The organism is Paenibacillus sp. FSL R7-269, from assembly GCF_000517865.1.
Classification (GTDB): domain Bacteria; phylum Bacillota; class Bacilli; order Paenibacillales; family Paenibacillaceae; genus Paenibacillus_AQ.
In genome coordinates this window covers 1-57671 of record NZ_ASPS01000027.1, presented here as the reverse complement: position 1 = coordinate 57671, position 57671 = coordinate 1, and the positions used below count along the sequence as shown (strand labels likewise).

General features: G+C 53.2%; 55 protein-coding genes (1 of these 55 running past the window's edge). 45 read left to right on the top strand and 10 right to left on the bottom strand.

Annotated elements, in window-relative coordinates; translation table 11 throughout:
- From C162_RS13715 to C162_RS13700, 4 genes are all read left to right on the top strand, one after another.
- Positions 1–335, top strand: the end of a protein-coding gene (locus C162_RS13715; protein ID WP_036695039.1) for a lipase family protein. It extends 511 nt beyond the left edge of the window; only the last 335 of its 846 coding nucleotides appear in the window; the start codon falls outside the window, past its left edge; its stop codon occupies positions 333–335.
- 192 nt (positions 336–527) lie between these two features.
- Positions 528–914 (top strand): NUDIX hydrolase, encoded by a 387-nt coding sequence (locus C162_RS13710; protein ID WP_051493475.1) that lies wholly within the window; start codon positions 528–530, stop codon positions 912–914.
- Between the two features lie 32 nt (positions 915–946).
- The gene (locus C162_RS13705; RefSeq protein WP_036695038.1) at positions 947–1756 is read left to right on the top strand and encodes a helix-turn-helix transcriptional regulator; all 810 of its coding nucleotides are present in this window, start codon (positions 947–949) and stop codon (positions 1754–1756) included.
- Positions 1757–1913: 157 nt separating this feature from the next.
- Positions 1914–2867 carry an aldo/keto reductase gene (locus C162_RS13700; protein WP_036695037.1) on the top strand — a complete coding sequence of 318 codons (954 nt, stop codon included), beginning with the start codon at positions 1914–1916 and terminating at the stop codon, positions 2865–2867.
- 208 nt (positions 2868–3075) lie between these two features.
- On the opposite strand, the gene metG is transcribed toward C162_RS13700, so the two are convergent.
- Entirely contained in the window at positions 3076–4725 is a 1650-nt protein-coding gene (metG, locus tag C162_RS13695; protein ID WP_036695036.1) for a methionine--tRNA ligase, read from the bottom strand.
- 503 nt (positions 4726–5228) lie between these two features.
- Here metG and C162_RS13690 point away from each other — a divergent pair.
- The 6 genes from C162_RS13690 (at position 5229) to C162_RS13665 (ending at position 8696) form a co-directional block, all read left to right on the top strand.
- A complete protein-coding gene (locus tag C162_RS13690) occupies positions 5229–6305 on the top strand; it encodes a site-2 protease family protein (RefSeq protein ID WP_036695035.1) in 1077 nt (358 codons plus the stop codon).
- Between the two features lie 77 nt (positions 6306–6382).
- Positions 6383–6598 carry a hypothetical protein gene (locus C162_RS13685; protein ID WP_036695034.1) on the top strand — a complete coding sequence of 72 codons (216 nt, stop codon included), beginning with the start codon at positions 6383–6385 and terminating at the stop codon, positions 6596–6598.
- 109 nt (positions 6599–6707) lie between these two features.
- Positions 6708–7151 carry a GNAT family N-acetyltransferase gene (locus C162_RS13680; RefSeq protein ID WP_036695033.1) on the top strand — a complete coding sequence of 148 codons (444 nt, stop codon included), beginning with the start codon at positions 6708–6710 and terminating at the stop codon, positions 7149–7151.
- A 91-nt stretch (positions 7152–7242) separates the two neighbouring features.
- Positions 7243–7479 carry a DUF3892 domain-containing protein gene (locus C162_RS13675; RefSeq protein WP_036695032.1) on the top strand — a complete coding sequence of 79 codons (237 nt, stop codon included), beginning with the start codon at positions 7243–7245 and terminating at the stop codon, positions 7477–7479.
- Positions 7480–7734: 255 nt separating this feature from the next.
- Complete coding sequence (locus C162_RS13670; protein WP_036695031.1) at positions 7735–8289, top strand: copper amine oxidase; 555 nt, start codon at positions 7735–7737, stop codon at positions 8287–8289.
- A gap of 83 nt (positions 8290–8372) precedes the next feature.
- Positions 8373–8696 carry a DUF1292 domain-containing protein gene (locus C162_RS13665; RefSeq protein WP_019911532.1) on the top strand — a complete coding sequence of 108 codons (324 nt, stop codon included), beginning with the start codon at positions 8373–8375 and terminating at the stop codon, positions 8694–8696.
- A 77-nt stretch (positions 8697–8773) separates the two neighbouring features.
- On the opposite strand, the gene C162_RS13660 is transcribed toward C162_RS13665, so the two are convergent.
- Entirely contained in the window at positions 8774–10249 is a 1476-nt protein-coding gene (locus tag C162_RS13660; RefSeq protein ID WP_036695030.1) for an aminotransferase class I/II-fold pyridoxal phosphate-dependent enzyme, read from the bottom strand.
- Between the two features lie 143 nt (positions 10250–10392).
- On the opposite strand from C162_RS13660, the gene C162_RS13655 reads away from it, so the two are divergent.
- The 4 genes from C162_RS13655 to C162_RS13640 all read left to right on the top strand — a co-directional run bounded on the left by C162_RS13655 (position 10393) and on the right by C162_RS13640 (position 15080).
- Entirely contained in the window at positions 10393–11682 is a 1290-nt protein-coding gene (locus C162_RS13655; protein WP_051493473.1) for an MFS transporter, read from the top strand.
- 328 nt (positions 11683–12010) lie between these two features.
- Positions 12011–12607 (top strand): hypothetical protein, encoded by a 597-nt coding sequence (locus tag C162_RS13650; protein WP_036695029.1) that lies wholly within the window; start codon positions 12011–12013, stop codon positions 12605–12607.
- 363 nt (positions 12608–12970) lie between these two features.
- Positions 12971–14383: an NADP-dependent phosphogluconate dehydrogenase gene (gene gndA / locus C162_RS13645; protein ID WP_036695028.1), complete on the top strand. Its 1413-nt coding sequence runs from the start codon at positions 12971–12973 to the stop codon at positions 14381–14383.
- A gap of 190 nt (positions 14384–14573) precedes the next feature.
- The gene (locus C162_RS13640; protein ID WP_036695027.1) at positions 14574–15080 is read left to right on the top strand and encodes a shikimate kinase; all 507 of its coding nucleotides are present in this window, start codon (positions 14574–14576) and stop codon (positions 15078–15080) included.
- A 38-nt stretch (positions 15081–15118) separates the two neighbouring features.
- Here C162_RS13640 and C162_RS13635 read toward each other — a convergent pair whose 3' ends face one another.
- On the bottom strand, positions 15119–15427 hold the full coding sequence (locus C162_RS13635; protein ID WP_036695026.1) for a rhodanese-like domain-containing protein: 309 nt from the start codon (positions 15425–15427) through the stop codon (positions 15119–15121).
- Positions 15428–15553: 126 nt separating this feature from the next.
- Here C162_RS13635 and aroA point away from each other — a divergent pair, with 126 nt between their 5' ends.
- From aroA to C162_RS13590, 8 genes are all read left to right on the top strand, one after another.
- Entirely contained in the window at positions 15554–16846 is a 1293-nt protein-coding gene (gene aroA / locus C162_RS13630; RefSeq protein ID WP_036695025.1) for a 3-phosphoshikimate 1-carboxyvinyltransferase, read from the top strand.
- Positions 16834–17400 carry a GNAT family N-acetyltransferase gene (locus C162_RS13625; RefSeq protein ID WP_051493472.1) on the top strand — a complete coding sequence of 189 codons (567 nt, stop codon included), beginning with the start codon at positions 16834–16836 and terminating at the stop codon, positions 17398–17400. The genes aroA and C162_RS13625 overlap by 13 nt, the downstream gene beginning before the upstream one ends.
- Positions 17401–17564: 164 nt before the next feature.
- Positions 17565–17999 carry a CoA-binding protein gene (locus tag C162_RS13620; protein ID WP_036695024.1) on the top strand — a complete coding sequence of 145 codons (435 nt, stop codon included), beginning with the start codon at positions 17565–17567 and terminating at the stop codon, positions 17997–17999.
- A gap of 225 nt (positions 18000–18224) precedes the next feature.
- The gene (locus C162_RS13615) at positions 18225–18896 is read left to right on the top strand and encodes a hypothetical protein (RefSeq protein ID WP_036695023.1); all 672 of its coding nucleotides are present in this window, start codon (positions 18225–18227) and stop codon (positions 18894–18896) included.
- Between the two features lie 462 nt (positions 18897–19358).
- Positions 19359–21245, top strand: a complete 1887-nt coding sequence (locus tag C162_RS13605; RefSeq protein WP_036695021.1) for a glucose PTS transporter subunit IIA — start codon at positions 19359–19361, stop codon at positions 21243–21245.
- Positions 21242–23008 carry a phosphoenolpyruvate--protein phosphotransferase gene (ptsP, locus tag C162_RS13600; protein ID WP_036695020.1) on the top strand — a complete coding sequence of 589 codons (1767 nt, stop codon included), beginning with the start codon at positions 21242–21244 and terminating at the stop codon, positions 23006–23008. Before C162_RS13605 ends, ptsP begins: the two co-directional genes overlap by 4 nt.
- Before the next feature lie 305 nt (positions 23009–23313).
- Positions 23314–23838: a sigma-70 family RNA polymerase sigma factor gene (locus C162_RS13595; protein WP_051493471.1), complete on the top strand. Its 525-nt coding sequence runs from the start codon at positions 23314–23316 to the stop codon at positions 23836–23838.
- Between the two features lies 1 nt (position 23839).
- Entirely contained in the window at positions 23840–25246 is a 1407-nt protein-coding gene (locus tag C162_RS13590) for a DUF4179 domain-containing protein (protein ID WP_036695019.1), read from the top strand.
- An 87-nt stretch (positions 25247–25333) separates the two neighbouring features.
- Here the strand turns inward: C162_RS13590 and C162_RS13585 are convergent, their stop codons facing one another.
- Positions 25334–25858: a type 1 glutamine amidotransferase domain-containing protein gene (locus C162_RS13585; RefSeq protein ID WP_036695018.1), complete on the bottom strand. Its 525-nt coding sequence runs from the start codon at positions 25856–25858 to the stop codon at positions 25334–25336.
- Positions 25859–26090: 232 nt separating this feature from the next.
- Between C162_RS13585 and C162_RS13580 the strand changes: the two genes are divergently transcribed.
- The 3 genes from C162_RS13580 to C162_RS13570 all read left to right on the top strand — a co-directional run bounded on the left by C162_RS13580 (position 26091) and on the right by C162_RS13570 (position 28647).
- Positions 26091–26528: a hypothetical protein gene (locus C162_RS13580; RefSeq protein ID WP_036695129.1), complete on the top strand. Its 438-nt coding sequence runs from the start codon at positions 26091–26093 to the stop codon at positions 26526–26528.
- A gap of 318 nt (positions 26529–26846) precedes the next feature.
- Complete coding sequence (gene ccpA, locus C162_RS13575; protein ID WP_036695017.1) at positions 26847–27857, top strand: catabolite control protein A; 1011 nt, start codon at positions 26847–26849, stop codon at positions 27855–27857.
- A 94-nt stretch (positions 27858–27951) separates the two neighbouring features.
- A complete protein-coding gene (locus C162_RS13570; protein ID WP_036695016.1) occupies positions 27952–28647 on the top strand; it encodes a 5'-methylthioadenosine/adenosylhomocysteine nucleosidase in 696 nt (231 codons plus the stop codon).
- A 21-nt stretch (positions 28648–28668) separates the two neighbouring features.
- On the opposite strand, the gene C162_RS13565 is transcribed toward C162_RS13570, so the two are convergent.
- Positions 28669–29301, bottom strand: coding sequence for a GNAT family N-acetyltransferase (locus C162_RS13565; RefSeq protein WP_036695015.1), 633 nt, complete (start codon positions 29299–29301; stop codon positions 28669–28671).
- Between the two features lie 159 nt (positions 29302–29460).
- Between C162_RS13565 and acsA the strand changes: the two genes are divergently transcribed.
- The gene (gene acsA / locus C162_RS13560; protein ID WP_036695014.1) at positions 29461–31185 is read left to right on the top strand and encodes an acetate--CoA ligase; all 1725 of its coding nucleotides are present in this window, start codon (positions 29461–29463) and stop codon (positions 31183–31185) included.
- A gap of 78 nt (positions 31186–31263) precedes the next feature.
- Here the strand turns inward: acsA and C162_RS13555 are convergent, their stop codons facing one another.
- On the bottom strand, positions 31264–34236 hold the full coding sequence (locus C162_RS13555; protein ID WP_036695013.1) for a transglycosylase domain-containing protein: 2973 nt from the start codon (positions 34234–34236) through the stop codon (positions 31264–31266).
- A 324-nt stretch (positions 34237–34560) separates the two neighbouring features.
- The gene (gene rpsD / locus C162_RS13550; protein WP_036695012.1) at positions 34561–35160 is read right to left on the bottom strand and encodes a 30S ribosomal protein S4; all 600 of its coding nucleotides are present in this window, start codon (positions 35158–35160) and stop codon (positions 34561–34563) included.
- Between the two features lie 474 nt (positions 35161–35634).
- Here rpsD and C162_RS13545 point away from each other — a divergent pair, with 474 nt between their 5' ends.
- The 5 genes from C162_RS13545 (at position 35635) to C162_RS13525 (ending at position 40786) form a co-directional block, all read left to right on the top strand.
- Positions 35635–37641, top strand: coding sequence for a sensor domain-containing diguanylate cyclase (locus tag C162_RS13545; RefSeq protein ID WP_036695011.1), 2007 nt, complete (start codon positions 35635–35637; stop codon positions 37639–37641).
- Positions 37642–37842: 201 nt separating this feature from the next.
- Complete coding sequence (locus tag C162_RS13540; RefSeq protein WP_156949626.1) at positions 37843–38706, top strand: hypothetical protein; 864 nt, start codon at positions 37843–37845, stop codon at positions 38704–38706.
- 97 nt (positions 38707–38803) lie between these two features.
- Positions 38804–39919: an aminopeptidase gene (locus tag C162_RS13535; RefSeq protein WP_036695009.1), complete on the top strand. Its 1116-nt coding sequence runs from the start codon at positions 38804–38806 to the stop codon at positions 39917–39919.
- Positions 39920–40059: 140 nt separating this feature from the next.
- Entirely contained in the window at positions 40060–40302 is a 243-nt protein-coding gene (locus tag C162_RS13530) for an HPr family phosphocarrier protein (protein ID WP_036695008.1), read from the top strand.
- Between the two features lie 181 nt (positions 40303–40483).
- Positions 40484–40786 (top strand): YlaN family protein, encoded by a 303-nt coding sequence (locus tag C162_RS13525; protein ID WP_036695007.1) that lies wholly within the window; start codon positions 40484–40486, stop codon positions 40784–40786.
- 148 nt (positions 40787–40934) lie between these two features.
- Here C162_RS13525 and cax read toward each other — a convergent pair whose 3' ends face one another.
- Positions 40935–42005 (bottom strand): calcium/proton exchanger, encoded by a 1071-nt coding sequence (cax, locus tag C162_RS13520; protein ID WP_036695006.1) that lies wholly within the window; start codon positions 42003–42005, stop codon positions 40935–40937.
- A gap of 154 nt (positions 42006–42159) precedes the next feature.
- On the opposite strand from cax, the gene C162_RS13515 reads away from it, so the two are divergent.
- Positions 42160–42525: an Asp23/Gls24 family envelope stress response protein gene (locus C162_RS13515; RefSeq protein WP_036695005.1), complete on the top strand. Its 366-nt coding sequence runs from the start codon at positions 42160–42162 to the stop codon at positions 42523–42525.
- A 98-nt stretch (positions 42526–42623) separates the two neighbouring features.
- On the opposite strand, the gene ftsW is transcribed toward C162_RS13515, so the two are convergent.
- Positions 42624–43892: a putative lipid II flippase FtsW gene (ftsW, locus tag C162_RS13510; RefSeq protein ID WP_036695004.1), complete on the bottom strand. Its 1269-nt coding sequence runs from the start codon at positions 43890–43892 to the stop codon at positions 42624–42626.
- The gene (locus C162_RS13505) at positions 43889–44236 is read right to left on the bottom strand and encodes a YugN family protein (RefSeq protein WP_036695003.1); all 348 of its coding nucleotides are present in this window, start codon (positions 44234–44236) and stop codon (positions 43889–43891) included. The genes ftsW and C162_RS13505 overlap by 4 nt, the downstream gene beginning before the upstream one ends.
- 240 nt (positions 44237–44476) lie before the next feature.
- Here C162_RS13505 and C162_RS13500 point away from each other — a divergent pair, with 240 nt between their 5' ends.
- The 13 genes from C162_RS13500 (at position 44477) to C162_RS13440 (ending at position 57517) form a co-directional block, all read left to right on the top strand.
- Complete coding sequence (locus C162_RS13500; protein WP_036695002.1) at positions 44477–45658, top strand: amidohydrolase; 1182 nt, start codon at positions 44477–44479, stop codon at positions 45656–45658.
- 64 nt (positions 45659–45722) lie between these two features.
- Positions 45723–46157, top strand: coding sequence for a CBS domain-containing protein (locus tag C162_RS13495; protein ID WP_036695001.1), 435 nt, complete (start codon positions 45723–45725; stop codon positions 46155–46157).
- 134 nt (positions 46158–46291) lie between these two features.
- Positions 46292–48007, top strand: a complete 1716-nt coding sequence (locus C162_RS13490; RefSeq protein ID WP_036695000.1) for a DNA repair helicase XPB — start codon at positions 46292–46294, stop codon at positions 48005–48007.
- On the top strand, positions 48007–50256 hold the full coding sequence (locus C162_RS13485) for a helicase-associated domain-containing protein (protein WP_036694999.1): 2250 nt from the start codon (positions 48007–48009) through the stop codon (positions 50254–50256). Before C162_RS13490 ends, C162_RS13485 begins: the two co-directional genes overlap by 1 nt.
- 46 nt (positions 50257–50302) lie before the next feature.
- Positions 50303–50740, top strand: a complete 438-nt coding sequence (locus C162_RS13480) for a YlbF family regulator (RefSeq protein WP_036694998.1) — start codon at positions 50303–50305, stop codon at positions 50738–50740.
- Between the two features lie 42 nt (positions 50741–50782).
- Positions 50783–51046, top strand: a complete 264-nt coding sequence (locus C162_RS13475; RefSeq protein ID WP_036694997.1) for a YlbG family protein — start codon at positions 50783–50785, stop codon at positions 51044–51046.
- A 63-nt stretch (positions 51047–51109) separates the two neighbouring features.
- On the top strand, positions 51110–51589 hold the full coding sequence (locus C162_RS13470) for a MarR family transcriptional regulator (protein ID WP_036694996.1): 480 nt from the start codon (positions 51110–51112) through the stop codon (positions 51587–51589).
- Positions 51590–51747: 158 nt separating this feature from the next.
- Positions 51748–52998 (top strand): MFS transporter, encoded by a 1251-nt coding sequence (locus C162_RS13465; protein ID WP_036694995.1) that lies wholly within the window; start codon positions 51748–51750, stop codon positions 52996–52998.
- 128 nt (positions 52999–53126) lie between these two features.
- Positions 53127–54035, top strand: coding sequence for an EAL domain-containing protein (locus C162_RS13460; RefSeq protein ID WP_036694994.1), 909 nt, complete (start codon positions 53127–53129; stop codon positions 54033–54035).
- Positions 54016–54984: a GGDEF domain-containing protein gene (locus C162_RS13455; protein WP_036694993.1), complete on the top strand. Its 969-nt coding sequence runs from the start codon at positions 54016–54018 to the stop codon at positions 54982–54984. Before C162_RS13460 ends, C162_RS13455 begins: the two co-directional genes overlap by 20 nt.
- 118 nt (positions 54985–55102) lie before the next feature.
- The gene (locus C162_RS13450; protein WP_036694992.1) at positions 55103–55540 is read left to right on the top strand and encodes a hypothetical protein; all 438 of its coding nucleotides are present in this window, start codon (positions 55103–55105) and stop codon (positions 55538–55540) included.
- Positions 55541–55633: 93 nt separating this feature from the next.
- A complete protein-coding gene (locus C162_RS13445; protein ID WP_036694991.1) occupies positions 55634–56533 on the top strand; it encodes a selenium metabolism-associated LysR family transcriptional regulator in 900 nt (299 codons plus the stop codon).
- A 72-nt stretch (positions 56534–56605) separates the two neighbouring features.
- Positions 56606–57517, top strand: coding sequence for a PHP domain-containing protein (locus C162_RS13440; protein ID WP_051493469.1), 912 nt, complete (start codon positions 56606–56608; stop codon positions 57515–57517).
- The last annotated feature ends 154 nt before the right edge of the window (positions 57518–57671 follow it).

Here is a 57671-nt window from a genome sequence, read left to right as displayed (position 1 = left end):
TCACTTCCCCATTCAACCGAACGGTAAAAAATAGTTTTCGTATTATCAACATCCATGACATTATTCCGACTTTACCGGCTATTGCGTATCCGCCTCCATTTACCAAGAACGGTTTGTTTTATAGGCATGTAAACACGAAGGTTCCGATCTCTTTCCAATTGAACAGTTTGCCTGTCCGCAATCATGAGATTGTCTGCTATTTCAAATTCCTAAGCCAACGAAGTCCTGATTTCACCAAATTATTATGTGCCGATAACCCGGGGTTTTGTCCAGATACGGGATTATGTGTTCCGTTTATAGGAATATGCAGTGCGGAGGAAGAAGACGAAGAATAGGCTGTCCTCAGATGGATGATCCTAGCGTTGATCGTGCGGGTTACTCTGCGGGCAATGAAAAAAGTGACAAAAACCCACGACACCCCATCCATATAATACTACAATAATTGCAGCTGTATGGAAGATTCTAACCAACAAAAAAGGTGGAGTAAAGTCATAATCGTAACGTTGTATGAAGCGGAGTGCCCTGAGGTGAGTCTTACATATGTAGTGATTTTTATGAAGCAAGGGGAGGATTGGGTGCTGGTGCGGCACCGTGAGCGGTCCACGTGGGGGTTTGCGGGCGGGCATATTGAGGCAGGTGAGAGTCCCGGAGAAGCTGCGGTAAGAGAGCTCTACGAAGAGACAGGTGCTGAAGAATATGAGCTACATCCGCTATGCATCTATTCGGTCAGCAGTGATGAGCTGGCAGAGAGCTACGGGATGTTGTATTATGCAGATGTCAAAAGGTTCGGAACTTTGCCCCCGTACGAAATGGCGGAGCTTCGAAGCTTCAGCGAGCTGCCGCAGGCGGTGACCTACCCGGGGATCTACCCCACGCTATATGCGAGAGTGTGTGAGTATTTAAAGCAGCTGTGAGTCAATTGTAATGCTGAAAGGAGGCCCAGCTCATGAGTAATGAGATTTCGAGGTTTAAGCGTCTTGGCGAATACCTGAGATCACGCCGGGACCGTCTGCAGCCCGAAGCTGTAGGGATTAAGGAAACGAACAGTCAGCGCAGAACACCGGGGCTGCGGCGGGAAGAGGTTGCGGTTCTGGCCGGTCTCAGCAGTACGTATTATACATGGCTGGAGCAAGGCAGGGAGGTTATCGCCTCCAGAGAGGTCATGGAGAGTCTCAGTCAGGCGCTGCGGTTGTCGGCAGATGAGCGTAAACACCTATTCGAGCTCTGGAATCCTGGCTTGCCGGATACACTTGCTTCTATAGATACGGTCAGTCCGGAGTTGAACCCGCAGTGGCGGGATATTATCCGGCAATTGACTTATCCGTCTTTTATTACGAATGAGCGGTCTGAGGTACTGGCCTGGAATGATAAAGCAAGTGAAGTGCTTAGTGATTTCGGAGGTCTGTCTGCTTCTGAGCGCATTATGATGCGTCTTCTGTTCCTGGATCTGGAGCTGCGCTGCCGGATGCTGAACTGGGAGGAGTTCGCCTTACATTCAGTAGGTGTGTACAGAACCTATTATGACTTGAACCTGCATGATCCTTGGCACAAGGAGATGGTCGATCAGCTTTTGGAGGACAGTGCAGATTTCGCCGAGATGTGGAAGCAGCACAATATTCAGGGGAAAAGGGTCAACCGTGTAGTTATAGAGAGCCTGGTTACAGGTGAGCCTGTAGTCTATGACATTAATTCGATGGCCAATCTGGCGGATCACCCGGGCCTGCATATTTGTATCTATACCCCTGTCATAACCTAGCAGAGGATCATCTGAAGGCACATGTCTTACTGGTCTGTTGCTGCTCCCTGGTAATGATCTTACTAGCATAAACGTACTGTGGCTGCTCCACGGCAGGACAGTTAGAATAAGGACATGTTCGTAAGATCTATTACAGGTACAAGAGGGAGGCAACCATATGCATACAAGAACACTCGGGAACGAAGGGCTGAGCGTATCGGCTCTGGGACTTGGAACGATGATGATGCCGGATAATGAAGAGTCTGTACGAACCATTCATGGCGCGCTTGATCTGGGCGTAACTCTGCTGGACACAGCGGATATCTATGGAGCCTTCGAGCAGCAGCGCTTCGGCGGCAATGAACGGCTTCTCGGGCGGGCGCTTAAGGGCCGGAGAGATCAGGCTGTGATTGCGACCAAATTCGGCATTACGCATACTCAGGGACCCAAGGGAGACCCGGCCTATATCAAAAAATCCGTAGATGCCAGCCTCTATCATCTCGGCACAGATTATATCGATCTGTACTATCAGCACCGTCCTGATCCGAACACTCCTATTGAAGAAACCGCCGGTACACTGGCTGATCTCGTCAAGGAAGGGAAGATCCGCTATATCGGCTTATCTGAGGCTTCGCCTGAACTGATCCGCCGGGCACATGCGGTGCATCCGTTGACCGCGCTGCAGACAGAGTATTCGCTCTGGAGCCGGGAGGTGGAGGATGAGATTCTTCCGCTGGTCAAGGAGCTGGGCATCGGCTTCGTTCCTTATAGCCCGCTTGGCCGTGGTTTTCTGACTGGACAGATCAAGCGCTTCGATGATCTGCCGGAGGATGATTACCGCCGGCATTACCCGCGGTTCCAAGGAGAGAACTTCACCCGGAACCTGGAGGTCGTCTCACTGATCGGGCAGATGGCAGCTGAGAAAGGCTGCGCCCCGGCACAGCTTGCCTTAGCCTGGCTTCTGGCACAAGGAGATCGGATTGTACCGATTCCCGGCACGAAGCGGCTGGAGCGCTTAGAAGAGAACCTCGGAGCACTTCAGGTTACATTAACTGAGGAGGATCTCGCGCAGATTGAGCAGATATCCCCGCAAGGGGTTGCAGCCGGAGCGCGTTACCCCGGCCAGAACTAAGTTATCATACAGAGCGGACAGCCGTTGTGTATTCATCCAGATTAAATTCCCGGAGCGTTCTTCTCTGCACCGCTTGCTTTGGTGAGCGGTATGCGGGGAAGAACGCTTTTTTTAAAGATAAGAATGTATATGCTTCGCGCTATAAGTATCCATATCTTTCTCGCTGAAACGGTACCGTCCTCTAAAAGGACGGAAATACCGTTTCCACTTAACCCATCCGCTCCAACTCCTCTTCTATCCGTTGCACCTCTATCCGCTCAAACAGTAATTCAAGCTCCAGTATAGGCTGCTTTGCAAGGACGGATACCGGATGCCATACAGACTGTTCTATGGACAGGAAGCCTCTAATCTTCTCGCAGGAGAAAGGAATGAACGGGTTCAGCAGGTTAGCCAGGTTGGCAATAATCTGAACACAAGTGTACAGCGTGTTGCCCCCGGCCGCAGGATCATGCTTGATCTGGAGCCACGGCTGCTGCTGATCGAAATACTTGTTAGCCAGGCGGATATGCGAGAAGATGAATTCCAGAGCTTCCTTGAAATGTCCGGCTTCAATCAGACTTCCTGCCTCCTTATACAGATCCTTAAGACTGCTAACCCATGCTTCGTCCAAGACTCCATCTGGAACTCTGCCGTTCCAGAACTTATTCACGAATACGAGGCTGCGGTTGACGAAATTGCCGAACGCGCCCAGCAGCTCGCTGTTATGGCTATAGATAAACTCTCTCCAGGAGAAGTCGGCATCCCGCTTCTCGGGACCGTTCGCAGTCAGGAAATAACGGACCGAGTCCGGGTCATACCGGCTGAGAATATCCGGCACCCAGACCGCCCAGTTGCGGCTGGTGGAGAATTTCTGCCCTTCCAGGGTCAGGTATTCAGAAGAGAAGATCCGGTCCGGCAGATGCAGTTCCTCAGCTCCGAGCAGGAGAGCCGGCCAGATCAGGCTGTGAAAGGGAATATTGTCCTTGCCGTGCACGTAGTAAGCAGTTATAGGCGGCTGCCCATCGTTATCTTGTGCGGACGCTACAGACCAGAAATCCTCCCACCGGTTGCCCGTCTCCGCCGCCCATTGCTTGCTGGCGGACAGATATCCGCTGACGGCTTCGATCCAGACATAGATTTTTTTGTCTGAGAAGCCGTCGATGGGGACATCCACGCCCCAGTCCAGATCGCGTGTTGCTGCCCGGTCCTGCAGGCCTTCCTGCAGATATCTGCGGGTTAACCGGACGGCATTATCTCTCCAGCCTTGTGCGGAATCAGCATATTCTGTGAGTGCTTGCTGAAAGCTGGACAGCGACAGGTAGTAATGCTGAGTTGAGCGCAGCACAGGCTTAGAGCCGCAGAGGGCACATATGCGCTCCAGCAGATCCACCGGATCGAGAATCGTTGAACAGTAATCGCATTGGTCCCCCCGGGCCTGCTGTCCGCAGACCGGACAGAGGCCATGGACATAACGGTCTGGCAAGAAGCGCTGATCTTGCCCACAATAGCACTGGAGACCGGGTTTCTGGTACAGATATCCGTGATCCAGCAGCTTAAGGAACAGCTCCTGCACCGTACTGTGGTGATGTGTCTGATCGGTCCGGGTATACAAGTCATAAGTGAAGCCTAAGGCGCGGAAGCAATCGGCGAACTCCTCATGATACCGGCTGGCGAATTCACCCGGCGTTACCCCCTCCTGCGCCGCCTGTACAGCAACAGGAGTCCCATGGCAGTCACTGCCGGATACATAGAGTACAGCGTCACCTTTGGCACGGTGGTAGCGGGCCAGAATATCTCCCGGAAGAATGCTGGCGAGTCTGCCCAGATGCAGGGAGCCGTTGGCATAAGGCCAAGCCCCTCCGATAAAAATGTTAGTCATATTTCTCTCCTCCTCAAATTAATTGGACGCAAAAAAGGCACTCATCCCCTAAAGGGACGAGAGCCTGTGCTCACGTGTTACCACCCAAATTCATCAATGCCTCGCAGCATTCACCTCTTCAGGTACGTCCGCAGAAAATAAGCGGGTATACCCTAGCATGGTAACGGATGCGGGTTCCGGCGCAGCCTACGACCCGTTCATGCCGGGGTTCGGTGCGCAGCTCTGAGACCATATTCCCGAGGGTCTTCTTTGCTCCTTTTCACCGGCCGGAGCTCTCTGTGGAAGAATTACCAGGGTACTCTTTCTCTTCGCAGCTATTGTGGTTATCCTAATTACTGGATATCATATATGCAGGCCGGGAGATTTGTCAACATCATAAGTCTATTTGCAATCCACCGCACTCCTGTGCGACAGTAGAGAGTAAGGGCAACGGGAAGCAGAAGAGTGCTTGTTCCGTGGCCTGGAAGTGAAGCGACACAGAGATCAAAAGGAGATTGAGACTATTGCAGGAAAACAAACAGGAGAAAAAAAGCTCGGGCGCATGGGGATGGCTGGGCAGCGGGGCGGTACTGCTACTCCTTAAGGGAAAGGCTATTATCTCTCTGCTTAAGCTGGGGAAAATCGCAGGTCCGCTGATCTCCATGATGATATCGATCTGGGCCTATGCACTAATTTCACCATGGCAATTCGCTGTGGGCTTCGTTGCGTTATTATTCGTTCATGAGATCGGTCATGTTATCGCTGCCAAGCGGATCGGACTGCCGGTAAGCGCTCCGCTGTTCATTCCTTTTATGGGCGCACTGATTACGATGAAGAAGCAGCCGCTGGATGCCAGAGAGGAAGCTTATGTCGCTTTTGGCGGTCCTATATTGGGGAGTATCGGTGCACTGATCGTGTTCGGAGCTGCCTATTATTATCATAGCCCCTTGTTATATTCACTGGCCTACATCGGCTTCTTCCTAAATCTGATTAATCTGCTGCCGATCCATCCGCTGGACGGGGGGAGAATTGCCACGGCAGTTACCCGCTGGTTATGGCTGGTAGGGCTCATTGGAGGATTAGCTGTAATCATCTATCTGAAATCTATCCTGTTCGGCATCATCTGGGTAATGTTCGCCTATGATATGTATAAGAAGTACATCAGCCGGCGTACGAAGAGCCAGATGCATACGGTGCTCAAAAGCTTCCTGATCCCCATCGGGGATCTGCAGGAGCAAGGGTATCTGATCCCCGGCCCTGAGCATAAACGGGAGCTGCCGTTCACCACCTACAGTGATTTGAACCGCCAGCAGTTTGTCGGGGTACGTTGGGATAACTTGGATTACTATGGAACGACAACCCTGCCAGTACAGTCGTTGATCGGAAAAGTCAAAGTCGTGCAGCTCGACCAGCTGTATGTGGACACCAGCCTTCATATGAAGATGACCTGTGAGATCAGCTTTACGATCCATGACAATGATAAGTATTATGAAGTGCCTGCTGCTTCCCGCTTGAGATATGGGGCTGCATATTTTGCACTTGCCGCCTTTCTGGGGGGAATGATGTATCTTGTCCATGTGGTCGGCAATGTAAATCTGTAAATCTGAAAAATTTCGTTTATGAATCTCCCGATTCGTCAAAGCTGTAAAGAGCCGAGAAGGATGAGGGGGTAATAACAATGCGCATGGCAAGAGTATGTCTATTATGGATTGGAGCCTGTCTCCTTCTGGGAATCGCCGGATGTGCGTCAGGCAAGGAGATTCCTGAATATTCGGATGTTCACAACATGACCGGACTGGACGGGAGTCTGAATTCACGGGATAGCCTGACCTCACCGGTTCTGCGGGATGTGTATGACCGCTCGATTCCCGAGGAGGTCTATGACACTCCCTGAAATCAGTGTCAGTGGTTCCCTGCCCGGAAGCTCTCAGGCTCTATACAGGATATTAATAATTCTGTATAATGCTCCATATTGATTGGACCTATAGAGAGGAGCCAGGGAGATGGCAGTGGAAATTGTACATGTTACTACAGAGGAGCAGCTTCAAATGGCGCTGGAGATCCGCAAGAAGGTATTTGTGGAAGAACAGAAGGTGCCGGTAGAAGAGGAAATCGACGAATATGATGTCATTAGTGAGCATGTGCATCATTTCCTGCTCATGGAGGGCGAACATCCGGCTGCAACCGGCCGGATGATCTATTATAAAGCGGACACAGCCAAGATGCAGCGGATAGCCGTTCAGGAGGCCTTCCGCGCTAAGGGATGCGGACGTATCCTGCTGCTGGCTATGGAAGAACGCGCACGTGAGCTGGGTCTGCAAGCATCCATTCTGGATGCCCAGTGTCAAGCAGAACCCTTTTACCGCAAGCTTGGCTATGAAGTGATCTCCAAGGAACCTTTCTATGATGCCGGGATTCTGCATGTCAGAATGAGTAAGGCTCTGTAATCTGCCGGGTACATACTCTTTCGCTGCGATGGACAAGCTAGAATAGGGCCAGGGTAGCTGGCTAATTCTAGTGCGAAGGAGACGATCCTAAGTGATGAATCAAGAACGGGAACGCTTTATTGCCGCCAAACGTAACGGTGACGGGGACCTGACCGGGTTCCAGACCTCCTCCGGGCGTGTGCTGGATTATCAGCAGGCTCTTCAGGAGGTTCAGTCCGGCAGCATCGCAGGGGTCAATGTATTTAAGGGCAAAGACGGTGAAATGTATATCCGCGGCGATGCAGATGGAGATCCTACGAATAATCTGGATCAGCTTCCGCAATTTTAGCCGGGCATAGATAACAGGGGAACGGCCGGACAGGCGTCTTACAGGCGCTGAAGTCCGGCCGTTTCTATGTGCTAAGGGCGACTTCGGACTCCCTTGCCATGCATCGTTAAGGTCTGCGTACAAGCCGAAACCGGTTGCACGAGGGCTTGATTTTCTTTTCTTCTGCAAAAAGAAATAAATCCCTGAATTCTGCGCAACTTGTCGAAGGCTTAACAGTATACATTAACAGCATGAATTATTTGGAGGGGCTTTACAATGAGATGGAGAAAAATTGCTCTGTGCACGGTTGTGTTTTTCATGATGGGAAGCTCCTATTTGTTCGCGGACGCTGTGAACCAGAAGATCAAAGTATGGAGCAATGGAAAGGAAATAGCCGATGGCGGCTATTTGATTGACGGCAAGACCTATATTCCCGCCAGAGAGGCAGGGGGCGTCGTCAGCTGGGACGGCTCGGGCAGAGTGACGATCCTCAAGCCGAATGTTCATATCGTACTGTTCAAAGGCGACACGGTATTCGGCAATGTCAACACAGGTAAGCTGAAGATGAAGATTCTAACGCAGGTGGACAGCCTGAAGGACAGCATCGCTGCCGTGAAGGTGGCAATCACCGACCCTTCCGGTAATGTGAAGGATATTCTCGAGGATGCCGTCGGCTCCAAGAATGAGGATTTCTGGTTCTCCACACCGGAGTTCACCTATGATTTCAAGGAACCGGGCAAATATAGCGTAGGGTTCTTCATGAAGGCAGCGAGGAACGGAGATTACATTCTTGTGTCCGAGAAGGTAGTTACGGCCTCATCCAAGAATTAAGTCCCTCCTGCAAATTGACCTGTCCTTATCTTACGTGTTACGATACCAAATGTAGGATAATTCAATTAAAGTGAGGTATTACAATGAGCGATCACAAACATGAGCATGGCCATGAACATGGTGAAGCATGCGGTTGCGGACATGATCACGACCATGAGCACGAGGAGTTTGTGCTGACCTTGACGAACGAGCAGGGCGAAGATGTAGAAATGGTACTGGTGGAAACGTTCGACGTAGGCGAGAAGTTGTACGCCCTGCTGCTTGAGCGCGAGAATCCTGAAGCAGACGGAATCATCCTTCGTATGGAAGAAGAAGACGAGGAAATGGTTCTGTACAACATTGAAGATGAGGCTGAATGGAAAGCTGTTGAAGAAGCTTATAACGAGCTGCTTGCCCAGCAAGAATAGATTTCAGGCATTCATGCAAAACCCCGATACTCTATACGTATCGGGGTTTTGCATGTCGCACTGCTATAGGACAAGCCTTAGGAGATAGGCTCTGCTTCGACGATCACCTTCACATTGGTAATGCTGCGGTCCTCGGGTCCTTTGACAGGCAGTCCGATTTCTACATGGTCGATGATATAGTCGATATTATCCTGGGTAATAACTTCTCCAGGGAGAAGAATTGGAATTCCCGGCGGATAGACGTAGATGAATTCTGCAATGATATAGCCGGCAGATTCCCGGAAAGGAACCAGCTGCGTATCCGCGTAGAAGGCATCTCTCGGGATCAGGGCCAGCTGCGGGATATTCGGCACCTGTACCTTAAGCTCATAGATTTCACCCTTGCTGTAATGGATCGCTGAGAGCACCTGCAAGGCCGCAAGCAGCTTATCTACCGATTCCTGTGTATCTCCAGGGGTAATCAGGCAAAGAATATTATACATGTCGCTGAGTTCAACTTCGATGTTATACTTCTGCCGGAGCCAGTTCTCAGTCTCGTAACCGGTAATGCCCAGATGCCGGACATGGATGTTCAGCTTCGTCGGATCATGATTGAAGGTAGCTTCTGTTCCGAGAATTTCTTTGCCGAAGCTGTACAGCCCCTCGATCTCATTAATCGAGTTACGGGCATAATTGGACAGGGCAATGGTTCTCGCCGCCATCTCATGACCGTTCAGGGCAAGGTTGCGTCTGGAGGTATCCAGAGAGGCAAGCAGAATATATGAAGTTGAAGTGGTGGTCAGCATGCTGAGAATGGTCTGTACCCGCTGTGGGTTGACAAGACCCGTCTTGGCATTGAGGTTCAGTACCGAGCTCTGCGTCATGGAGCCGCCCAGCTTATGCACACTGGTTGCTGCCAGGTCTGCACCGGCCTGCATGGCCGATACCGGTAAGTCCTCATGAAAATGAATCAGTACTCCATGTGCCTCGTCCACAAGTACGGGAACCCCGTAACTATGGGCCAGGTCGACAATCGAACGGAGGTCGGCGCATACGCCAAAATACGTTGGATTGATAACGAGGACACCCTTGGCATCCGGATGGCGCCTTAAAGCCCGTTCCAGCGAGCTGGTGGTTATGCCGTGGTCTATCCCAAGATTCTCATCCTGTACAGGAGAGACGAAAATAGGCTTGGCTCCGGAGAAAATAATGGCCGACATCACCGATTTGTGAATATTGCGCGGCACAATAATTTTGTCTCCTTCTGAGCAGACAGAGAGGATCATAGTCATGATGGCATTGCTCGTGCCTTGTACACTGAAATAGGTGTAATCGGCGCCGAAAGCCTCTGCAGCCAGCTTCTGAGCTTCAAGAATAACCCCGGTGGGCTGATGAAGATCATCAAGCGGTGCAATATTGATCAAATCTATGGATAGAGCGTTATCGCCGATAAACTCACGGAATTCGGCATCGGTCCCTAGCCCCTTCTTATGTCCCGGAATATGGAATTGAACTGGATTTCCGGCGGCATGCTTTTTGAGAGCAGTGAAGAGGGGAGTAGCTTGTTGATTCATTTAATGCTGTCACAACCTTTCGCGAAGAGTAGTTTTAGATTTCGCTGAAGCAAAAGGCGTCCCCGGAGGGGCAGAATACCTATTTCTACTTGAGCAAGCATCAGTATAACAAATCAATCAACATAATACTAGGATGTGATGAAATGTCTGGCAAAGTTGCGCAACGTATGCATATCAGTTTAGCCTCACCGTTCATATTAGAAATGTGGATCATTATTTTCCTGGTCGAATTCGTAAAAGGATCGCTGCTGGTAGCTCTGCTGCCGGTCTATATGGAGAATATTCTGGGCCTCTCCGTAACGGTGGTGGGGTTCGCCTTCGCGCTGCAGTATCTTGGAGATAACCTGTTTCGCAGCCCGTTCGGCTGGGTGATGGAGCGGATCGGTTACCGCTGGACGATGACTGGTGCTCTGGTGCTGCTAGTGGTGGCTGTCGGGCTGATCATCTATGCCAAAGATGCCGTAAGCTTGTCCATCGCCTGTCTGATTCTGGGGATCGGTACCTCGCCGCTCTGGCCTTGTACGATGACGGGCATCACCGAATTGGCAGGCTCTACCCAGAGCGGCAGCAGCGGCGCAGCCATGGGGGCGGTGGAGATGGCCTCACTGGCCGGAACCGGCGTCGGTCCGATTATCGTCAATTTCATGATGGATCATGGCGGACAGGGCTACCGGACGGTCTTCCTGGTGCTGATGGGCTTCGCTGCCGCTGTTGTAGCCGTGGCGCTGTTCCTGCCTTCGAAGATCGGCGGTCATGCGCCGCGCGCTGTCCGCGAGATATCGGCGGAGGGGCCGCCGGTGCCGCGTAAGCCAGTAAGGCCGCTCCAGAGTCTGAAGCGTACCTGGCAGCAGGTCACCTCCTCACTGAAGGTAAGCCGCCTGCTGTTCCCGGCGTTGTTCCTGCAGGCTTTTGCGATCGGGCTTATGACGCCGGTGGTCACCTTGTTCGCACGCTCGGAGCTGCATGTCACCCCCAACCAGTTCAGTCTGCTGCTGATTGCCGGTGGAGGGATTACCGTGCTGACGCTTATTCCTGCAGGGAAGCTGGTCGATAAGGTCGGCACCTCCATCTTCCTCAATATCGGCTTCCTGCTGGCAGCCTGCTCCATGGCCTTCTTCTCACAGGTCCGCTGGCTGCCTCTGGCCTTCGTAGCGGTGGCGATGGTCGGGATCAGCTATGCGCTGATTCTTCCGGCGTGGAACGCCTTCCTCGCCAAGCAGGTGCCGGAGGGCGAGCGCGGAACCGTCTGGGGGCTCTTCCTGACGCTCCAGGGCTCAGGCATGGTTGCTGGTCCGGTCGTGTCAGGTAAGCTGTGGGATACGGTCAGCCACGGTGCGCCTTTTCTGGCCAGTGCCGGAGTAATGGTTCTGTTATTCGGTCTGCATCTGCTGATTGTTCACCGGACGAAGCTGAAGCACGGCAGAGCGCACTGAGTAGAGCGAGCACAGGGTAGTGAACCTGGTGTGGAAAGGCAAGAAGCCGCAGACCCCCTGAAAAGGAGGTGAAATGCGGCTTTATTGCTGTTTTTGCGTATAATAAGACTGGCGAATACCTCCTAATGTGGGTCCCGGCGTTTGGAAAAGGTCTAAAACGGGTAAAAATAGTCAATAAACCAAGTTACCGCTACATAATATGAAGTATAAAATAAGTGTAAGCCAAACAAAGAACCAAGGTGCAAGCGGAGGTCCGGCAGTCTGTTCTACTCTTAGGTTAGGCCATGAAGCTGACTATGCTTAAATCAAGCAGTTAGGGGGGAGTGCCGTGAACAAAAACGATGAGGTGGAGTACTGCAATCTGGAGCTGCGGTTTGACAGACAACATATCCAGGATCTAATCAAGGACTTGATCAAGGAAGGTTATTCCCTGTACTGGAGTGAGAACGAGAGCGTTTTTCTTATTTCGGTGCGCACCGGCCGCAAGCTTGTGAAGCTGCGCTTCCAGCGGATTAAGGACGGCTTCAAGCTGGTGGGAGATTACATGATCCGTGATGCGCGCCTGTCAGAATGGATGGAGAAGCTGATTGGGGATATGAGAGGTCATGCCGTTGTCAAGCGCTTCCGCGACCGTCAGATCATTATAGAGAATATTTTATTCGGTGAAGTCATCCGCCTGGTGGAGATTTCCGGCTATCAGCAGCGGGTGCTGTACCAGAAGGGGCCGCTGCTGTCGGATCAGGAGCTGACGAAGCTGTTCTACTCCATAGAGGGCGAAGAGCGGATCCGCGACCGCAGGCTTGCCGTGGATGAACAGCTCGACTTGCTGAATGAAGCTATGCGTGAGCTCGATACGGAAGCGGTGCAGGCCAGCACAGCGAGGCTTGAGCAATTGACCAGGGAGCTTGCGGCGCTGGAGTGGTAATACGCAGAGTGAATAATTACGATTAAGGGCATCCCATAGCGGGGTGTTCTTTTAAATTATAAGAATGTATAGGTTTCACGCTATTCATTATCCTTCTATTTCTCGCTGAAACGGTACCGTCCTTTAAAAGGACGGCAAAGCCGTTTCCACTTGTTGTGCCTTTCTGGAGGAGGGGGTTCACTTCTGCGCACAAAACCGTTAAAATAGTCATTGTGAGCAATTTCCCTGATGGATCGAAGTTTGTCAATGAAATTGATCTCTCTTTCGCAGGCAGAACTTTGCTGTCTCTGACAAAGGGTGGTATTCTAATACTGCGAGAAATGGATTTCACAAAAATACAGGGTGTAAAGGGTGGAGAACCAGATGTCAAAACAACAAATCGGCGTTATTGGCTTGGCGGTAATGGGCAAAAATTTGGCTCTTAACATCGAGAGCAAAGGCTTCAGCGTATCCGTGTTTAACCGTTCCCCGGAGAAGACACATGATCTGGTTGCAGAAGCAGCAGGCAAGAACCTGGTGGGCACGTTCTCCGTTGAAGAGTTCGTAGGGTCGCTGGAAGTACCGCGCAAGATTCTGATCATGGTTCAGGCAGGCCAGGCTACGGATGCCACCATTGAGCAGCTTCTGCCGTTCTTGGATCAAGGCGATATCATCATCGATGGCGGGAACGCTTATTTCCCTGACACGGTACGCCGCAGCAAATATCTTGAAGACAAAGGCTTCCGCTTCGTCGGCACCGGCGTGTCCGGCGGTGAAGAAGGCGCGCTCAAGGGCCCTTCTATTATGCCAGGCGGTCAAGAAAGCGCGTATAAACTGGTTGAACCTATCCTTACGGCGATTTCAGCTCACGTGGGCGGAGAGCCTTGCTGTACATATATCGGGCCGGACGGGGCAGGACACTATGTGAAAATGGTGCATAACGGCATCGAGTACGGTGACATGCAGCTGATCGGCGAAGCCTACCACCTGCTCAAGGACGTCCTGGGTCTGGATGCCAAGGAGCTGCACAGCACCTTCGCAGAATGGAACAACGGCGAGCTGGACAGCTATCTGATCGAAATTACGAAGGATATCTTCGCCCAGTATGACGAAGAGACCGGCAAGCCAATGGTGGATGTCATCCTTGATGCTGCCGGACAAAAGGGTACCGGCAAGTGGACAAGCCAAAGCTCGCTGGATCTCGGCGTGCCGCTGTCCATGATTACCGAATCCGTCTTCTCCCGCTTCCTGTCTGCTATGAAGGAAGAACGCGTTGAAGCCAGCAAGGTGCTGAGCGGACCTGCTACAGCTCCATTTGACGGCGACAAAGCTGAATTCATTGAGAACGTGCGCAAAGCATTGTTCGCCAGTAAGATCGTATCGTACGCTCAGGGCTTCGCCCAGCTGCGTGTGGCTTCTGACGAATACGGCTGGAATCTGAAATACGGCGAGCTGGCCAAGATCTGGCGCGGCGGCTGCATTATCCGTTCCCGGTTCCTGCAGAACATCACGGATGCTTATGAGAGCAATGCAGAGCTGAAGAACCTTCTGCTTGATCCGTTCTTCAAGGATGTTATGGACAACTACCAGTCGGCATGGCGCAAGGTTATCGCTTCGGCTGTAACTCTGGGTATTCCGGTTCCTGGATTCTCCAGCGCCCTTGCATACTACGACAGCTACCGTACAGAACGTCTTCCGGCGAACCTGCTGCAAGCACAGCGCGATTACTTCGGCGCTCACACCTTCAAGCGTGTGGACAAAGAAGGCGTGTTCCACCACAACTGGCTGGCAGAGTAACAGGCAGCGTTCAGGTTAATGTTAGGAACCCGAGATGCTTTCCGCTTCATGCGGAGGGCTTTCGGGTTTTTTGCATCCATGAGGCATAGCCATGGCAGGTATAGCCCGCTTCAAAATGAAGGCTGCCGGCATTGTGCAAACTTTTCACCCTGTGTTATGATATGACAAATGTCGCGGCTTGGAGGTAGTTATGGACGATCGAAATATCATTCTCGTCGGGATGATGGCTACGGGGAAATCCACAGTAGGCGCCATTCTGGCCGAGGAGCTTGACTATGAACTGATTGATCTGGATGCAGTGATTACCGGAAGAGAGGGCCGCAGTATTGCGGATATCTTCGCAGATGGCGGAGAGCAGGCATTCCGGAGCATTGAATCAGAAGTACTTCAGGAAATGTTGCAGGGAGAACGCAGAGTGATCTCAACTGGCGGCGGGGCGGTACTTGCGCCCGGAAATGCCGAAGTCATGTTGGAGCATGGATTCGTTGTGGCCCTTACAGCCTCTGAGGATACCATTATTGAACGGGTCAGCGGGGATGAGAACCGGCCGCTGCTCGCCGGCAATGCGGCAAACCGGGTCCGTTCCATTCTGGAACAGCGCAGGGAAGCTTACCGTTTCGCGCATTGCACGGTCGATACAACGGAGCTGAATGTGGCTGAGGTCTCGCAATACATTTTACTGCGTTACCGCGATTGAGCTTTTATGTGTGTTGGCGACATGCATCAGGATGAAGCTTATTCCGCACTGGTATCATCCCACTCGATCATGCCGCCGCTCAGGTTAGAGCCTTGAATGCCGAATTGCTGCAGATATTCACAGACCCGCTGGCTGCGGTTGCCGGAACGGCAGATGAAGATGATCTCAGTGTCTGCCGGAAGCTTCTCCGTCTGCTGCGGGATCTGGCCCATCGGGATATGCTGCGCGCCGGGAATCATGCCGAAGGCAACCTCATCCTCTTCACGGACATCGATCAGTACAAGCTCTTCGCCGGCAGCGAGCCGCTTACGCAGCTCCTGCGGTGTAATTTGCGGAATTTCATTCATGGTAGTACCCTCTTTTCTGCCCGAATGGGAATGGATTCTCTTCACGCAATGATAACACAACTGCGGATTACCCTGTCAAACAGGCCCGTACATACAGACTATATATGATGAAGGAGCGCTTATACTATGGACGTTATTGTTAGGCCTACGCCGACGCTGCAAGGAGAATTCGGAGCCCTGTCCTCCAAAAATTACACCACGCGCTACCTGCTGGTAGCCGCTCTCTCTGAAGGAGTCAGCACGATCTACCATCCTGCCCACAGCGAGGACAGCGACGCGATCCGCAGATGTATCGCCGATCTTGGCGCAGTCCTAACCGAAGATGATGAGAAAATCGTAGTGCAGGGGTTCGGACGCCATCCCCGTGACGTCAAGGAGCTGAATGTCGGGAATGCCGGCGCTGTGCTCCGCTTCCTGATGGCAGTGGCTGCGCTTAGCCCGGAGGTTACCTTCGTGAATACGTATCCCGATTCTCTGGGCAAGCGGCCGCATGACGACCTCATTCTGGCACTGGGGCAGCTCGGCGTGGAAGTAGAGCATAATAACGGAAGGCTGCCGATTACGATCCGCGGCGGCAAGCCGCAGGGTGGACGGATTACCGTCTCCGGCGCTGTCAGCTCACAGTATCTCAGCGCACTCTTATTCCTGACCCCGCTGCTTGAAGAAGACAGTGAGATCATCGTGCTGGATGATCTGAAATCCAAGGTGGTCATCGGCCAGACGCTGGAGGTGCTGGAGCAGGCCGGGATCATCGTACATGCGGCGGACGATTATATGTCCTTCAAGGTGCCTGGACGCCAGACCTATGCAGCCAAGACCTATACGGTGCAAGGCGATTATCCGGGATCAGCCGCAGTGCTTGCGGCCGCAGCGGTGACGAAGTCGGATGTGACCATTCACCGGCTGGCTGAGAGAAGCAAGCAGGGGGAGCGGGCTATTGTCGATGTGCTGCGAATGATGGAGGTGCCGCTCACCCATGAGAACGGAACCGTGCATGTGCAGGGGAACGGCATTCTGAAGGCAGTAGAATTCGACGGTGATGCGGCAACCGATGCGGTGCTGGCTATGGTGGCCGCGGCGGTTTTTGCCGAAGGGACCTCACGCTTCTATAATGTGGAGAATCTGCGCTACAAGGAATGCGACCGCATCACGGACTACCTGGCTGAGCTGACCCGGGCCGGTGCGAAGGTCGAGGAACGCAGGGACGAGATCATTGTGCATGGTACACCGGAAGGCGTGGAAGGCGGCGTAACGATTAATGCCCACTATGACCACCGTGTGATTATGGCGCTTACTGTAGTAGGTCTGCGGGCCCGCCAGCCGCTGCTCATCAAGGATGCCCATCATGTGGCGAAGTCTTATCCGCAGTATTTCGATCATCTGCGCTTGCTGGGTGCGGATGTGGAATGGGTGAAGTGAGCATTCTAGGTTCTTTAAGCATCACACCTCTTGCTCCGGAAGATATCTCTTCTGTATCGAAGCTGTTCAAGGTGACGATCGCCGACGCCTTCGAACGGGAAGGATTGGGGCACCTGCAGGCAGACATCCGGCAGGAGACCGCAGCCAAGATACAGATGGCCAATGCTGCGCTGAATCCGCAGGATACGGATGTGTATTTCTGGCTGGCCAGAAGCGGTGGAGTGGTTATCGGCACGGTTTCTTATGCGCCTTGCGGAGAGGACATACGGAACTGCACCGATAACCGCCTATCGGCTGTCGGTGAGCTGGGAAGCTTGTATGTCCTGCCTGAATTTCAGGGGCAGGGTGTAGGCTCAGCTTTAATTGAGGAGGTCACGGTCTTTCTCAGAAAGCGGGGGATTTCCGAATTCTGCCTGGACAGCGGATATAAGCGGGCGCAGGACAGATGGCTGCGGAAATTCGGAACGCCCCATGCAGCAGTGCAGGATTATTGGGGGCCGGATTCCATTCATATGGTATGGCTGTGCAGCGTGGAGGACCCAGAGGATTCTTAGGCACAGAGATAAATTAACAGGTTACGCAAGCTGATGAGGATTTGGAACTTCTGGCGCAGCGCTGTATGATATAGGTGTTGCTGAAAATGACAGAACTGTGGCTTAAGCGGCAAGCAGTGCTGCGGGGGGCATGGACGAAATCAAACGGAAGGGGAAATACACACATGAGCTTTGAGAACCCAAGCAGGGAAGAGATCGGCGAGATTCTGGCTGCGGCAGGAAATATCGCTGTTGTTGGCCTATCCGACAAAACAGACCGCACCTCATATATGGTTGCAGGGGCTATGCAGAGCCGGGGCTACCGGATCATTCCGGTTAATCCGTCAGTGGACGGGGAGATCCTGGGCGAGAAATGCTACCATACGCTGGCGGAGATTCCGGAGCCGGTGGATATTGTGAATGTGTTCCGCCGCAGTGAATACTGCGCGGCTGTTGCGCAGGAGGCTGCTGATATCGGCGCACGTGTGCTCTGGCTGCAGCAAGGGATTGTCAGCCAGGAGGCGGCGGATATTGCCGCTGCGAATCATATGATTGCGATCATGGACCGCTGCATCAAGGTGGAGGAAGCGATCACGATGAAGGGCCGGAGCCGGGGATAAGACGATTCGTGTGCATGATCAGGTGCACAGATGCCGGATATACTTGTAGGTCAGAGTTATCCAGATTAAATTTTGCGGAAACGTACCTCAGACCTGGTTGCTGCATTCTCGATTAGTTTTCACTAACAATTATAGCTATACTTGACACAGACGAAGAACGTCCTTACTCGATTTCAATTGAGTGAAGGGCGTTCTTTTTTTATTTTTAGGGAGGGGGAAGAAGGTTTGGAATTTGAAGCGGCGCACATCAGCTTTATGGAGGCACATACGAATGGAAGGACGGCTGAACGGCGGGGGAGGCTGCTGCGCGGACATAACTATGCGGAGAAGCTGTTTCTGTTGAATGTATGGTGGCCGTTATTCGAATCACTGGAGCATTTGTACCCTGAATATGAGGTGTATGACTGGAACCGGAAGTCGCAGTTTCTGGATTTTGCCTTTTTGCCGCAGAACGGAACCTGCTTCGGGATTGAGTGTGACGGCTATCAGAGCCATATCAAGGATATAGACCGGGAGAAGTTCAACTATGCGCTGAACTGGGACACCTTCCTGACCGGCATGGGCTGGAAGATGCTGCACTTCTCGTTCGACGATATTCAGCAGCGTCCCGAAGTGTGCCGGATGCTGCTGCAGCTGGCGCTGGCACCGTTTTTGGCGCGGAGTAGAGTGGCCGGAGCACAACTGTTGTCTGGAGAAAAAGACGTATTACGTTTAGCCTGGCAGATTGGAAGACCCCTTCGTCCTAAGGATGTTACAGACTATTTTCAGATCAACTATAGAACGGCGCGCAAGCTGCTCAGCGCTCTGAGCGAGAAAGGACTGCTCCAGCCTGTCGCTGGCGGAAGAGGGATAAGATCCTATGAACTGAGGCCAATGCATCAGGATCAGAGTTGGTGAGAAGACGGAACTTCATTGGTTAAAAGGCTTTGAATAGTCGCAGCCGCACCAGTGTGAATGTATTTTGTACATTAGAATTTAGTCAAAACCCGCGATTTCGAGCTTCTGTTGCATTTTATACAGTAGAATTTTTATTTATGGTTGGTTATGATGTAATTCTGAGAATTCTAATGTACGAAATACAATAGATCGTGGATATGAGCGGAATTTCGGCCAATCTGTTGTACAAAATACAATCACCGCTCTATTGGTAGGCTGTCTATGCTCATGCTACACTTTAGCGGGTGCGAAGGGTGCGAAGGGTGCGAAGGGTGCGAAGGGTGCGAAGGGTGCGAAGGGTGCGAAGGGTGCTGACGGTGCCGTCTTCGTAGCGCGCTTCACCTCCGGTTCATCCCCAGATTCTTTTGACAAAAACTGCTGTAACGCTTACCATTCAATATAGAAAGAAAGGAGAGGGTCGCCTTGAATTGGCTCGGATCTTTGCAGCAGTTGGGCAGAGCCATTATGCTTCCTACCATGGTGCTTCCGGCGGCAGCTATCCTGCTGAGTCTGGGCAGCTTACCGTGGTCTGCATGGGGACTTTCTTCGGTATCCGAAGTGACGACGTACGCGGGGCAAGGAATATTCTATTTCATGCCTTATTTGTTTGCTGTCGGTGTTGCGTGGGGGTTGTCCAATCAGGCCGGACCGGCCGGACTGGCCGCGCTCGCAGGGATGTTCACTTATGACCGGATTGTGTCCAACATGGGAGACGGGGCTGTACAGCCTGCAACTTTAATTGGGATTATCCTTGGGATTGTAGCCGGTGTAGCGCATAACCGGTTTAAGAATATCAAGCTGCCGGAGGCGATCCAGTTTTTTGGAGGGTCGCGTTTTGTTTTGCTGTTCATGGGCTTATTCTCGGCGTTATTCGCCTGGGTCATGCTCGGAGTGTCACCGCTCTTGCAGGAGCTACTCAATGAGCTGTTCAGGGTAGTGCAGGTGACCGGCGGGTATGGAGTGTTTGTCTACGGGGTGCTATACAGGGTGCTGACGGCCTTTGGCCTGCACCATATTCTGAATAATGTGTTCTGGTTCCAATTGGGCTCCTTTACGACGCCTGACGGCAGTGCGGTCGTACAGGGGGATTTGCCGCGCTTTTTTGCCGGCGACCCTACAGCAGGTGTGTTCATGGCCGGGCTGTTCCCGATTATGATGTTCGCTCTGCCGGCAATTGCCTTTGCGATCATTCAGGAAGCACGCGAGGACCTCAAGCCCAAGATCAAGAAGACTTTTTTGCGTGCAGCTTTGGTGTGCTTTCTGACCGGCGTGTCGGAGCAGATTGAATTTGCCTTCCTGTTCGCGTCGCCGTATTTGTTTGCGCTGCATGTGGTCATGTCCGGGCTTGCGATGGTGCTGACCTACTCGCTCGGGATTCATCACGGCTTCTCCTATTCTGCGGGGACCATCGACTTCTTCCTCAACATGCATCTGTCCCAGCGGGCTTGGCTGCTGATTCCGATCGGGATCGGCTATGGCATTGTCTATTATAACGTGTTCCGCTGGGCGATCCGCCGGTTCCAGATACCTACGCCGGGCCGCGAGGAAGGCTCTGAACTGGGCGACTGGGCGGGCAATATCCCGTATCAGGCTCCGCTGATTCTGGAGGCGCTGGGCGGCAAGGAGAATATTGTGCAGGTTCAGGCCTGCATCACCCGGCTGAGATTAACGGTGCATAATGACCGCTTCATAGATACAGGGGCGCTTAAGGGGCTGGGTTCCGCAGGTATTATTAAGCTGGGCGGGGGCAATGTGCAGGTCGTCTTCGGGACGTATTCGGAGCTGATCCGTGAGGAGATTGACAAGCTGATGCTGCGCGATCTGCCGCAGGTGCTGTTCAGTGCGCCGATCCAGGGGCGTATGATGCCGATTGAAGAGGTGCCGGATCATATTTTTGCCGCGAAGCTGGTGGGGGATGGAGTGGCCTTTGTCCCGGAAAAGGGAGAGCTGGTCTCGCCCGTATTCGGCAAGGTGATGCACGTATACCCTACAATGCACGCAGTGGGCATAGCTACGCCCGAAGGGCTCGAGGTGCTCATGCATATCGGGATTGATACTTCGCAGCTTAAGGGGCCGTTTGAGGCGCTTGTACAGGAAGGTGACAGCGTGGAGCCGGGGCAGCTGCTGGTCAAGTTTGATCTGGCCTACTTGAAGGAGCATGCCGCTTCACTGGCGACACCGATGGTGATTACCAACCCGGACCGGGTCAAATCCTGGAGCTATGCGCCATTCAAAAACGTGAAAAAGGGGCAGTCTTCCGTTATGTCCGTGGTACTACATGAAAGCAATGTTGGAGGGATCGAAGCATGATACAAGGCATAGGCGCCGCAGCAGGTGTTGCCATCGGGAAGGCCTTTGTCTTGCCGAACTGGGAATGGAGTCTGCCGGACACCCAGGTCAATCCGGTGGATCTGGCGAAGGAGTTCGAACGGTTGTACGAAGGCATTCGAACCTCCAAGGACGAAATCGAGTTTATCAAAAAAGAATTCCGCGAGGTCGTCGGACCAGAGGAATCGAGTATTTTCGATGCCCATCTGGCAATTCTGGATGATCCGGTGTTCATGAGCGAAATCCGCGGCATTATCGAACGCCAATACAAGGCGGCCGAGGTGGCGGTCAAGGAAGCGATCGACCACTTCGTGGCGATGTTCGATTTGCTCGACGATGAATATATGAAGGAGCGGGCTGTGGACATTAAGGATGTCGGTAACCGCCTGCTGAAGCATCTCCTGGGTGCGCCTGAGGTCACTCTGCCGTCGGATACCCAGCCGTACATCCTGGTAGCGAAGGAGTTGTCCCCCTCACAGCTGGCGCATTTGAATCCGGCGTATGTGCTGGGCATCGTGACGATGATGGGCGGCAAAACCTCGCATTCCTCCATCATGGCCCGTGCGCTCGGCATTCCGCTGGTGGCGGGCCTGGAGAACAAGATCCTGACTCCTATCCAGACAGGGGACATGCTGGTGCTCGATGGGGAGACCGGAGCGGTCATGATTCATCCGGATGAATCCACACTTCTTGACTTCAACACCAGACGCGCGAAGCAGCAGCGGAAGCGGGAACAATTGGAGCTGCTTGCAACCGTTGAAGCGGTGACGAAGGACGGTGTGTCTCTGCGGCTGGCCGGCAATATCAGTTCCGTGAAGGAGCTGAATATGGCGCTGAAATACGGGGCCGAGGGAGTGGGGCTGTTCCGCACAGAGTTTCTGTACATGGACCGCAGTTCTTTTCCGACAGAGGAGGAGCAGTTCGAAGTCTACAAGCTGGTCGCGGAAAAAGTCGGCAAGGAGTCCGTGGTCATCCGCACGCTTGATATCGGGGGAGACAAGCATCTGGATTACTTCCAGCTGCCGGAGGAGCAGAACCCGTTCCTTGGCTACCGGGCCATCCGGATCAGCTTGGACCGCAAGGACATGTTCAAAACCCAGATTACAGCCATTCTGCGGGCCAGTCATTACGGCAATGTCCGGATGATGTTCCCGATGATCTCTTCTGTCGAAGAGGTGCAGGCGGCCAAAGCGGTGCTGAACGAGGTGAAAAGTGAGCTGGACAGCCGGGGAGTACCGTATAACCGCGAGATGAAGGTAGGTATAATGATCGAGGTTCCGGCCGCAGTGATGATTGCCGACCTGCTGGCAGAGGAAGTGGACTTCTTCAGTATCGGCACGAATGATTTGGTGCAGTATGTACTGGCTGTGGACCGGATGAATGAGCAGATTGCCCATATGTATCATCCGTACCATCCGGGAGTGCTGCGCATGATCCGCATGACGGTGGATGCGGCACGCAGCGTAGGCATCGATGTCAGTGTATGCGGCGAGATGGCCGCAGACGAGCGCTCACTGCCGCTCTGGCTGGAGCTGGGGATCGGTGTTCTGAGCATGTCGCCGCAAGCCTTGCTGAAGGTGAAGCACCGTACGCTGAACACCCTGGCTTCTGAGGCCAGAGAGATTGCGAAGGTCTGCTTCCGCAACCGCACCAGCTCGGAAACAGAGGAGCAGCTTACAGCTTTTGTAGGACGGAGCGGATTCCCGCTGGGCGCTGGCGGAGATTCCAAAGAGAAGACGTCATAGCCTTCTAGCGGCCGAATATTATTGGCGTACAAGGACAAGTTGAACAAGAATATTGATATTAAGTCCGGGGTGAGGGTCAAGGGGGCCATACACACCGGGCTTTTTTCAATGATAAGAATGTATATGTTTTGGGGTTCCCGCAAAGTATCTGAGTCATCATCGAAGCTTAATCCCCACTTTGTGGGGTTATTTTGCTTTGAAATTACAGGAGAACAAGCCCGCTGTCAAAAAAGCAAAACCGTTTGGACTACTCGGCAGTCAGTATATACAGAAGTCAAAAAAAAGAAAGGGGAGACTAAGCCTGGATGGAACATACGTGGGAAGGCGAGCAGGTGCGCCACTTGAATGAACAGGAGCAGCTGTTTATCAGCCGGGTACTGGAGCAGAAGAAAATACTCTACAGCATTGCGTACAGCTACTTGCGCAGCGAGGCTGAGTCACTTGAAATGGTTCAGGAAACTACATACCGGGCCTGGGTCAAGCGCAGGAGCCTGAAGGACGAGGGCCGGTTCGCACCCTGGCTGACCCGGATTCTGATCAACTGCTGCAAGGATGAACTGAAACGGAGGAAGCGGCTGGCTGCTCCTGTGCCGGAACCGGCAAGCGCTGGACTACAGGAGATGACCAGTGACCGTAAGCTGGATATGGAGCAGGCCCTGGAAGCGGTAAAGCCGAAATACCGTCAGGTGCTTGTGCTGAAATACTACCGGGATATGACGCTGACAGAAATTGCCGAGGTGCTGGGTAAGCCGGAAGGAACGGTTAAGACCTGGCTGAACAAGGGACTTAAGCAGTTGCGCGACAAAATGAGAATCAAAGGGGGACTATAGCATGGTCAAGACAGAAGAAGAGCTGCTGAAGGAGTACTACCACAGTCTGTCGGCAGAAGCGGATGAGGTTGCAGAGATGAAGCTGAATACGGCAATCCGTAAAGGCATAACGCGTTCACGCAGAAGCTCTATGTCACTAAGGAAGCGATATGCTCTGGCTACAGCGGCGGCAGTACTTGGGATTGTGCTGTTATTCTCCTTTCCCCGGGCGGGTGAGGTGTTGAAGACCCAAGGGGCAGCTCCCGATCAGGCAGCAATATATCAGAGCTACGGACCCCTTGAAAAGTACATTCCAGCTGTGATGACCACAAACGCCGTATCTTCGGCAATCGAGGCTGGCCTTGTACAGCGCATTACGGGTGTTACCGCGGAGCAGAACGGATTTGTCCTGACTGTAGACGGAATTGCTGTAGATCAGAAGGGGATTATCATTTTGTATTCCTTGCAGAATAAGACTGATGAGAAGGCCCGAGTAGCACATATTCAGTTAACATCAGCTGTTTCAAATCCTTTGCATACATCCCTGGGGCCTGAGAACTCAATTTCCCCAAATCGTATAACCTACGGGTATGAATTAAGGCAGTGGGAGAGTGATGCAGGCGCTCTTCCCGATCAATTTACGTTTGAGCTGGAGCTTGGTAAATACAAACAGTTTGCCCCAGCTTCAGCAGACAGCCTTTACGCTAAACTGTCTGTAGCCATTCCGCTGGACCGGGAGCAGCTCGCCAAGGCAGGAGAAACCATACATGTAGACAAAACACTGGAAATAGACGGTCAGAAAATTAAAATTAATCAGGTCTATCTGGCCGCCTCCGGCATTTATCTGGACTATACCTGCGACCCGCTGAACTCCAAACAGATCTTCTCCATGTACAAACCGGGGCTCTTGGCAGGCGGCAGTGGTGATTATACGTATCTGGCTTTACGCGCCGCCAGCTTTACGGACAGTGGGGGCAGACTGATATTTGCAAACGACAGCAGCTCTACACAATCGCTCCAGCTGCAAATCAATGGAATTCTGGCGCTGGATAAGAAGGCAACCCAATTAATTGTAGATACGGATAAGCAACAAATTATCAAGGCTCCGGATCCGTATCTGCAAATGTCCGTTCACAACACGGAGAGGGGCTCTACGATGGTGCTGGAGTATGATTCTCAGGCACAGACTAACAGTATCTACAATAACTTAATGCTGGGGCGAAAATTCACCGATGGAGCAGGTTCAGTTCATTCAGCAGATAAGTTTGATATCGATATTCCGCTGCGCACGGAGCCGGAGAATGCGAAGTCAATCCCTCACATGTATTACCAGGGTCTGGGCAGTAATAAATACCCGCAGCCGCTGACGTTCACCATTAAGGCATATCCTGCCCTGATCAAAGAGAAACTGTCCGTTCCAATCCGGTAATCCTCCTTTAAAAGCAGGAACAAGCCCTGAACCCTGTCAGACGACAGGGCAGGGCTTGTTGTTTGTATCAGATATCACTATTGCCTGCTATTCACCAGCAAGCGCATCGCAGAACGCTTTGCCGTAAGGCGGCAGATCCGGCGGGCGGCGGGCGGAGATGATATGGCCGTCAGTGACTACAGGCTCGTCCTTCCAGATGGCTCCAGCGTTCTCCATATCGTCACGGATGCCCGGTGTGGAGGTGACGGTGACCCCTTCAAGTATTTTGGCGGAGATTAAGACCCAGCCTGCATGGCAGATCTGTCCAATCGGCTTCTTCGCAGTATTGAAATCCTGCACCAGCTTCAGCACTGCGCTGTACCGGCGGATTTTGTCGGGAGCCCAGCCTCCGGGAACAAGGATGCCGTCATAGTCGGCTGCCTTAAGCTCATCCCAGCTGTATTCAGCAGTGGCCGGGACGCCATATTTGCCGACATATGTCTTCCCCTTCTCAAGGCCGGCCAAATGAACCTCGGCCCCTTCCTCGCGGACGCGGTATACGGGATACCACAGCTCAAGATCTTCAAATTCATCGTCCACCAGCGCAATGACTTTTTTACCTGACAGTCTCATTCTATACAGCTCCCTTCGGCTTAACTTCCTGATATCTATGTCATTCTATCAAAAGAGACACGTGAAGTCACATTTTGATATGGAAAAAAATTAAATCATTGCCAATTAAAACATGATATGCAAACTTGCAGGGATTCAGGGGAATGAAGTCGAATACTAGAAAGGGAAAAGGCAAAACCATGCGTTTTTAAAAGATCATTCTGAGGTGTGGGAGATGTATAAGGAACAATTAATGAAGAAGTCTTGTGGCTGCGGCGGGATCATGACCATACATATGCATACGCTGATTTATAGTGCGAAGATCAAAATTACTCATGTCCCTGTATATACCTGCGGGCAATGCGCCCGCTATGAGCCCTTGCCGGTTATCAAGCGTGACCTGGGTCTGCTGATCCAGGAGCTTGGAGAGCGTCCTGCGGGCAAGCTGCATTTGTCCTTTGCGGACCGCAATGAGTGGGCCAGTGTGCTGAAGGATACGCTTTCTGCGGGCCTGTTTGCCGGTGGCTTGCCGGAACTGGAGGAGTCTATCCGCACGGCTATGCAGAGCCGGATTGATCTGCTGCTGGATGTATACCGCACGGCTGCGGATCTGTCTGACCGGAAATGGATGGAAGAAATAGGCCTCCGGCTATCCCAGTTGACGGCTCAATCGGCAGAAAGTGCCAAATAAAGAGTATTTTTTGACATTTTGAAAAAAAGTCTGCAAAAACAATGAAAAATTTTCAGTGAATGTTGGATTTTTCACGCGCTTTTTGATACGATAGAGAAAGCTTATAGAAATCTTGAAATTTTAAGGGCTTTCATCTGGAAGTTACTGGAGGATCAGAAATTGGCGGAAGGCGTTAAAGCCGCGCCAGGACTGGCGTTTCAACCTTTGAAAGAAATTTTGAAAGGAAAATGAAGCGTTATCATTGCACAATTGTACAAAGTGTCGTATCATAATTTTAATTAGTCGAACGATAAAATTTATCGCAATGGAGAGAGTAATTTGACGGTAACCATTTACGATGTAGCTCGAGAAGCAGGCGTATCTATGGCTACGGTATCACGGGTTGTGAATAATAACCCCAACGTGAAACCGCAGACCCGGAAGAAGGTTTTTGAAGCGATTGAGCGTTTGGGCTATCGTCCGAATGCTGTGGCGAGAGGTCTCGCCAGCAAGAAAACGACAACCGTAGGGGTTGTTATCCCTGATATCTCAAACTCGATTTTTGCGGAAATTGCACGCGGGATTGAAGATATTGCCAATATGTATCACTACAACATTATTCTCTGTAACGCTGACAAGCGCAAAGAGAAAGAGATTCGTGTCATTAACACACTGCTCGAGAAGCAGGTGGACGGGCTGCTGTTCATGGGCGGAACCGTTACGGAAGAGCATATTCAGGCGTTCCAGACCTCTGCTGTGCCTATCGTACTCTGTGCGACCCGCGATGAGAAGGGAACGTATCCTTCCGTGGATATCGACCACGAGACGGCTGCATTTGATGCAGTGAATACGCTGATCCGCCACGGACACCGTGAGATCGCCATGATCAGCGGCACACTGCAGGACCCTGCGAACGGATATGCCCGGTTCCACGGCTACAAGAAGGCGCTGGAAGCGGCAGGTATCGAGTATCAGGAGGATCTGGTGCGCATCGGTAACTATCGATACGAATCCGGTGTCGAAGCGATGAAGTACTTCCTGGGTCTGAAGAAGAAGCCGACAGCTATCTTTGCCGCTACCGATGAGATGGCAATTGGCGCCATTCACAGTATTCAGGATGAAGGCCTTAAGGTACCGGATGACTTCTCGATTATCAGTGTAGACAACATCCGGATGGCTTCGATGGTTCGTCCGCTCCTCACTACTGTAGCACAGCCGATGTATGATCTCGGTGCTGTAGCGATGAGACTGCTGACGAAGCTGATGAAGAAGGAGACCGTTGAGAATCCGCGGGTAATTTTGCCGCATGAGACCATTCTTCGTCTGTCTGTCAATCATGTCAACAAATAAGATCAGTATGTCTAGCACGTGAATATAGGTTTCTTAAGAAGCTCCTTCGGGAGCTTTTTATGTTTGCGGTCAGAAAATTCAAGGGGGCTATGAAATGAGCGGAGTGCTGGGTCTGATTGGCGCAATGGATGAAGAAATCAAGCTGCTGCTGGAAGAGATGGAGAATCGGCAGACCACGGTGAAGGCCGGAATTACCTTTTATGCAGGGACAGTGTTCGGGAAAGCAGCTGTGGTCTGCAAATCAGGAGTAGGGAAGGTGAACGCCGCAGTAACCACACAGATTCTGCTGGACAGCTTCGACGTAGAGCAGGTGCTGTTCACAGGAGTGGCCGGAGCGCTGCATCCTGAGCTGAACATCGGGGATATTGTTATTTCGTCCTCCTGTATTCAGCATGATATGGATGTTACAGCGCTCGGTTATGCCAGAGGGGTGATTCCCTATCAGGAGATCTCCGCCTTCCAGGCAGATCCTCTGCTGGTGAAGTTAGCAGAAGAGGCTTGTCAAGAGCTGAAGCAGAAGTCTGTAACTGGCATTGTACTGTCCGGGGATCAATTCATCGCCAGCAGGGCATCAGTAGCTATGCTGCGTGAGCAACTGGACGGGGCCTGTGCAGAGATGGAGGGTGCGGCGGTTGCCCAAGTCTGCCATATGAACGGGATACCTTTTGTAGTCGTACGTTCAATGTCAGACAAGGCAGACGGCTCAGCCCATGTAAATTACAGTGAGTTCACCGTAACTGCCTCGCAGCATTCGCATGCCATTCTGGAGCATATGCTTAAGGCAATGTAACCTGCATGCAGGCCGCCTGAATTAATACATAAACCGCTGTCTGAAGCGCACCCGGTCGAAGGTCTCGCGGGAGGATAGCGGTACTTCCTGACCCATGCGGACCATGAGGCAATTGGCCGGATGCGAGCAAATCTCCGGATCATCGGTAGCATACCACACCATATCTACCGTCTTCATCAGCTTCTCCATCATCTGGCGGTACTCCCATACGGTAAGGCCGCTCCCCTTGAGGTCCCAGTGCCAATAATATTCGGTTGTGAATACGATGCAGTTCTCCAGTTGTCCCTCTTCAAAAGCGCTTGAAACCAGCAGCTTCGCAAGCCCGCTCCCGCGGTACTCGTCAGCCACTTCTATAGCTCCCAGCTCAATCAGATCTTCCATTCCGCCCTGAGACCATAACTCCAGTTCATCCGGATAATGAAAAGTGACATAGCCCACGATAACGTCTGAGACCACTGCTGCTACGATGCGTCCTTCAGGTAAGCCCGATATCTCTATCAAGGCTTCAAGCTGCTCCTGCGGCTTACGGAAGGCGTCCAGATCTCGGTGCATACTTAAGGTCTGAAGCGTTTCGGCGGATAAGGGTCCGCGGACAGAAATCAGCCGGCCTTGATGCTCTATCGTATGGAATACAGGGATTTTATAATGCTCCATGCTTGGGCTCCCTCCGGTTCACTATAATATGGAATGTAACCGCTTCCTGTGATATACTGATTCCGACACGGAATATTCACATTTAGAACGTTGACGCAATTAATAGAAGTAGATGGTACCCTTAAAGCTTAAAGCAAACCAGAAGGGGAGGCAAGAGTAATGGGGCAAGTTCAAGGCGAAATTTTGCCGGGCCGGGTGCAGCGCTCGAATATGGAGGATTATTCCCGGGCAGTTGACGAATTCCGGTGGGAGGATGTCGAGCGCAGCTTCTCCTGGCATGGGACCGGCAAGGTGAATATGGCACATGAAGCGATCGACCGTCATGTCGACGAGGGGCGTGGGGCTGCTACGGCACTGATCTACAGCGATGCGGTGCGAGAGGAGCGGTACACCTTCGCCGACTTAAGGGAACGGTCGAACAAGTTCGGTAATGTACTACGCAAATACGGAATCGGCAAAGGCGACCGGGTGTTCATCTTCATGCCGCGTACCCCGGAGCTGTATTTCAGCCTGCTCGGCATACTGAAGACGGGAGCAGTAGCAGGTCCTCTGTTCGAGGCGTTCATGGAGACGGCGGTCAAGGACCGGCTGGAGGACAGCGGAGCCGTGGCGCTAGTGACCACGCCGGAGCTGCTGCACCGGGTGAAGCGGGAGCAGCTCCCAGGACTGCGCCATATCTTTGTGGTAGGAGCTTCTGCTGCTGAAGATTCGGGGCTGCTGAGCTATGAAGCGGAGATGGCTGAGGCGTCCGCTGAGCTGGAACCGGAATGGCTGAGCCTGGACGACGGTCTGATTATGCATTATACCTCCGGTTCCACCGGGAAGCCCAAAGGCATCTACCATGTACAGAGAGCCATGATCCAACACTATTATACAGGCAAGGTAGTCCTGGATTTGCGGCCGGAGGATGTGTACTGGTGCACGGCCGATCCGGGTTGGGTGACTGGAACCTCTTATGGGATCTTTGCCCCCTGGCTAAATGGGGTAGCGAATGTAATCCGTGGAGGCCGCTTCAGTCCGCTGGATTGGTATAAGACGATTGAACGCTTTGGGGTGACGGTATGGTACAGTGCGCCTACGGCTTTCCGGATGCTGATGGGGGCTGGTAAGGAGACTCTGGAGGGGATCAATCTCAGCAGTCTGCGTCATGTGCTGTCTGTCGGCGAGCCGCTGAACCCTGAGGTCGTGCGCTGGGGCGACAAAATCTATCAGCAGCGGATTCATGATACGTGGTGGATGACCGAGACGGGAGCGCAGCTCATCTGCAACTACCCGGGAATGGACATCAAACCAGGCTCCATGGGGCGGCCGTTGCCGGGGATTGAGGCAGCTATCCTTGATGACCGCGGCAACGTGCTGCCGCCTTATGCCATGGGCAATCTGGCTATTCGCACCCCCTGGCCGTCCATGATGGGCAAGGTGTGGAATAACCAGGCTAAATACGATGAATACTTCCGAATTCCGGGATGGTATATCTCCGGGGATTCGGCGTATATGGATGAAGACGGCTACTTCTGGTTCCAGGGCCGGATTGATGATGTGATCAATTCCTCCGGGGAGCGGATTGGACCTTTCGAGGTCGAGAGCAAGCTGGTGGAGCATCCGGCTGTCGCGGAGGCTGGGGTCATCGGCAAGCCGGATGTCATGCGCGGAGAGATCATCAAGGCCTTCATCTCGCTACGGGACGGATACAGTCCAACCGCGGAGCTGAAAGAAGAGATCGCGGCATTTGTCAAAGCCGGCCTGTCTGCCCATGCTGCACCGCGTGAAATCGAGTTTAAGGATAAGCTGCCCAAGACCCGATCCGGCAAAATTATGCGCCGTGTACTGAAGGCCTGGGAGCTGCATCTTCCGGCAGGCGATTTGTCTACCATCGAAGACTAGGCAGAATTTAAAAAAGCCCGTTCCCCTTATCCCGGGGAACGGGCTTTTGAAGCTTATACTGAACTCTGACTGCCCTGCTTAACGTCCGGAGCTGCCTGGTGCGTTAGTAGCGGTACTGCCTCCGGCATTCCCGCCCGTATTCCCGCTGGTATTGCCTGCGGGCTTCCCGCCGCTGTTTCCGCCGGCTGCATTGGTACCGCCTAACGGAGTTGAATCATCAACGGCAGGCGGCTGAACAATGATCATGCCAGGGTCTTCCGTACTATCCGGGATGATTCCGGCGTCCGGTGTCGGCTCTGCGTCCGGCGTCTGTTCCGGAGTAGGCGTAGGCTCAGGTGTCGGCTTAATGCCGCCAGCCACACTGCCGGAAGCAGTCTCATGTCCGGCTACGTCCACGGCAGCCACATAGAAGGTAGCATTAGCGCCTGCTGGAGTACCCGGCTTGAAGACGGTACTTTCCCCAGCCGAGAGAACGGCCTGCTTTTGGAAAGATCCGCCGTTCAGGGAACGGTAGAGGCGGTAGCCGACAACATCCGGCGAACCGCTTGGAGTGAACGTAACTACAGCTTTGCCGGTACTGTAGGAGACGATGACTTCACCGGGAGCACTTGGCCCGTTGCCGTCATCGACCCGCGGATCGACCTCGGTCGGATAGTCGGTCTTAGCATCCTGCGGCATGTAGTACGCCAGTGACTCATGTGATTTCATTGCCGGGAAGGCAGCCAGCAGCTCTTTGACCAGCTCCTGAATCGGCTTCTCGCGCTTGACTACGATCTTCTCCTTCAAGAAATCCTCAGGAGTTCCTTCCAGAGGGATGTAGTTCACCCCGTTGTAAGTGATATATTTGGCATTGGAAATTCCGTCGTCGCTCTCCTTAGGAACGAATTTAGCATTGAACAGATCCGTTGTGAATCTATCCGTCAGCTTGGAAGGCTTCTTGCCGCTGTATGCCGAGACTGTCGCTTTGACGATGCCCTCCGGCTGGGCGAATTCCTTCGTACTGAACAGCTCTGGACGCTTGTCAATCACTGTATTCATTACCTTGGCCCACAGGGTTTGCGCTTGACGCTTCTGCATATCTCCCTGAAGGGTATTGACCTGCTCTTTGTAGCCCACCCAAATTCCAAGGGTGACATCCGGGGAATAGCCCATGAACCAGACATCCCCATAGTTCTGGGTGGAGCCGGTTTTGCCGACAATCGGAACTTCCTTGAAATGCTTATAGTTCCTCTTCACTGTAGTTGCTGTTCCGTCAGTAATTACGGTGCGCAGCATATCCGTCATCAGATAAGCGGTCTGCTTGGAGAAGACCTGCTCCGGGTTAACTTTATGCTGGTAGACGATTTTACCCTGACTGTCCACGATCTTCTCGATCATATAAGCATCATTGAAGGCACCGCCGTTACCGATGGAGGAATAAGCGTTGGTCAGCTCTTCCACGGATACCCCGTATTTCAGACCCCCGATAACCCCGGTCTGAGCGCTATAATCATTGTCCTGGATGGTAGTAATCCCCAGCTTCTTGGAGAAGGTCCAGGCCTTCTCAATTCCCACCTTGTCATTGAACAGCTTCAAGGCGGGAAGGTTCAGGGATTTGTTCAGGGCATAACGGGCGGTAACCAGACCCTGATAACGGTTGTTGGCGTTCTTGGGAATATGGTAGCCTTTGCCCCCGTCCTTCATGACAATCGGCGCATCATCCAGAATGCCGGCAGGCTGAATGAGCCCTGCATCCAGTGCAGGCAGGTACGCCGCAATCGGCTTCATAGTGGAGCCGGGCTGGCGAATCATTTGGGTGGCGTAGTTCATCTGCTCGATGTTGAAATCGCGCCCTTCAATCATGCCGAGAATCGCGCCGGTCTTATTATTGATCATCATACCGGCTGTCTGTTCCTTGCCTCTGGCCTTGCTGTCCTTGGTGAAATTACTGCTGTCATCCGAGATGCTATGCATCGCACTGTACACTTTCTTATCTATGGTGGTGTACACCCGGTAGCCGCCTGTCATCAACTGCTGCCGCGCTTCCTCCAGCAGCTGGGCAGAATCGGTGGCAGCGGCCGCCTTGTCTGACGTACCCTGGTTCAGCTTCAACAGGATTTCGGAGGCTTTGCGTTCGGTCTCCATCATGAGATAAGGGAAGGTGGCATAGGCCTTCTTCGTATGCGGAGCAAGGGAGCTCTTGATATCGAAGAGCAGCGCCTCGTCGTACTGGGAAGTGGTAATCTTGTTCTCCTCCAGCATCCGCCGCAAGACCAGCTTCTGGCGGTCCATCGCCCGGCCGAAGGCCGTCTCGTTGAATTCACCTATGCCATTGAATGCGGAATACTTGGAGGGGAGCTGGGGCAAGCCGGCGAGATACGCCGCCTGGGCCACATTCAGCTTCTCCAGATCATCCAGGCCGAAGATGCCTTTGGCGGCGGCCTTGATACCGAATACATTATAGCCGTTGGAACCGTTCCCGAAAGGAACCTTATTTAAATAAGCCGTTAAAATCTCCTGCTTGGACAAGAAACGTTCCAGCCGCAGGGACAGCAGGATTTCCTTCACCTTGCGGTCTTCCGTGCGGTCCAGGTTCAGGAACACGCGCCGTGCAAGCTGCTGGGTCAGGGTACTGCCCCCGGTCTGAACGGATTCGTTCAGTACCTTTTGCTTGACGGCCCGCAGGGTGCCGCTGAAATCCACCCCTTTATGATTGTAGAAATTATTGTCCTCTATAGCGAGAACGGCATCAATCACAAGCTGCGGGATATCGTTGAATTCAATAAGTCTGCGGTCTTCTTCTGTGCGGAGCTGGCCGATCGGCTGTCCGTCACTGAAATAGGCAAAGCCGGTAATGGCGTTCAGCCCAACCTGCTGCTGGATTAGTTCTTCGGGCCGGACCGGGTCGTCCTTCACTATTGAAGTGACGTAGCCGGCTACAGCGCCGCCGGCGAACAGGCAGCCGAGTATACCGAGTATGAACATCCACTTCACAACTGAACCGAACCTGCGGAGCCAGGATCTGCGCGGTGGACGCTGTTTTGCGGTCTTCTTTTTCTTCTCCTCAACCATCGACGATAATCCTCCTTTTAACGGAACTATTATAGCACAATTTGGCGATTTTGAATGCGCTTCTGCCGGAGAGGATTTTCAAAATAACCCCATAAAGTGGGGACTTCAGCTTAAATATAAGATTTTATATGTTGCACACGATACATTATCCTTCTATTTCTGGTTGAAACGGTACCGTCCTCTAAAAGGACGGCAAAGCCGATTCCACTTGCGATGATGACTCGGATACTGTGCGGAGGCCCCAAAATATATAAATTCTTATCATAAAAAAAGCTCCCGGATAGAAATCCGGGAGCTTTGATCAGATTCCGCTCTAAGCGAATCTTAACGGTTGTAGAATTCGACGATTTGCTTCTCATCGATATCCTGGGACAGCTCGGCACGTTCTGGCAGACGAAGGAATTTACCTTCGAATGATCCGTCAGCATATTCCAGGTAGCTTGGAAGGTGGGAGCGGTTGTCGAGAGCTTCTTTGATCGAAGTCATAGCGCGGCTTCTTTCGCGGAGTCCGATAACGTCGCCAATGCTTACACGGTAAGAAGCGATGTCGACTTTTTTGCCGTTAACGGTTACGTGGCCATGGGATACCAACTGGCGTGCACCTGCACGGGAGTTAGCGAATCCAAGACGGTAAACCAGGTTGTCCAGGCGGCTTTCGAGCAGGAACATGAAGTTTTCGCCCGCAATACCCTGGAGCTTTTGTGCCTTAGTGAAAAGAGTTTTAAACTGCTTTTCGCCCAGGCCGTACATGTGGCGCAGTTTTTGTTTTTCCAAAAGCTGCATTCCGTAGTTACTTACTTTTCTGCGTTGGTTAGCGCCGTGCTGTCCTGGTGGGAAAGGGCGTTTCAGGTCTTTGCCTGTACCGCTAAGGGAAATGCCCAGACGGCGGCTGAGTTTGAATTTAGGTCCGGTGTAACGTGCCATATTATAGTAGACTCCTTTTAATGAAAAAAATTTATTGTAGGGCCTATTTGCGCCGCAATTCGTATCCGTGAAAGCGTTAAATGGTTTCACACTGCCGAGGGAAGTTCAGCCGCTGCCCTGGCAGTAACGAAATGCGTAGAGGGTGACACAACGTTACGCCCAATAAGACTTGTTACAGTCTTGTTCAACAATAAATATTATATGAAAATGACAGTCAAAGTCAAGCGCAACTTAAAAGAGTTTTTGTCTAGGTTTGTCGTTAGTTCTTTGGTCCTAAAAAAAATCCCGGTTTTGCGGAAAATATAATGCAATACCTCAAGAAAGGGAGTAAAATATAACTAATTGGATGTTATCGGAAAACTGTGATTTCAAATATCCTGACTATATATACGCTGGATTGGTAATGTCTCTACTATAGAATCAGGGGGCGTACTCCGGTCTGGCCTGATTGAAGATGCAAAGGAGGTACTCTTTATGTCAGAGCAGGAGGCATACGGCCATAAGGATCGGGACAGCCGTATGCTGTTACAGGACATGAGGCAATCTGGCGGAGGAGATGTAGATCCCGCCGCCTGGCTGAAGGAGACGGATATCGTGTCTCATGATTTCCCCTACGCCGCCAGCTTAATTGCCGAGAGCTTCAGGGAATGGCAAGGACAAGGAGTCCCCTCCTTCACGAAGGCCTGGAGCTGGTGTGTGCTGAATTATAAAGGTGATTGGATTGAGCCCGGCTCTGAATTCCGGCAGGGGCGCTGGAGAGCAGAGTGGGAAGAAGCGGCGGGAATCTGCCTGCAGACAGGCGGGATGTATGCCGCCGAGGTTCTGGAGGAAGGACAAGCCTATTCATTTCTGGCTTTGCCGGTATTTACGCGCGGGCACGGGGAAATATTTGCCGTGCTTGGCTGCAGAATGCCTGCGGAGCAGTACGAGTCGGGCGGGAAGCATACGGCTGAAGCGATGGCGATGCATTTCCAGACCTGCTTTTATCACCAGTTTGAGCATGTGTTTGTCTCGGATCTTGCGGGGATTCATCTGCATGCCGAGCGTGAGGGCAGCCGCCGTTCGCTGCTTTTTCAGATTGTCCAGCGTATGCATGACAACATCGATGTAGACGCCGTACTGACGGAGGTCATTGACAGTATCGCTGCAATGTATCCGGGGGCGCGGCTTGATTTGTTCATGTCACAGGACCATCGCAGCACGCATCCTCAGGTCAAGCCGCTTCCGCTGACATGGTCAAGCAATGATGTCTGTGACCGGGCCTTCAAGGATGGGCGGGTCACACTTCATGCCGGGCGTGATGAGAACGGGACTGTTGAGGTAGGGCTTCCGCTCGGCGGTAAGCAGGGAGTATACGGTGTATTTCATATGATTATGGACAAGGCATCCTTCCATGAGCTGGATCTTAGCTTTCTGACCATGGTCGCGGATACTGCCGGTACAGCGTTTGAGAATGCGAAGCTGTATGAACGCTCCAACCAGCTGATCAGGGAACTGCGTATGAGCAATGAGCTTACCCAGCGGCTGAACCAGAGCCTCAGGCTCGGCGATATTTTCCAGTTTGCCTTTGAAGAGCTGCTGGCTATGTTCGAGGCGGATTATTGCTGTATCCTCCATAAGAATGAAGAACGCGGCGGGCTTGAAGTTATAGCCTGCAATTATTTGCCGCTGCTGGGTGAAATATTGGATGGCAATCAGGGGCTCGGGGGTAAGGTTTACGCTACGGGAGAGCCGCTGCTGCTCTCCGATTACAAATATGCTGCGGGGCAGACTTCGACGCTGATGGATGCTACCGGCGCAGAGTCGCTGATCGCTACTCCGCTGAATGTGGGCGGAGAGGTGCGGGGAGCCATTATGCTGGCGCATAAGCAGGCCCACTTCTTCTCCTATGACAGCTACAGGCTGCTGCAGGCGATGGCCGGTCATATCGGACTGGCTGTCGGAAATGCGAGGCTTCATGCCGAGGTGCGCCGCCTGGCGAACCGGGATACGCTGACCGGACTCTTTGCCCGTCACTATCTGGATGAAGAGATTAAGCAGCGACAGTCGAGTGATTTTTGTGGAACCCTGATCGTGGTGGACATTGACCAGTTCAAGATGGTGAACGACACCTATGGACACCAGAAGGGGGACAAAATCCTGAAGCAGGTCAGCGACATCGTGAAGACCTCGATCCGTCAGGGGGATGTCGCCGCCAGATGGGGCGGGGAAGAGCTTGCGGTCTATCTGCCTCAGCTTGGGGTGCAGCAGGCCGTATTCGTAGGGGAGCGTATCCGCAAGCGTGTAATGGGAGAGACCGAGCCGCGTGTGACCGTGTCCTGCGGGGTCGCCGAATGGAGCTGGACCGATGACCGGGTTAGTGTCGAATCTCTCTTTTACCGGGCAGATATGGCGCTCTACGAAGCTAAGAACAACGGGCGCAATCAGGTAGTGATCGATAACAAAACCACAGAGAATAATTCGAAGAATCCTTGGCCTTAGGCCTTAAGGATTTTTCTTTTTGTGTGCAAATCTAAGAACTTATATGTTTAGGGGTCCCCGCAAAGACCCTGAATAGACATCAAAGCTTAAGCGTCACTTTGAGGGGTGTTTTGCGTCATCCGGCGTATAAGGCCTGTATTCAGGGAGACCCTAGGTAGAATGCAGGTACACTCTATTTTTTGCGGAAAGGGCTTGATGGCCATGATGAACTTACGACGCGTCCGCACGGGATTTCTTGCACTGCTGACGCTCTCCAGCCTTGCATTCTGCGGGTGCACGGTGATGAAGGACAAACCGGCTGCGGAGGATTTGAATCTGGTAATGGCGGGGATGGATGGCACTGACGGGGTGTCCTTCGAAGGAGCGGCTGCGCTGCTGATCGACGGGAAGACGGTCCCGGAATCTTCGCTCTACTATGGGGGTAAGGTTGCGGATCACAACCAGATCAGCCTCTATTCGCTTCTGCCGGACGGCGGACAACCCGCTCCTGCGGCGGAGTCCGGTCCGCATTCTCTGAAGCAGGGCTCGGGTGATGCGCCAGTCTATTATACACGCATGGTGAAGGAAGACGGGAAATGGACGATGAAGCAGGCCTCTCCGGCCCTGGGCGGCAGTAATCCGCTGGAGGCGCTGAATCCGCTGCGCCAGCTGGAGGAGCTGGAGAAGCTGGACAAGAAGGTGACGGAGGAAGCGGGCAGCGCCAGAGGGACCCGGGTCCTGCGGATTGAATTAACGGCAGAGGAGGCGCGCAGACAGCTCTCGGCTGAGCTTGCGCAGAAGATGCAGGCAATCAAGCCGGCTGCCCGTGGAGACGCTGCTGTGCCTGCTGACACTCACGCTAAGGCACTTGCGGCTAAGAGCGCACTGTGGGAACAGAAGCTGACAGAGCTGCAGCAGAGGCTGAACCAGGCGGATATCCGTACGGTATATTATCTTAAGGTCGACCCGAAGCGGAATCTGCCCACCCGGCTGACCTCGAACCGCACCCTAACCTATCCCGGCAAGGCCGGAGTGACCACGAAAGAAGCCTATATTACGCAGGTGGATTTCTACGGTTATAAGTGAGCGGTTCTCTTCCCGCAGATGGCTTGCGCTCTATGACAGGCGTGCTACAATATAACGGTATGTTTATTTTCAGTAAGAGGAAGGAAGAGAGAGACAGATGAATGATCCCCGGATTCAAAAGCTTGCGGCGAACCTTGTAGGTTACTCCGTAAACGTACAGCCTGGCGAGAACGTGCTCGTCGAAATGATCGGCAGTGAACGAGATTTGATCAAAGCTGTTGTGGAGGAAGTGGGTAAGGCCGGAGGCCGTGCATTTGTGCAGCTGACCGACCGCACAGTTCTGCGCAGTATGCTCAAATATGCAACACCTGAAGGAATCAAGACCTGGGCAGAGATCGATTTGAACCGGATGAAGCAGATGGACTGCTATATCGGCATCCGTGCCGGTGAGAATGTCAATGATCTGTCCGATGTGCCGGAAGAGAACATGAAGCTCTACAACTCCCTGTATTCCCACCCGGTACATAGCGAACAGCGCGTTAAGCACACCAAATGGGTGGTGCTGCGTTACCCTAACGCCAGTATGGCCCAGCTCGCCAACACGAGCACAGAGGCCTTTGAGGACTTTTACTTCGAAGTCTGCAACCTGGATTATGCCAAAATGGACAAAGCCCAGGATTCGCTGGCTGAGCTTATGCGCAGAACCGACAAGGTGCGTATCGAAGGTCCCGGAACAGACCTTACATTCTCCATCAAGGGAATCGGGGCGGAGAAATGCTCCGGCCAGAAAAATATTCCGGACGGAGAAGTGTACAGCGCGCCTGTCCGTGATTCCGTGAATGGAACGATCAGCTATAATGCCGCATCAATCTACAACGGGGTGACCTTCGAGAATGTGAAGTTCACTTTCGAGAACGGCCGGATCGTAGAGGCTACCAGCAATGATAGCGCACGGCTGAATGAAATTCTGGATTCCGATGACGGCGCGCGCCATATCGGCGAGTTCGCCATCGGCTTCAACCCTTATATTCTGCATCCGATGAAGGATATTCTGTTCGATGAGAAAATTGCCGGCAGTCTGCACTTCACACCGGGCCAGGCTTATGATGTGACGGATAACGGCAACCGTTCGTCCATTCACTGGGACCTCGTGCTGATTCAGCGACCTGATTACGGCGGCGGCGAAATTTACTTCGACGATGTGCTGATCCGTAAGGATGGGATTTTTGTGGTGCCGGAACTGGAAGGTCTGAATCCGGAGAACCTGAAATAAAATGGTACAAAAGCGGTGATTCCAAAAGCACGTAATGGCCTGTTTCCAAGAAACACCTTGCGTGAGTAAGCGGATTCAATGTATCATGGAATTGGTAACAAGTGAACATAAGTATATAATCAAGTTGCGGAGGGATTCCTATGTCCAACAATGCGGCAATCGTGGATATTGCACAGACAGCAAGCCAATTTAATTCATCTATCGTTCTTCAAGCGGACAACAAGTACATTGATGTTAAGAGCATCCTGGGCTTGTTCACTACTCTGGTATCCAGCCAAAGCTACGAGCTGCATGTACATGGCACAGATGCCGAGGAAGCCAAGAAAGCCATGAGCGAAGTTTTTGCCAAACACAATTTGAATTTTACAGTAGTAGCAGAGTAATTCCAGTTTCTTCTCAGACGTCCGGCCTTGCGGCTGGGCGTCTTTGCTGTGCAGCGGGGTGATTTTGCAGGAACTTCAGGAATAACCCAAACTGAAATCTTGTATTAGGTCCTAATTTCGACTAATATTAAGAATAATAAGCAATCGCTGCTGTAACTTTTGGACATGGGGGGGAAAATGCATGACTTCATCGGATTTGCAGGAACAGCTCAATATCAAAGCAATCAATCTTCTTCAAGAAGATGCCGATAAAATTCAGAAGCTCATTGAAGTACAGATGGAGAATTTGGCAACCCGTTACTGCCCTCTCTATGAGGAAGTGCTGGATACCCAGATGTACGGCTTCTCCAGAGAGGTCGATTTTGCGGTCAGAGCGGGGCTGGTGCCTGAGCTTACAGGCAAGCAGGTGCTGAGCAAGCTGGAACGCAATTTGGCTGTACTGTATGAGGCGCTGAACAAGAAGGCTGAGGAGCGGGAGATGTAAGTCCCGGTCATCAAGTGGAAACGGCATTGCCGTCCTTGTTAAGGACGGTTCCGTTTAATTCTTATATTTTCAACAAAACGCACATGAAGGACCCGGGGGTCGATCATGTGCGTTTTTTTAATGGAGCTATAGGGCCTCAGAAGGGCAATCAGACCAAATAGAAAGACACGCCCAGAATCATGTAGACCGCCAGCAGCAGGAGACCCTCGTACCAGTTGGTTGCGCCGTCCTGAATAATCGATTTGGCGATGAACACCGATACGGCAATGGCTACGATCTCAATCGTGGTGAACACAATCGACATGGTGTTGCCCATGAAATAACTGGCGAAGATCAGCACAGGAGCGACGAACAGGGCAATCTGCAGACTGCTGCCTACGGCGATCTCAACTGCGGCTCCGATCTTGTTCTTCATGGCGAGCATAATGGCAGCGCTGTGTTCTGCGGCGTTACCGATAATTGCTACAAGGAATGCACCGACGAACAGCTCGCTGAAGCCAAAGCGTTCGGTGAGAGTCTCCAGCGTTCCGACCAGCCATTCACTGACGAAGGCGACCATCACAGTGGCAAGGACGAGATAGAGGATTGAACGGTTCCGGGACCAGACTGGAGCATGCTCATTCGGCAGCTCTTCCGCAGTATCGTCCGTAACATCCGCCAAATACTTCTTGTGTGTGATCATGGAGAAGACCAGCCAGGCAAGGTAGGCGGCAATCAGCAGGCCGGCAACAACAAGGCTAAGCACATCAGTGTCTTTCTCAGTGATGGAATGCGTGTTGAAGAACATGGCCGGGACGAACAGGGCGATGACCGCAACAATCATCAGCGAGCCGTTCAGACCGGCGAGTGTGACATTGAAGTTCTGAACCTTGAACTTCATGCCCCCGGCAAAAATGCTAAGTCCGAGGACGAGCAGCAGGTTGCCGATGATGGAGCCGGTCAGACTCGCTTTTACCATGTCAAACAGTCCTTCCTTGACTAAGAAGAAGGCGATGATCAGCTCGGCCGCATTGCCGAAGGTTGCGTTCAGGAACCCTCCAAGCCGCTGTCCGGCGTAGTGGGCTACACTCTCAGTGGCCCGGCCGAGGAAACCGGCCACGAAGATGACTGAAACGGCGGACAATACGAACTGAAGCGTATGATCCCAATTCGCGTAATGCCCTATGGCGCTAAGGATGAAGCTGATGACCAGCAGCGCCGGTGAGATCCATTTTTTCAAGGGTAAGCACTCTCCAGTCTCTATATGTAGGTTGAATTTATAATCAATATACCCAAATTGTTCCTGGCTGTAAACGGGGGTGAGAGAAAGTCATTTGCTTTTTAGCCTGCTTTGGAATTACAATAATTGATAATGAGAGTAGGGGGGATATGGCATGGCAGAACAGCTTCAACTGGAATTGGGAAATATACGGATATCGAATGACGTTGTCTCAAAAATTGCCGGCCTGGCCGCGCTTGAGACTCCCGGAATTGCAGCTATGTCTGGCGGTTTGTCAGAGGGCTGGGCAAAGCGCCTGAGCGGCAAGAACGTGCAGAAGGGTGTTACTGTCGAAGTGGGTCAATTGGAAGCTGCAGTCGATCTGCGCATCATCGTACTGTACGAAACGCCGATTCATGAAGTGTGCCGCATGCTTCAGCAGAATGTTCGCGAGGCTGTGGAGAGTATGACCGGACTTCACATCGTAGAGGTTAACGTTAAGGTCGAAGGCGTAGCCTTCAAGAACGACGAGATTTCTTAAGCACAATTATATTAGTCATCCATGCAAAAGGCAGTCCGGAATATATTCCGGACTGCCTTTCAACTTGGCTCAACCCTCATCTGTATGTAGGTGGCCTCTTAGCGTGCGCGTGTGCCTGCACTTCTGTTGTTGCGCACTTGTCTGACCGTAGTCACAGACTTCACGACTTCCTCCTTGGCAGGACGGTTGGTCTCCCGTGAGATGCTGAGCATAATCCCCATGCATAGCATGGTGACGAGCAGGGAGGAGCCGCCGTAGCTGATAAAGGGCAAGGTAACCCCGGTCATCGGGATCGTATTAGTGACACCGCCGATGTTGATGAAGGCCTGAATGGCAATCAGTCCCATAATCCCGATGCCGACCAGTGTGCCAAAGGGATCGGTGCACCGCAGTGAAATTAAAATCCCTCTCCAGATGAAGTACAGATAGAGCAGCAGGAACAACGCGGTTCCGACAAAGCCGAGCTCCTCACCAATGACGGAGAAGATAAAGTCGGTATACGGATACGGCAGATAATGCAGCTTCTGGATACTCTGTCCGAATCCGGAGCCTTGTGTTCCCCCCTCGCCAAGGGCGATCAGGGATTGCATAATATTGTAGCCGCTGCCGGAGGCATCTTTCTCCGGGTCAAGGAAGGCTTCAATGCGGCCCTGTCTGTAGTCTTTCTGAAATTCAGCTTTCTCGGTGTGAGGGGACAAGGAATCAATGGCTGCCTTCGCGCCTATGACGAGGGCTACCCCCAGAACAAGCAGAGCGATCGATCCCATGATGTGCTTCATGCTGGCACCGCCGGCATAGATGACAAGTCCGCTGGTTGCAACTAGAATGAGGCACGAGCCCAGATCGGGCTGCATCATAATCAGTCCGGCGACAATTCCGACGATAATCATGACCGGGATATACCCTGTCCGCAAATCGCGCAGGCGTTCACCTTTTTTGGTGATCAGGGCAGCCAGGTAGAGAATGATAGAGATCTTGGCCAGCTCGGTAGGCTGAATCCCAAGGGTTCCGATACTCATCCAGCTCTTGGCGCCGTTAATCCCCTCAGTGGTTGCTACGAACAGCAGCAGGACGAGGGTAATCACGAAGATCGGGGCGTACCATTTCTTGAATTTGCTGTAGTGGATATTCATGACAACGAACATGATGAAGCTACCCAGCACGGCCCAGACCAATTGTTTTTTGACGAAGAAAAATGCATTATTGCTGTATTTCCCGCTGGCAAGGGTTAAGCTGGAGCTGGAGCTGAACACCATAAGCAGGCCGAAGCCTACGAACAACAGGGTGAGAATAAGCAGCTGGAAATCGGGCGTTCCTCTTTTGGGCGGGTTGGCTTTGGCGGCCGGTTTTCCCTTCGCGGTACTCAAGCTTCCAGCAGCGCTTTCAATTCATCGATATGCTTCTGGGCTACCTCAAGCACCGGCTGAGGCACCGGAGATTCATATTCCAGTCCGTGGGGGAAGGTGGCCTTGCCCAGATAGACGGCTTCAATCGCCAGCACCGCGTCCGCCTTCTCCAGCTTCCCTTCCACAGCACGGGTATTAATGCGCAGGAAGTATTCGCCGCCATCCTTGCGGTCTTCTATCTTGCAGTCATAAGTCGCGCGGTAGTATTCCCATTGCCATCTGATGAATCCTGCTTTGGATGCACTCTCGTCGAGATAAAGAAGGTCGCTCTTCAATCCTTCGAGGCCCGTGTTCTCAAATATCATAGCGCACAACTCCCCCTAATGAAGTATAATGATTCATTTGTAATTAAAATTTGTTATTGTTCTTCCTCATGATAGTCTGTTTCCGGGGGTTGCGCAAGGTAGAACGGGCTGATCGATACCCACTTTTTTGCGTTTCTGCTACAATAAAAGAAAGTTGGCAGGCTGCGGAGCGGACTGAACTCAAGGGCTTGCCCCGCAGGCTTATCCGCAGGATACTGTCCGAGAAGGGAATGGAGAGTTATGGAGAGGTTAAAGTTCGAGGAGCTGCTCCCGGAAATGGTCAAATGGCGCCGCCATCTGCACCGTCATCCGGAGCTGTCCTATGAGGAGAAGGAGACCTCCGCTTATGTCGGGGCAAGGCTCACGGAGCTGGGGATTGAGGTCCGGCGAAGTACAGCAGGCTACGGATTGACAGGGATACTTAAAGGCCGGGAGTCCGGCAGAACGGTAGTCCTGCGTGCAGATATGGACGCGCTGAATATTACGGAGGAGAGCGGCCGGGAATATGCTTCACAGCATCCCGGGGTCATGCATGCCTGCGGGCATGACGGGCATACCGCCATGCTGCTGGCTGCAGCAGCGTATTACAGCTCCCGCCGTGAGGAGCTGAGGGGGGAAATCCGCTTTCTGTTCCAGCCGGCGGAAGAGGTCTGTCCCGGCGGCGCAGTGGGCATGATTGCGGAAGGCGTGCTTGCGGGTGCGGACGCCGTCTACGGGCTGCATCTATGGACGCCGTTCCCGCTGGGGACGGTAGGCAGTGCGCCGGGGCCGCTGATGGCTTCGGCCGATGAGTTCTTCATCGATCTGGTCGGCCGGGGCGGACACGGGGGCATGCCCCACCGCACAGCAGACAGCCTTGTGGCCGGTGCGGCACTGGTCACCGGGCTGCAGACGATTGTCAGCCGCAACGTTGATCCGCTGTGCCCTGCTGTGGTCAGCGTAGGAACGATTCAAGGCGGCTCGGCCCAGAATATCATTGCCGAGCGCTGCCGTATTACCGGGACGGTGCGGGCATTCGATGGAGAGACGCGTCATCTGATCCGCCGCCGAATTGAAGAAATGGCGGCGTCCGTGGCCGCAGCGTATGGTACAGAGGCGAAGGTGGACTATCTGATGGGGTATCCGCCCCTGGTGAATGACATTGCTGAGTATAAACGTTTTGCCCGTGTTGCCCCTGAGGCGCTGGGTACAGATGCCAATGTGATGCTGATGGAGAAGATAATGCCGGCGGAGGACTTTTCCTATTATGTTCAAGAGATTCCCGGCTGCTTCATCTTCGTGGGTGCGGGCAATGAGGCCAAGGATGCCGACTATCCGCATCATCACAGCAAATTTGATTTCGATGAGGATGCCATGCTCTATGGCTTGAAGCTGCTGGTAGGTATGGCCGACTCCTGTCTGAATGAGTCATTATCCGTATAAATGTTACCGCTACAGGAAAAACTACTCTCAAATGCCATGGTAACGTGGACAGGAGGGTTCATTCTTGAAGACAGTCAAAGAATTGATGACCGCGCAGCCGGTGTCGGTTACTCTGCTGGACAATATCTACGAGGTTGCCGTCGCTATGAGAGATAGTGGGACAGGCTTCATTCCGGTGGTAGATTCGGCTGACGGGGCAACGCTGATTGGTGTGATTACAGACCGCGATCTGGTCATCCGCGGGTATGCGGCCAAGCACCCCGGCTCAACAGCCGTGGAGACAGTCATGAGCCGGGAGGTCCTCTCCGTTCAGGAGTCCGCCTCCGTGGAGGAAGCGGTTGAGCTGATGGCCTCGGCGCAGATCCGGCGCATTCCAGTGACAGAGGGCAAGAAGCTGACCGGAGTAGTCTCCCTAGGTGATTTGGCAAATAAGAGAATGTTCGCAGATGAGGCTGCTGAGGCGCTTCACGAAATCTCACAGCGGCAGCAGCTGCATTAATAGAATGACGAATGGCTCATATCCGTTAGGCGGAGGTGGGCTTTTTCGTTGTAGGGAGAGATGCGGGTCGAATGAGTAAATGAGGGTAGGTAAAAAGAGAATTGTATCACTATAGCAGACAAGGAGGGAACAGGATGAGCGGAGCAGGGGCAGGACCATGTATTACACGGAACGACCGGACGATTCTGCTGGAATGCGGACATCCGGGATCTGAGGAGGCGCGGGCGGTTCTAAGCGGATTTGCCGAGCTTGTCAAAAGTCCTCCAGCCTACCACACTTACCGGATCTCACCGTTGTCCCTATGGAACGCCGCAGCCGGGGGACAGACAGCGGCAGAGGTCATTGAAGGACTCCGCAGGCTGTCCAGGTGGGGTATTCCTTCCGAAGTGGAGGGGGAGATGGAGCTGCTGATGTCCCGTTACGGAAGCTTGCACCTGCATGCGGATGACACTGATTCACAGCTTGTAACATTAACCGCTGACCGGGCGAGTCTGCTGGATGAACTGAATGACTCTCAGAAGCTGAAGGAGCTGGGCCTGCGCCGGGCCGGAGAGCTGCATAGCCATTGTCCGAAGATGAACCGGGGGCTGCTGAAGCAGGAGTTGACTAGACTGGGCTATCCGGTTCTTGACTACGCAGGGTATCGGGACGGGCGGCAGCTGAAGTTAGCCTGGCGGGAATCTCTGGGGAACAATGTCCAAGCAGGCAGCAGCAGTGGGTTCGAGCTCCGGGATTATCAACGGGAGGCTGTCCGAAAGTTCCAGGGGACCGGCGGACATGGCGGCAGCGGTGTGGTGGTTCTGCCCTGCGGGGCAGGCAAGACCGTTGTGGGCCTTGCTGTGCTGGAGCAGCTGCAGTGTGAGACGCTGATCCTTACTTCGAGTACGACTTCTGTGGAACAGTGGCGCGGGGAGCTGCTGCTGCGGACCTCGCTGAGCGAAGATGAGGTCGGGGAATACACGGGAGAGCACCGGGAGGTGCGGCCTGTAACCGTTACAACCTATCAGATGCTGACCCACAGGCGCTCCAAGGGAGGAGCGTTCGTCCACATGAATCTGTTCCATGAACGGAACTGGGGGCTGATTATCTATGACGAGGTCCATCTGCTTCCGGCACCTGTCTTCCGGGCGACCGCAGATATTCAGGCTACGCGGCGGCTGGGGCTTACAGCAACGCTGGTCCGGGAGGACGGGCGGGAGGGGGATGTGTTCTCCCTGATCGGCCCGAGATGCTATGACCTGCCCTGGAAGGTGCTGGAGCGGCAGGGATGGATTGCAGCTGTCGACTGCATCGAGGTCATCGTCCCGATGAGCCAGAAGCTGCGGCAGCAGTATTTGTATGCCGGGGCGAAGGAACAGTTCCGGCTGGCTGCGGGCAATCAGGCCAAGACGCATGCGGCAGCGGTGATTGCTGCGGCGCATCCCGCAGCGGCGATTCTGGTGATCGGCCAGTACCTCGACCAGCTGGAGCAGATGGCGGCGCTGCTTGCGGCCCCGCTGATCACGGGCAAGACTCCCCAGAAGGAGCGGAATGCACTGTACGCTGCGTTCAATGAAGGCAAGCTGCCGGTGTTAATCGTCTCCAAGGTGGCGAACTTTGCTGTGAATCTCCCGGATGCCTCAGTGGCAATTGAGGTATCCGGCGCCTTCGGTTCCCGGCAGGAGGAGGCTCAGCGGCTGGGCCGCATCCTTCGTCCGAAGCCGGGGGATAACCGGGCGTATTTCTACACACTGGTTACGGGAGACAGCCGGGAGCAGGACTTCGCCCTGCGCCGCCGGATGTTCCTGACAGAGCAAGGCTATGAATACGGGGTTCGGATGCTGGACCCGGCGGAAGGAGTTGTTCTCTGATGGAACTGGAACCGGCAGATGATATTAGCAGACTGTCTGCGGACGCTTGTGAAGTGCTGCTGCGAATAGCGGCAGAGCATGCGGCTTCGCCGTGTACAGCAGATTCTATAGAGCGTCTGCGGCCTGAATTCCTGTGCCGGGCCGAGCAGATGCTTGCCTTGGACGAATTGCTTCAAGCAGGGATGCTGGAGCTGCGGCAGAAGGTGTGGGGCGAGAGGCTGTATCAGATTCCACAACAGCAGTATCCCTTGATCCTTCGGAGCTTCTGGACGGGTTGCCCTCAGGTACAGGTGGAGGGGGCAGTACGGGTTGAGCATGCGGCGTGTTCAGAACTGGCAGGGGAGTTATTTCAAGGCCTGCTGTTCATAGCCCGGGAAGGCCTGCCGCTGACATCTAAGGGAGTGATACAAAAGAAGCAGCTCAGCCGGTTAGCCGGAAGGTTGTCCATACCGGAGGAGTCTCTGGCCCTCCTTGAGTCCTCCACCGGTCACCAGAGCTATCCGCTGCCGGTTACATTAATCATTGATCTGCAGAACGTACTGGGGCTGATTACCCGCGACAGCAGCGGGTATGTAGTAGACAGACCGATGCTGCAACGCTGGCTGGCGCTTACCGCACAAGAGATGACTGATATACTCTATACCTTGGTCATCAGCCGTTATGGTGCTCCGCTGCCTGAAGAACAGCATTTCAGACATTTTCTCTCGGCAACGGAGTTTTGGCCGGACAAGTGGTTTGCGGTAGCGCCTGTTCTAAGCTGGATGAGACAGAATGGTCTTGCCGGGGAGCAACCTGTACCGGGGACGGCAGGGACAGACTCAGACTCAGACTCAGGGCTTAAGCGGGCAGCAAGTGCCTGGATTCGCCTTCTGGCTGCTTTTGGCTGGTGTGAGCTGGGCTCTTCAACGGAAGGGGAGGCGTGCTTCCGCTGGAAGGCAGTGAAGCCGCAGCTAACGGGACGTAGTCTAGGGACAATCCCGCAGCATCAAGAGGGGGCAGAGGAAGAAGACAGTGACACAGAAACAACCAGCAGCAGCCCAAGAATATTCGTAAACAGCCCAAGCATAGCAGAAAGCATCCCAAATACCGCTGCCAGCGGCACCAAACCACAAGATAGAGTCCAAACAACAGTGTGTAGAAACCTAAGTCAAGTAGACAGTGACATAGAAACAGCAGGCAACAACTCAGAACTTGCAGACCTAGACAGCGCCTCCGAAGCTCAAGACACCGTTTTCAGCCCACAGAGTCCCGTAGCAGCAGAGGCTGCGCAGGAGCCCCTGCGGCAAGCACCGGCTTCAGCATCCCCCGGCTTCATAGTCCAGCCGGATTTCGAGGTGCTGGTTCCGCCGGAGGTCCCTTATACGGTGCGCTGGACCTTGGCCGGGTGTGCGGAGCTAATGCATCACGACGATATCTGGAGCTTCCGGTTGACCCGGGAGCGGCTGAAAGCGGCAGCGGACCAGGGCTTCGTTCCGGGTGAGGTGATCTCCTGGCTGAACGCCCATGCCGCCGGAGGATTGCCGGAGCAGATCGAACTGGCGCTCCGGCAGTGGGCCAGAGCGATCGGACGGACTGAGCTGGCGGAGGTTCTCCTGCTGTCCTGCGCCGGAGAGCAGGAGGGCGAGGATATCGCCGCCCATCCCCGGCTGCAGGACATCGTTACCCGGATCGGCCCGCTCCACTTCATCGTCCGGCCGGAGGCTGCCGGGCAGCTGCGCAAGGAGCTTGCCGCCGCCGGTCTGGCACCGTCCGTAAAGGCAGGGAATCAGAACGGGCCTGCCGCCCACCCCCAAGTGTTTGAACTGTCCGGGCCAATGGAGCGTTACGTGCTTCCTGCCGCAGCCGGGGAACGGGGCTTGCTGGGAACAGGACCCTCCCCGAAGCTCCTGCCGCTGGATAGAGGTGGCCTCTCGATACTGGAGCTGCCGGGTGAGGAGGCCGTGCCGCAGATGTGGTTCAATCAGTGGAGGCAGTATCATGTCACCACAGCGCAAAAGGTAATGGAGCAAGCCCTAAGCTGGGGAATCAAGGTCCGGATCTCCTACGGGGGCAAGGCGGCGGATTTCATTCCAGAGCGGATCAGCGGACGTCCATGGAAGGTAAGGGGCATTCTGCTGCTTCCGGGAACGGAGACGGCAGAGGAGACAGAGCTTGCAGCGGAAGACTGGCAGGAAATTCAGCTGCTGCATCCGCTAAAGGACAGAAATTCTTCTTCTGCTGAGGCGGGCGGATATGTTATGATAAGGTAGTCTATCGCTGCGGTAGAACATTAAATGCAGAAAAGAGTTGAAGTTCATGAGCGTAGCGGAATTAAATACGGTCGATATGGCCGAAGTGCTGACATACGCCTATGAATTAGGCGATATGATTAATCAATCCGCAGAAGTGTCGGATTACCTATACTGGAAGGGACAGGTGGATAACCATCCCCAAATCCAGGCCATGATCAAGCGGCTGCAAAGCAAGAAGGAGCTGTTTGACGAGACACAGCGGTTTGGTCATTTTCACCCGAACTATCACTCGGCCAAGGATGAGGTTGAGGCTGTAGAGCGGGAACTGGAGCAGTTCGAAGCAGTGGTCCGGTTCAAGAATGCGGAGAAGACGCTGGATGATATTCTTCATTCCATGTCTGAGGCGATCGCATTCTCGGTCTCGGACAGCATTAAGGTTCCCAGTAATGACCCCTCCCCCAAAGGCGGATGCGGCAGCGGCGGTAAATGCTCCTGCGGATAAGCTGACCCATGAGGAGATAGAGAAAGAGAGGCGGATGAGCTTATGTTTGCGGAACGGACAGGTTATATTGTATGGGTTAGCGACGTCAAGGCAGCGCGCAACCTGGAGAAGTACGGCACACTGCACTACGTTTCCCGTAAAATGCACTATGCGGTAATGTACGTCAATGCGGAGCGCGCTGAGGAAGTCATGAAGAATGTCCGCAGACTTTCTTATGTGCGCAAGATTGAGCGTTCGTACCGCAATGAACTGAAGACGGAATATACCAGCAACGGACCGGACAAGTCCAAGTACTACGGTCTGTAGTTCAGGGATAAAGGTTATTTAGACAGACGCCGCTGGCGTCTGTTTTTTTGAGGGGGACCCGCAATGAACAAAGAAGAACAGGTCTTAACCGCTTTCCGGGAATTATTCAATAAGATGAACTGGCTGAACAAGTCGAAGATGGAGATCAGCCTTAAGGGCAATAAACCCTCTGAGGTACACTGCATTGAATACATCGGAACACATCCGGACGCCAACGTAACCAAGCTTGCAGAGGCCTTGTACATGACCAGGGGGGCGATCAGCAAGATTACACGGAAGCTCCTGCATAAGGGGCTTATTGAGAGCTACCAGAAGCCGGACAATCAGAAGGAAATCTATTTCAGGCTTACTGTTCAAGGGATGGCTGTATATCAGATCCATGACGACTTGCACCGTGAGTTCCGGGAGCGGGACAGACCTGTGTTTGAGCAGGTGACCGACAGCCAGTATGCCGGTATGCTCAGCTTCATGGAGAAGTATAATAAGCATTTGGATGAAGAGATTAAGAAGCAGGAGCCGGAGAACAGTACGGAAGAAGATTAATTTCCCCTCCAGACTGAGGCAAAATATTTCATCAGAGCTACCTTCACCCGGCAGGGTGTTTTTTTATGGTTAATATTTTGTTTCCATGGAATCAAAAATGTGTTAGGATGATATTGTTTCTTAGGAAACAAATCATAAGCTCTAAGGAGAGAAGATACATGTCCACATCCAGATCTGATCACCATCAAGATCAATCTTCAGAACCAAAGGTAGATAAGCACGCGCTTATATTCGGTCTAATCTCAGTGTTTTTATGCGGAATAGGCTTCAGTATCATCGCTCCTGTGGTTCCGTTCCTCGTCCAGCCTTACATTAGCGATCCCGGAAAACAAGCGGTGATAGTTACCCTGCTGACTTCAGCGTATGCGGCCTGCCTGTTCTGTGCGGCGCCTGTGCTGGGTGCGCTGAGTGATAAATACGGACGGCGTCCGCTGCTTCTCCTATGCCTGCTGGGTTCTGCTGCCGGTTACTTCATATTTGGCCTTGGAGGGGCTTTGTGGGTGCTGTTCGCCGGGCGGATCATTGAAGGGATCACAGGCGGGAGCATCGGTACAATCTTCGCTTATTTTGCAGACATCCTTCCGCCGGAGCAGCGGACCAAGTACTTCGGCTGGGTGAGTGCGGTGGTAGGGGCGGGGACGATTATCGGTCCATCTATGGGCGGGCTGCTGGCCAAGTTCGGGTATTCGGTGCCCATGTATGCTGGCGCAGCCGTAACATTACTGAATGTGGGTTATGGCTTCCTGTTCATGCCGGAGAGTCTGGAGAAAAGTAAGAGACTGAAGGTAATCCCCTTAGTCAGGCTGAATCCCTTCTCGCAGCTTGCGAACCTGCTGTCCATGAAGAACCTTAACAGGCTGCTTGTCTCCGCGTTCCTGCTATGGATACCGAATGGATCATTCCAGGCTATTTTTTCACAGTTCACGTTGGATAATTTCAGCTGGAAGCCGGTGATCATTGGAGTGATGTTCTCCATCATGGGCTTGCAGGATATCCTGTCCCAAGGATTCATTATGCCAAAGCTCCTCAAAAGATACACTGACAGGCAAATAGCCCTCCTCGGAATGGTCTCCGAAATTGTTGGCTACGTCCTGTTTGCGTTGTCGGCCTTATTCGCCTTTTATCCTCTTTTTATCGCAGGGATGTTTATCTTCGGCTTCGGCGATTCGGTCTTCGGGCCTTCGTTCAACGGAATGCTGTCCAAATCTGCCGCTGCGGGCGAGCAGGGACGGGTTCAAGGGGGCAGTCAATCGATTCAGGCACTGGCGAGAATGATCGGGCCGCTGGTTGGAGGACAGCTCTACGTGTCACTTGGACCGGCTGCACCGGCATTTATGGGGGTGATCCTCATTGGAGCGGCGATCCCTGTGCTCTATACAATTAACCGGACAGAAGTATTGTCGAAATAAGTCGTTAGTGTGAAAAAAGGTGCGCAGAAGGCAATGCCCCGTCCCGAAGTTTATCCCTGCTTAATAATTCCAATCTATGCTGAGGAGAGTGTTATTGAATTCACGAAGACAAGCATACGGGGGATTAGATGAATAAGACAGGAACCCTGTCCCGCAAGCTTGCGGCATTGCCGCAATATCTGAGATATATGAGCGGGAGATTCAGGGATGAGGTTCAGGAGCTGGGCAGATTAGCTGTGCTGCTGGATATTATGGAGCATGAATTGCTGGATACGTATTTTCAGCCGATTCTGCATTTGCGGAGCGGGGAGACGCTGGGACATGAGGCGCTGAACCGTCCGCCCGCTTCGCCGCAGTTTCCGAGCACGGAGCATTTTTATGATTTTGCCGGACGGAGTGATCAGATGTTCCGCTTCGAGCAGTACTGCCGGAGGATGTCGCTATCCCGGTACATGGAGCGGCTGCCGGAGGCAGAGGCCGGGAACGGGGAGCTGCTGTTCGTGAATGTGCAGCCTGGTGTGCTGTATGACCCCCGCCACAAGAGCGGAGAGACGCTGGCCTATCTGAAGGAGCTGGGGCTTGCGCCGGAGCGGATCGTCTTCGAGCTGACAGAGCGTCAGGCGGTGCAGGATTATGTCCGGTTTGAAAAGGTACTGTCCCATTACCGCGAGCAGGGCTTCCGCATTGCAGTGGATGATGCCGGCTCCGGCTACAACAGTCTCAAGACGCTGGTCTATCTGAAGCCGGAATTCATCAAGCTGGACAAGTCCCTCATCCGGGGAATTCATACCAGCCGGGAGCAACAGGAGCTGCTGGGACTGGTCCGGGAATATGCCGACCGTTCCTCTACCCGGGTGATTGCCGAGGGGATTGAGACAGCGCCGGAGCTGCATTTTTTACAGATGGCGGGGGTGGAATATGGTCAGGGCTATGCGCTTGGGAGACCGGCTCACCGGCCTGAGCGTGGAGCACTTCCGTCTCCGGTGCTTCCGTATCCAGTCAAGGGAGGGTGTAAGCATGTTTCTTCAGATCGGTGAAATCGCTGAACAAATCCCGGACATTTCGATTCATCATAAATGCGGGTTTGTGGACCAGATTTTTAAAAGCAATCCCCAGCTCCAAGGCGTAGCCGTCACGGAAAACGGGCGGACTGCCGGATTGATTATGAGGATCAGCTTTTATCAGAAAATAGGTACGCTATACGGATATACGCTCTATATGGGCAGACCTGTAGAGCTGGTGATGGACAAAAATCCGCTGGTGGTGGACTATAACACGCCCATTATCGAGGTAAGCAGGCAGGCGATGTCGAGGCAGGAAGAGAATCTGTATGACTATGTGATCGTGACTCACGAAAAGGCCCTGTTCGGTGCGGTTAGCGTAAGGGATCTGCTGCTTAACTTCGCGGAGATTCAGGCGGTGGCCGCCAGCTTCCTGAATCCGTTAACGGGGCTGCCGGGGAATATCAGTATTACCGAGTGGATGGTGAAGACGCTGCTTCAGGATGAATTCAGTGTACTCTACATCGATCTTGACCATTTCAAGGCATACAACGACACCTACGGTTTCAAGGAAGGCGACCGGATGATTCAGGCCACTGCGGAGCTGCTGAAGCATGAGGCGCTGCGGATGAACGGATTCCTGGGGCATATCGGCGGGGATGATTTTATTATTTTTATCAGCGATTATCACTATGAGGAATGCTGCAGAAGCATTATCGCGGCGTTTGATATGGCGGTTAAGGATTTCTATCATGCCGGGCATCTGGCCCAGAAATATGTGCTGACCGAGAGCCGTTCGGGACAACTGGAGGAGATCCCGCTGGTCTCGATCTCGATTGCCGTGGTTACGAACCGCAGCCGCCGGTTTGCCTCCATTGAAGAGCTGTCGGTAGAGGCGGCCCGCTTCAAAAAAAGCTGCAAAATGATCAGAGGCAGCAGCTACGTCGATGACAGCGATGTCAGTATGCACCGGACGGGCAGCTGAGGTTACGCCATGTAAGTCTCCCGGGGATGGCGGTATGCTTGAACAACGGCCGTAAGTGCGGTAAGATTGACAACAATAAGAGCATGCCAAGACCCTTTTTACGTGGAGTGTGATGACTATGCAGGGCAAGGGGATGGACTGGTGGGGGGTGCACGAACCCTTCCATATCATGCTGAATAACTACGGGATTGCCGACATCGTATTGACCCGGCATGCCAAGAGCCGTTATGCGGACCGGGTAGCTGCTGAGGACAGCGGGAATGTAGAGGTGACCGCCTGGATTTGGCAAGCCCTGAAGCAGAACCGGCTGAGGCCATATTCGAACAGTGATTATAATGCCTATCTGATTGATAATGATACGGTGATCGTGGCTGATTTCAGGCAGCTTGAGGGCGTCAGTGCCCTCTCCGGAGAGCCGCTGTATGTCATGGTGATCGTGTCTTTTCTGGGCAAAATATCGGTGACTCCGCAGCTTCGGGATCTCAAGAGATACTATTCCTGGCTGCGTCATTCCCGGCACATGAAGCTGTCCAAGAAACGCCGCAGGCGCAAGTAGGATACTTGAAACGAGGGAGGCAAGCGGCTTAAGGCTGCGTGCCTTTTTTGCTCTACACTCTACAACTGTAATTAGCGAAGGAGTCAGTAACGTATGAATTTTCATCAGCTTCATATTTTTTATACTGTGTCTGAACGGGGCAGCTTCTCGGCAGCGGCGCAGACTCTGCATATGACACAGCCTGCGGTGACCATGCAGATTCAGGCGCTGGAGGATTATTTCGGAACCAAGCTGTTCGACCGCTCCACCAAAAAAATCATACTCACTGAGGCCGGCCTGACGCTGATGCCGTTCGCGGTGCGCAGTATGCAGCTGATGCGTGAGACAGATCAGGCGATGTCGGCCTTCACCCACATGCTGGAGGGCCGCCTGATGCTAGGAGCCAGCCTGACCATCGGCGAATATGTGCTTCCCCGCCTGCTGGGGCCCTTCGGTAAGGAGTATCCGAATATCTCGATTATGATGAAGGTGATGAACACTTCACAGATTATGGATGAGATTCATAAGCATCAGCTCAATTTCGGGCTGATTGAAGCGCCGGTCTCCCATCCGGACATGGTGATTGAACCGGTAATGGGCGATGAGCTGAAGCTGATCGTTCCCGGGGAGCATCCGCTGGCCGGCCAGGCGGAAGTGACGCTGGCGCAGGCGCTCGCCTACCCATTCGTGCTGCGTGAACGCGGTTCGGGCACACGGCGGGTGATGGAGGAGCAGCTTGAGGCTAACGGACTAGATCCTGCGGCGATGCAAATTGTGATGGAGCTGGGCAGTACGGGAGCGGTGAAGTCGGCGGTAGAGGCGGGGCTGGGGATTACGATCATCTCGACCTCCTCCGTCAAGCATGAAGTGGCACTCGGCCTGCTGAAAATTGTTAATCTGACGGATGCCTCCTTCAAACGGCAATTCTACGCGATTCATCTGAAATCGACCTTATTGCCGATCTCGGCGGTAACCTTCCTGAGCTTCCTGCGCCAGCATGCCGGCGGACAGTAACGGATATGCATAGCTAGCTGCGTCTAGCTGCATGAAAGCAGGTAAACCTAATTGAAAGAATGGAGGAATTCGATGACAGACCATAAAATTCATAGCGGGCTATCAGTGGCTGCGTTAGCTACGGAAGGTCTTGCTGACTCAGCAGGAAGATGCGACCTGCACACCCATACCCAGGCCTCGGACGGCATGCAGCCGCCGTCTGAGAATGTACGGCTTGGCTATGAGGCTGGTTTGACCGCAGTAGCCATTACTGACCATGACACGGTCAGCGGAATAGCGGAAGCGCTGGAAGCAGGCAAGCGGTACGGGATTACTGTGGTCCCTGGTGTTGAGATCAGCACACGGCAGGGCGGCAAAGAGATCCATGTCCTCGGTTACTATGTCGACATAGAGCAGGAACTGCTGCTGTCCCGCCTGGAGGAGCAGCGGGGAACCCGGCTTGGGCGGAATGAAGCGATTATGGAGAAGCTGCGCGGACTGGGCATTGCGATCACTCTGGATCAGGTAGTGGCCGGGCTGGGCCGCGAGCTGAAGCCTGATGAGAGCATCGGCCGGCCGCACATCGCGGATGAGCTGGTACGGTTGGGTGCAGCCGTAGATATGCGGGATGCCTTCGACAAGTATCTGGGCGAAGGGGCGGCGGCTTATGTCTCGCCACCGCGCATTACACCGGGGACAGCCTGCGAGTGGATTCGTGAAGCAGGCGGTGCAGCGGTGCTGGCCCATCCGGGAATCTATGGAGATGACGCACTGGTACGCAGTATCGTGGAGCAATGTGATCTGGACGGCATCGAGGTGTACCATTCCGACCATGGCCCGGCAGAGCATGAGCGCTACCTTGCACTGGCTGCGGAATTCGGCCTGCGGGTTACCGGCGGCTCGGATTTCCACGGTGCGCGGCAGGGCGTTGTTTTCCACGGGGATATCGGCAGTGTGAGTGTGCCTGCCGCTGTGCTGGAGCAGCTTAAGGCTGCCAGAGGCTGATCCGCAGGACATAAGAAGTAAGACACAAGACACAAGACACCAAAAACCTCCGACCCTTAGCGAATGTGGTATTATCCCCTTGAAGTAGACACTCGAAAAAAACCTCATGTGTTAACATGAGGAAATGAGTGAACTTGGAGGGGATTTTGGTATG

Coding starts and splice junctions, on each gene's coding strand:
- C162_RS13565 (WP_036695015.1), bottom strand. CDS start 29,301: ATGGAGCATTATAAAATCCCTGTATTCCATACGATAGAGCATCAAGGC.
- C162_RS13620 (WP_036695024.1), top strand. CDS start 17,565: ATGAGCTTTGAGAACCCAAGCAGGGAAGAGATCGGCGAGATTCTGGCT.
- C162_RS13595 (WP_051493471.1), top strand. CDS start 23,314: ATGGAACATACGTGGGAAGGCGAGCAGGTGCGCCACTTGAATGAACAG.
- C162_RS13445 (WP_036694991.1), top strand. CDS start 55,634: ATGAATTTTCATCAGCTTCATATTTTTTATACTGTGTCTGAACGGGGC.
- C162_RS13580 (WP_036695129.1), top strand. CDS start 26,091: ATGAAGAAGTCTTGTGGCTGCGGCGGGATCATGACCATACATATGCAT.
- C162_RS13485 (WP_036694999.1), top strand. CDS start 48,007: ATGGAACTGGAACCGGCAGATGATATTAGCAGACTGTCTGCGGACGCT.
- aroA (WP_036695025.1), top strand. CDS start 15,554: ATGGACGTTATTGTTAGGCCTACGCCGACGCTGCAAGGAGAATTCGGA.
- C162_RS13570 (WP_036695016.1), top strand. CDS start 27,952: ATGAGCGGAGTGCTGGGTCTGATTGGCGCAATGGATGAAGAAATCAAG.
- C162_RS13525 (WP_036695007.1), top strand. CDS start 40,484: ATGACTTCATCGGATTTGCAGGAACAGCTCAATATCAAAGCAATCAAT.
- C162_RS13700 (WP_036695037.1), top strand. CDS start 1,914: ATGCATACAAGAACACTCGGGAACGAAGGGCTGAGCGTATCGGCTCTG.
- C162_RS13555 (WP_036695013.1), bottom strand. CDS start 34,236: ATGGTTGAGGAGAAGAAAAAGAAGACCGCAAAACAGCGTCCACCGCGC.
- C162_RS13670 (WP_036695031.1), top strand. CDS start 7,735: ATGAGATGGAGAAAAATTGCTCTGTGCACGGTTGTGTTTTTCATGATG.
- C162_RS13440 (WP_051493469.1), top strand. CDS start 56,606: ATGACAGACCATAAAATTCATAGCGGGCTATCAGTGGCTGCGTTAGCT.
- C162_RS13505 (WP_036695003.1), bottom strand. CDS start 44,236: ATGATATTTGAGAACACGGGCCTCGAAGGATTGAAGAGCGACCTTCTT.
- gndA (WP_036695028.1), top strand. CDS start 12,971: ATGTCAAAACAACAAATCGGCGTTATTGGCTTGGCGGTAATGGGCAAA.
- C162_RS13635 (WP_036695026.1), bottom strand. CDS start 15,427: ATGAATGAAATTCCGCAAATTACACCGCAGGAGCTGCGTAAGCGGCTC.
- C162_RS13475 (WP_036694997.1), top strand. CDS start 50,783: ATGTTTGCGGAACGGACAGGTTATATTGTATGGGTTAGCGACGTCAAG.
- C162_RS13665 (WP_019911532.1), top strand. CDS start 8,373: ATGAGCGATCACAAACATGAGCATGGCCATGAACATGGTGAAGCATGC.
- C162_RS13545 (WP_036695011.1), top strand. CDS start 35,635: ATGTCAGAGCAGGAGGCATACGGCCATAAGGATCGGGACAGCCGTATG.
- C162_RS13585 (WP_036695018.1), bottom strand. CDS start 25,858: ATGAGACTGTCAGGTAAAAAAGTCATTGCGCTGGTGGACGATGAATTT.
- C162_RS13590 (WP_036695019.1), top strand. CDS start 23,840: ATGGTCAAGACAGAAGAAGAGCTGCTGAAGGAGTACTACCACAGTCTG.
- C162_RS13655 (WP_051493473.1), top strand. CDS start 10,393: ATGTCTGGCAAAGTTGCGCAACGTATGCATATCAGTTTAGCCTCACCG.
- C162_RS13685 (WP_036695034.1), top strand. CDS start 6,383: ATGCGCATGGCAAGAGTATGTCTATTATGGATTGGAGCCTGTCTCCTT.
- C162_RS13460 (WP_036694994.1), top strand. CDS start 53,127: ATGAATAAGACAGGAACCCTGTCCCGCAAGCTTGCGGCATTGCCGCAA.
- C162_RS13480 (WP_036694998.1), top strand. CDS start 50,303: ATGAGCGTAGCGGAATTAAATACGGTCGATATGGCCGAAGTGCTGACA.
- C162_RS13455 (WP_036694993.1), top strand. CDS start 54,016: ATGTTTCTTCAGATCGGTGAAATCGCTGAACAAATCCCGGACATTTCG.
- C162_RS13450 (WP_036694992.1), top strand. CDS start 55,103: ATGCAGGGCAAGGGGATGGACTGGTGGGGGGTGCACGAACCCTTCCAT.
- C162_RS13705 (WP_036695038.1), top strand. CDS start 947: ATGAGTAATGAGATTTCGAGGTTTAAGCGTCTTGGCGAATACCTGAGA.
- ptsP (WP_036695020.1), top strand. CDS start 21,242: ATGATACAAGGCATAGGCGCCGCAGCAGGTGTTGCCATCGGGAAGGCC.
- C162_RS13660 (WP_036695030.1), bottom strand. CDS start 10,249: ATGAATCAACAAGCTACTCCCCTCTTCACTGCTCTCAAAAAGCATGCC.
- C162_RS13625 (WP_051493472.1), top strand. CDS start 16,834: ATGGGTGAAGTGAGCATTCTAGGTTCTTTAAGCATCACACCTCTTGCT.
- C162_RS13515 (WP_036695005.1), top strand. CDS start 42,160: ATGGCAGAACAGCTTCAACTGGAATTGGGAAATATACGGATATCGAAT.
- C162_RS13535 (WP_036695009.1), top strand. CDS start 38,804: ATGAATGATCCCCGGATTCAAAAGCTTGCGGCGAACCTTGTAGGTTAC.
- C162_RS13465 (WP_036694995.1), top strand. CDS start 51,748: ATGTCCACATCCAGATCTGATCACCATCAAGATCAATCTTCAGAACCA.
- C162_RS13680 (WP_036695033.1), top strand. CDS start 6,708: ATGGCAGTGGAAATTGTACATGTTACTACAGAGGAGCAGCTTCAAATG.
- rpsD (WP_036695012.1), bottom strand. CDS start 35,160: ATGGCACGTTACACCGGACCTAAATTCAAACTCAGCCGCCGTCTGGGC.
- C162_RS13500 (WP_036695002.1), top strand. CDS start 44,477: ATGGAGAGGTTAAAGTTCGAGGAGCTGCTCCCGGAAATGGTCAAATGG.
- C162_RS13640 (WP_036695027.1), top strand. CDS start 14,574: ATGGACGATCGAAATATCATTCTCGTCGGGATGATGGCTACGGGGAAA.
- C162_RS13530 (WP_036695008.1), top strand. CDS start 40,060: ATGTCCAACAATGCGGCAATCGTGGATATTGCACAGACAGCAAGCCAA.
- C162_RS13490 (WP_036695000.1), top strand. CDS start 46,292: ATGAGCGGAGCAGGGGCAGGACCATGTATTACACGGAACGACCGGACG.
- acsA (WP_036695014.1), top strand. CDS start 29,461: ATGGGGCAAGTTCAAGGCGAAATTTTGCCGGGCCGGGTGCAGCGCTCG.
- C162_RS13470 (WP_036694996.1), top strand. CDS start 51,110: ATGAACAAAGAAGAACAGGTCTTAACCGCTTTCCGGGAATTATTCAAT.
- C162_RS13540 (WP_156949626.1), top strand. CDS start 37,843: ATGATGAACTTACGACGCGTCCGCACGGGATTTCTTGCACTGCTGACG.
- metG (WP_036695036.1), bottom strand. CDS start 4,725: ATGACTAACATTTTTATCGGAGGGGCTTGGCCTTATGCCAACGGCTCC.